Raw genomic sequence first — 57,671 nt, 5'->3', positions numbered from 1 at the left:
CCAACTTTCTCATGGTCAACAAATCCCTTGTCCTCTAATATCCTTACAATTGTAGAAACAGTATTGTAAGCAGGTTTGGGTTCTGGCAACTCCTCTATGATTGATGCTACGTTGCATTTTTCCAATTGCCACAATAGCTGCATGACCTCTTCTTCAGCTTTAGTGAGTTGTTTCATTTTCAACTAATTTTTTAGTTTAATTAAAAACAAATATAACTAAATTTTTAGTTTAAACTATTTTTTTAGTTAAAAACTAAAATCAATAGAGCCCAACATGTTAAATAAGATCGTTAATTTTGTTACATCTATAAACTTGATTATGGACATAGTTTTACTTGTTATTGGATTTATTCTCATGCTCGTTGGTATTCTAGGTAGTTTTCTACCTGTGTTACCTGGTCCACCAGTAAGTTGGATAGGTTTATTATTGCTATATCTAACAAAAGCGGTCCCTGATGATTGGTGGATTTTGGGAATTACAGCGGCGGCGGCGATTTTAGTATTTGTCCTTGATTATATTATCCCAGCGATGGGCACCAAAAAATTTGGTGGCAGCAAAGCTGGCATGTGGGGAACAATGATTGGGCTTGTAATCGGTTTATTCCTACCTATTCCCGGTGGATTTATTATTGGAGCTTTTTTAGGTGCCTTCATTGGAGAAATCTCTAACAATATGGACAAGAAGAAAGCTCTTAAAGCCGCTTTTGGTTCCTTTTTAGGATTTCTAACGGGAACTTTTTTAAAATTTATATTGGCCGTTATTTATTTAGGGATTTTTATTGTAAAGGTTTGGGAGTATAGAAGTCCACTATTTACGTTTTGAACGTATTAAATCAAAGAAATTTAACTTGAAGATCAAGACAAGTCTTGATCCTTTGTTCTTTATTCTCCAATAATCGCTATCATAACCACTCCACCTTCTCCTCAATTGGAATCCTGGTCGAAGAAGCCATCATCTCATCATAATATCCCATATAGAAAAAACCCAAACATTTTTCCCCATCGTTCAAATCAAAGAATTCATCCATATACTTTATGAGTCCAGGGGAACTCCAATAGCATCCCAAACCCATTTCCGTACAGCACAGCCACATATTCTGTACCGCCATTGCAGTAGCTGCCAACTCCTCCCATTCCGGCAAACTTTCATTGGGGTCGCGCTGCATACAAATGGCGATTACCGCTCCAGAACGAGCTGGGTTTTCTTGTAGCTTTCTTATTTTTATCTGCTTAGGCTTCGGGTCTATTTCTTGGTATTTGTCCGATAGAAATTTTCCTAAAGCTATCTTCTTCTCCCCCATCAATACCTTAAAACGCCATGGCTCGGTCTTTCTGTGCGTTGGTGCCCAATTTGCGGCCTCCAACAGTTGCTCAACAGTTTCCCTTTCAATCGGCTTATCATTATATTGTGCGGGAAAAACACTTCGTCTCTTCTTGATTATATCGAATATCATGACCCTACTTTAATACTTCTCCCAAAGTTACGTTTTGAAACGTTTTCGCGCTACAACTTTAAGAGTAATTCCATACAATTTCTCAATGCTGGGTTTCGATTGTCCTCTTTCCAGACCATGGACAAAACCGCACGTTGTTTTATATACCTCAATTCAATAAACTTTACCTTCATTTGAAACCCGTACTGCAAGGCCGTAGGAACTATGGCTATGCCCAGATTATTCTCCACCAATTTAAAAATAGTCTGTGCATGTACCGATTTGTGCGATACGTTGGGCGTAAAACCGCCATCCTCACAAATACTCATCACCGTGTCAAAATATAGTGGACTATAGTCTTGTGAAAACAGAATAAAATCCTCTTGTGACACCTCATGGATTCCTTTAAAATTGTTTGGTTGAATAGGATGGCTTGAAGGTAAGACCAAAGAAAACGTATCTTCAAAAACAGGCTTTAACCTCAAGCCTTTGGGTACCCTGGATAAGCGTACAAATCCCAAATCCAGTTTATCCCGTGAAATAGCACTGAGTTGCGCTCGATTCGAAAGTTCCTCAAGACTCGTATGTATAGAAGGAAACTGTTTTTTTAAATCCAATAACAAACTTGGAACCACCTGCTGCATGGCAGAACCTAAAAATCCAATTCGGATTTCTCCTTGGTGCCCTTCTCCAATTAATTTTAATTGTTTCTTGGTCTGTTCCAAATGGTTCAATATGAACTCTACTTCAGATTTTAAAAAAGCCCCTGCAGGTGTTAGTCTGACCTTTTTTTTATCCCGAATAAAAAGTTGTGTTTGCAATATCCCTTCCATTTGCTTGATCTGCGTGCTTAACCCAGGTTGTGATATAAAAAGCTTTTCTGCCGCTTTACGATAGTGCAACTCTTCGGCAACAGCCAAAAAATAGATAAAGTGTCGTAATTCTATTTGATAATTCATAGTTATTAAATACTACAAAAATAAGTATTGGTAATTATTAATGAAGCACAATACCTTTATGTATCTCAAATTACATTTATGCAACTACCCAAAACATTTCATTTTGGCGAACATCATTTAACCACGAGTATTGCTTTAAGCATCGCCGATGGAACTACTAAAGGAGTTATCTCCTCGGATTTTCTTAAAAAAATAGAAATCAGCAACTTGCGCGTTCAAAATATTGTTGACAAGGGTGACACGGTTTATGGAATAAATACGGGCTTTGGCCCTTTATGCAATACCAAAATCTCTAAAGAAGATACCAAAATCCTTCAATCCAATATTCTGCAAAGCCATAGTGTTGGTGTAGGCAAACCAATATCAAAACAGCTATCCAAACTAATGCTGATCTTAAAAATCCATGCCCTTGCCAAAGGATATTCAGGAATTGCTGTGACCACAATTCAACGCATGGTCTGGCATTTGGAAAACGATGCCATACCCGTAGTTCCGTCGCAAGGTTCCGTAGGCGCATCTGGAGACTTAGCGCCCCTTGCCCATTTATTTCTTCCCTTACTGGGACTGGGCAAAGTAGCATACAAGGGAGAAACCATTTCCACAGCGCAGCTATTCAAAAAAACAGGGGTTCGATCTTTGGAACTCGGGCCAAAAGAAGGTTTGGCACTTATTAATGGGACACAGTTCATTGCAGCACATGGTGTTTTGATCTTGCATAAACTACAACATTGCCTTAAACATGCAGATATCATCGGAGCTATGATGCTCGAGGGACTCCAAGGCTCTATGAAACCTTTCCACAAAGAACTGCACGCGCTTCGCCCTTTTAAGGGAAATCAACATGTAGCCGGAAGAATACGGACGCTACTACAAGGCTCGGAAATCCTGGAAGATCATATCGATTGCGAACGTGTGCAAGACCCCTACTCCCTTCGTTGCATGCCCCAGGTACATGGCGCATCCAGAAATACATGGCTACATCTAAAAGAATTGTTGGAAATAGAACTAAATTCCGTTACGGACAACCCTGTAATTATTAATGATGAACTTACCATTAGCGGTGGTAATTTCCACGGACAGCCCTTGGCCATGGCTTTGGATTATGCTTCCCTTGCAGCTTCGGAATTGGGGAATATCTCGGACAGAAGAATCTATTTAGCACTTGAAGGAAACAGTCCCGGAGTACCTAAATTATTAATGGAAGACACTGGAATAAACTCCGGTTATATGATTTTGCAGTATACCACGGCAGCTTTGGCCAGTGAAAACAAAAGTCTATGTTTTCCTGCGAGCGCAGATAGTATTCCCACCTCATTGGGGCAAGAGGACCATGTAAGCATGGGGTCCATTAGCGGCAGGAAAGCACTCCAAGTAATTGAAAATGTGGAAAAGATATTGGCCATCGAACTGTTAACCGCTGCACAAGCCTTTGAATTTAGAAAACCTTTAAAATCAGGGGTCGTATTGGATGAAATTCATAAATTCATAAGGACTAAAGTTTCTTTTGCCGATAGTGACCGTGTTTTTTCAGATGATATTGAAAAAAGCATCGATATTATTAAAAATGGGGAAATAATTACCCTCGTAGAACAAACTATGGCAGCTAAAAACCTTAATTGGAACACACCTCATCTTGAAGAATTTGAAACATATTAGTATATGAGCAAGCCGCTATTGATAGGTCCATTTACCCAACTGCTTCCAATGTCTGGGCTTCCGTTAAAAGGAGCCTTGTCCGATGAACGATTAATAATAGTCGAAGATGGGGGAATTATTGTTTCCGAGGGGAAAATTAAGGCCGTTGGTGTTTTTGAAGATTTAAAGCCAGATGCAACGGACATTCAATACATAGAAGGTAATCATGTTTGTCTCCCTGGGTTTGTGGACGCTCATACCCATATTTGTTTTGGTGGTTCACGTGCTCGGGACTACGCTTACCGGAATTCTGGAAAAACCTATCTGGAAATCGCAAAAGCGGGTGGAGGTATCTGGGACACGGTAACTCAGACTCGAAAAGCTTCACAAAAAAACCTCGTTGAAGGTATTGTTGCAAGAAGTAAGGCCCACCTGCAAAATGGTACTACGACAATTGAAGTGAAAAGTGGTTATGGTCTTTCGATCGATGAGGAACTTAAAATGTTGAGGGCAATACAAGAAGCCGATAAAAAAATAAAAATAGACCTTATTTCGACCTGTCTGGCCGCACACATGAAACCTAAAGATTGGCCTGAAGACAAGAATTATTTGGAAACTATTGCCTCACAACTATTTCCCATATTAAAATCTGGAGGCCTTACCAATAGGATTGATGCCTTTATAGAAGAAAATGCTTTTTCTGCCAAAGAAATTGGTCCTTATTTTCAAAAGGCCAAAGCCATGGGGTTCGACATTACGGTTCATGCAGATCAATTCACTACGGGTGGCAGTAAAGTTGCAGTAGCGTTCAACGCAATAAGCGCAGACCATTTGGAAGCAAGCACCGAAAAGGAAATACAATTGTTGGCCAAAAGCGATGTTATCCCTATTGCTTTGCCAGGAGCGTCTTTAGGTCTAGGCTGTGATTTTACTCCAGCTCGAAGGCTTTTGGATGCTGGCAGCGCTCTGGCAATAGCCAGTGACCACAACCCAGGTTCGGCGCCTATGGGGAATCTGCTTGCCCAAGCAAGTATTCTTGGAACTTTTGAAAAGCTATCAAATGCAGAAGTCTTGGCGGGAATAACCTCTAGGGCAGGCGCTGCTTTGAATGTATTGGACAGAGGCACTTTAGAAGCATATAAACTTGCTGATTTTGTTGTTTTTCCAACTAACAACTATCAAGAAATCACGTATCACCAAGGACAATTACGACCTAACATGGTGTGGAAAAAAGGTGAAAAAATTTATGAAAGCGATTGAAATGACAACAGATTTCCAAAAACAACTATTGCAAGGAATCCCTGAAGAACTTCCTTCAAAAAAAACATATTCCAAAGCAGGAAATCCAGCTCCCAAACGAAAGGATATTTTATCGAAACAAGAGAAAAAACTGGCCGTTCAAAATGCCCTACGCTACTTTCCAAAAACTTGGCACAGAGAATTGGCCGCAGAATTTGCCAACGAACTTATCATGTATGGCAGAATCTATATGCATCGCTTTAAACCCGAGTACCAACTATATGCTAGACCAATTTCCGAATACCCAGCCAAGACGCTACAGGCTGCAGCCATTATGCTGATGATTCAAAATAATCTTGACCCTGCCGTCGCACAGCATCCCGAAGAACTCATTACCTATGGTGGAAACGGTGCCGTTTTTCAAAATTGGGCACAGTATCTGTTGACCATGAAATATTTGGCGGAAATGACCGAGGAACAGACACTCCACATATATTCCGGACATCCGATGGGACTTTTCCCGTCCTCCAAGGACGCACCAAGGGTCGTGGTCACCAACGGCATGATGATTCCCAACTACTCCAAACCGGACGATTGGGAAAAATTCAACGCCCTTGGCGTTACACAATACGGACAGATGACTGCAGGATCGTACATGTACATAGGTCCACAAGGCATTGTACACGGTACGGCCATTACCGTAATGAACGCTTTTAGAAAAGTGCTTCAAAAAGATGAATCCCCAAATGGAAAGGTTTTCCTAACGGCAGGTTTGGGAGGTATGAGCGGTGCACAACCAAAAGCAGGAAATATAGCTGGTTGCATTACAGTCTGTGCCGAAGTAAATCCCGAAGCTGCGAAAAAGCGACATCAACAAGGTTGGGTAGATGAATTGTTGATAGATATTTCAAATCTGGTTAAAAGAACCAAAGAAGCCATTGCCAAAGAAGAAGTAGTCTCTTTAGCATACATCGGTAACATTGTTGAAGTTTGGGAACAGTTTTACGAAGAGGAGATTTTTGTACACTTGGGCTCCGATCAAACATCATTGCACAATCCTTGGGCAGGGGGTTACTATCCTGTAGGATTGACTTTTGAAAAGGCCAATATGATGATGGCCAAGAATCCATTGGAATTTAAAAAACAAGTACAGGAATCTTTGCGAAGGCAAATAAACGCCATCAATAAACATACCGCGAAAGGCACTTACTTTTTTGATTATGGAAATGCTTTTTTATTGGAAGTCTCCCGTGCTGGTGGAGATGTCATGGCCGATAACAATGTTGATTTCAAATACCCTTCCTATGTTCAGGATATTCTGGGACCTATGTGCTTTGATTATGGTTTTGGGCCTTTTAGATGGGTATGTACTTCTGGCAACCCAAAGGATTTACAACAAACTGATGCCATTGCTTTGGAGGCCATGAAAAAAATCAAAACCACTGCGCCTGAAGAAATCCAGCAGCAAATGCAGGACAATATTACATGGATTGAAGAAGCGGAAAATAATAAGTTGGTTGTTGGTTCCCAAGCGCGTATCCTGTACGCAGATACCGAAGGGCGAATGAAAATTGCAGAGACTTTTAACGAAGCTATAGCCAAGGGCGAGATTACCGCACCTATCGTGTTGGGCAGGGACCATCATGATGTAAGCGGAACCGATTCTCCATTTAGGGAGACCAGTAATATCTATGACGGCAGCAAATTCACTGCGGATATGGCTATTCATAACGTAATAGGGGATAGTTTTCGTGGTGCCACGTGGGTGTCTATTCACAACGGCGGCGGTGTAGGTTGGGGAGAGGTCATTAATGGAGGCTTCGGAATGGTTTTGGACGGTTCTGATGAAGCTTCGCATCGATTAAAAAAAATGTTGTTTTTTGATGTGAACAATGGCATTTCAAGAAGAAGCTGGGCCAGAAACAAAGAGGCATTGTTTGCCATAAAGCGCGAGATGAAACGTACTCCAAATCTTAAGGTTACCTTGCCCAATGTTGTAGAAATAGATATCTTAGAGCATCTTTTTGACAAATAAACAACCTTCCGGTCAATTCTAAAAACCGTTCTTAAAAGAAAAATCTTAAACTTGCGAGGCACGCCTCAGAACACTAAAATCTTGATCATCGAGCAATGAGACGGTACAGAAATCCAAATAAGGACATTTGGCAAGGGCGGGTCAGTAATAAGTTCCTGTACCTGCACGAAAAAGTACGGTGTGTTCCTTTAAACGAAATTTCAGAACCTTCAAAAAAATCCATTACATTACTCGGCTACGCATGTGATGAAGGCGTTAAACGAAACGAAGGTAGAATCGGAGCCGTAAAAAGCCCTGAGATAGTTAAAAGTAGCCTAGGGAAATTCCCTAATCATCTAGCCAGTACCGTAGTGTTGCAAGATGCTGGTGCCATAACCTGTGAGGACGGAAATATGGAGGAAACCCAAGCTAAGCTTTCAACTGCCATTTATACACTTCTGGAAAAAAAGCAGTTCCCTATTATTCTAGGAGGTGGACATGATATGGCTTATGGACATTACCATGGCATAAAAAACTTTTTGGACTCGGAGAAGAGCAAACAGACTATCGGTATTATAAATTTTGATGCCCATTTTGACCTCCGTCAAAACACCAATGGCAATAATTCCGGAACCCCATTTTATCAGATTGCAAGCGAGTCCAAAAAACAGGATGTTCCGTTCAATTATTTGTGCCTAGGGATTCGGAAAGACGCAAACGACCGTATACTTTTTCAAACGGCAAAAGAACTGAATGTAACCTATATTCTTTCAGATACTTTTCAGATGCAGTTTTTGGACGAAATCAATACGTGGATAGATGCTTTTATTAAAAATGTCGACAAGGTTTACGTGACTATAGATCTGGATGGATTTTCATCGGCTTACGCACCAGGGGTAAGTGCGCCGTCCCCTATGGGATTCACGCCCCAAATTGTGCTAGAATGTCTAAAAACCATCATTAGCTCAGGAAAATTGATAAGTCTTGATATCGCAGAGATGAATCCAAAATTTGACATTGATGACCAGACCGCAAAGTTAGCGGCATCCTTGGTGCATTATATAATGCATACGATTTATTAGAACTGCTTCCAACAAAAAAAGCCTTCCGTATGGAAAGCCTTTCATTGGTAAGCATCACTTGATGCTTTAACCTGATTTCAATCTAAATTTAGATTGAAATCCAACACAACGCTTCAAAGATAACAAACTTTTAGGTTAAGGTTAATTTTAAAGATACTTTTCGCAATTGCCGATGATTAAAAACCATAATCGGTCTTCATCTGATATAAACTCAAGATTTATATCCAATCATTAAATCTTTCGCCAAGCCGCTTTGTGAAAAAGTTTTAAATCGCTATTTAAAAGCAGGATGCCCCGTAATGTCAGCGCCAGTAATCAACAAGTGAATATCATGTGTCCCTTCATAGGTGATGACACTTTCCAAATTCATCATATGGCGCATGATGCTATATTCCCCAGTAATACCCATTCCACCTAAAACCTGTCTAGCTTCTCGAGCAATATTGATGGCCATATCCACATTGTTGCGTTTAGCCATGGAAATTTGGGCCGTAGTGGCCCTGCCCTCGTTTTTAAGCTGTCCTAATCGAAATGCCAACAACTGTGCTTTCGTAATTTCGGTAATCATCTCTGCCAATTTTTTTTGCTGCAACTGTGTAGCAGCTATAGGTTTTCCAAACTGGATGCGCTCTTTTGCGTAGCGCAATGCAGTATCATAGCAATCCATCGCTGCTCCAATAGCTCCCCAAGCAATACCATAGCGGGCAGAATCCAAACAACCTAATGGAGCTCCCAATCCAGTTTTATTGGGCAGTAAGTTTTCTTTGGGCACTTTTACGTTATCAAAAATAAGTTCTCCCGTTGCGGAGGCACGCAATGACCATTTGTTGTGGGTCTCAGGGGTGGAAAAACCTTCCATTCCCCGTTCTACGATAAGTCCATGTATTCTTCCTTCTTCATTTTTTGCCCAAACTACGGCGACATCTGCAAAGGGTGAATTAGAAATCCAAAGTTTGGCACCGTTCAATAAATAATGGTCTCCCATGTCTTTATATTTGGTTTCCATGCCACTTGGATTGGAGCCATGGTTGGGTTCTGTAAGTCCAAAACAACCCATCCATTCCCCAGTTGCCAATTTTGGCAGGTATTTTTTTCGCTGTTCTTCAGTACCGTATGCGAAAATTGGATACATCACCAAAGAGGATTGTACCGAAGCTGTTGAGCGAACCCCACTATCCCCTCTTTCTATTTCTTGCATAATCAAACCGTAACTGATTTGGTCTAAACCTGCACCACCATATTGTTCGGGAATGTATGGCCCAAAAGCTCCAATTTCTGCGAGTCCTTCTATAATCTGTTTTGGAAATTCCGCTTTTTGTGCGTATTCCTCAATAATCGGTGAAATGTCACGCTTTACCCATTGTCGGGCAGCATCCCTTACCAGTTTATGTTCTTCGGAAAGTAAATCGTCTAGATTATAATAATCAGGGGCCTCAAATAAATCAGGTTTCATTCAGAAAAATTTTATCAAATGTACTAATGAAATATAACAATTCCAGATGCTACTGTTACATTTTTAAATAGAACTCCCTCGTCAAATCGATATAATTCCCAGAATATCGGTGCCGTTCCACTTCAATAATCAGCTCATCGGTTTTTGGTTCAATTTTAGAAAACCCGAACTCTAGCAGACTTCGCTTTATTTCGACGTGAGGATTACCTCTTACTCGTGTAATTCTATGTGGAAAAAGCCCTGTATTTTCTGCCATCAAAATAAATACCTCCTCTTCTTTATAAGGTATGACTACGGAAAAAAATCCTTTCTCAGAAAGTAGTTTTGAAGTTGCCTCCAACAATTCTTTAAACGGCAAGGAACTATTTTGGCGTGCTCTATCGCGTGAAACCTTTCCACTGGCAACTTCTTCTATATAAAATGGAGGATTGGAAACGATCAAATCATACCGATCCTCAACCTCAACAACAAATTCATGAAGCCCAGCATGATAACAAAATAACCTATCCGCCCATTGTGAAGCTTCAAAATTCTCCACACACTGCTCATAGGCATTCCCGTCCACCTCGATAGCATCAATGGTTTCTGCAATGGAACGTTGTGCCAATTGCAAAGAGATTAGCCCCGTTCCTGCGCCAATGTCCAATATGCTGTCTGGATTGTGCTTTAATGATGTCCATGCACCTAACAAAACCCCATCCGTTCCAACCTTCATGGCACAGCGGTCCTGGTGAATAGTAAACTGTTTGAATTTAAATGGCCTCATAATCAAATATACCTGTATGAAATCTATTATCAACTCATTTAAACACCCTGTAAGTTATTTCGCTAGATCAGAATAAGGATTCATAAACTCAAAAAGGGCATCCGTTAAATTAAGGTCGTATTCCATATACAATACATTTACTTTCATCGCAACTTAAAGGAAAATCCTTTAATCAAAATTAAAACCAAATTTTAAACATGAATTCAATTAGAAGAAGCTTTTTTGCTTTTATTATTGTGATGTCCACGATTCAATGGGCACAGGCACAAGAACAGAACAAGTTCCGCGTTGGATTGGATCTAGGGTATGCGATGCCAGATGGCGGTGGTGGAGTGCTTATTGCACTCGAACCTAAATTCAATATTGCTGACAATATGAATATAGGGTTAAGGATTGAAGGTGCAGCAATGGCCAAGAACATAACCGCTAGCGATATTTCTGCAGAAGCGGAAATAGGAACGAGTACATCATATTCTGCCACGTTTGATTATTACTTTAATAATGGGAGTTCTTCTTTTGCGCCATTTTTGGGTGCTGGTGCAGGCTACCATTCATTGGCAAATTCTGAATTTGGCTCTGAAGAATCCTCTCTCGAGTTCGAAGTTGACGGTAAATTTGGTGGACTTGTAAGAGCTGGTTTTGAAGTTGGTAAGTTTCGGGTCGCCGCAACATACAACTTGGTCGGTAAAACAGAGTTTGGAGAAGGCTTGGAATCCAGCAATTCTTACTTTGGAATTTCTTTGGGCTTTTACGTAGGTGGAGGGAAGTGGGGACAGTAGTCCTTTTAAATCCATATATATAAGAAGGGAAGCAAAATTGCTTCCCTTCTTAATTTTCTTTTATTGGTAAATTACTTCGAGGATGAGCGTATGAAGTATTTAAAAGAACCTTAGTTTTTGAACTCGATACAAGCGTCGGAGCATTTTAATCTCGATTATCAATTAAAGTGTTATTTAACTACCCTAAATATAAATCAACCAACCCCTCTGGTGTTTTCACATGAACTTGTTTGTTCTTTCTATCCACTTTAGCGATAATTTCGTCATTTATAGGTATCAACAGCTCTTTTCCATCTTTTTCGGCTTCAAAAAGTTCTTGGGAAGCACTATCGTTAACTGCTTTTATAATCCCAATGTCACCATGTACCTCATCCACTAAAGTAAATCCAATGACCTCATGAAAGTAAAATTTGTCCCCAGTTAAGGGCGGCAACATATTTAATGGCAGGTACAATTCTGCGCCAATCATCTTATCTGCGGTAGGTTCATCCTTCACTTCTTCAAAATCTATACGGAGCAGTGCAGATTTATGCAATCGGCAACGGTCAATAAAAAATGGAATCAGATTGTTTCCAATTGAAACAAATACTGATTCCATATTTTCGTAAATTTCAGGTTCGTCAGTATCTAACTTAACCAACAATTCCCCCTTAAAACTATATTTCGAAACGACTTTGCCCAGGTAGAAGCAATCTTCCTTACGCATGGGGTCGTTTTTCTATTCTTCTTCTTTTGAAGTCTTTTCTTCCTTCATTTCAGGAGCTGCAGGTGCCTCTTCTGGCATTTCGGGAGCTTCTTCAACAGCTTCCATTTCTTCCGTTGCGTCACCAGCAACTTCAGTTTCTGGAAGTTCTTCTGCGGCTTCTTCTTCAGGTAAAGCAGCTGCAGCGCGCTTATCACTGAATTCTTTTTCAGCTTCCAGAGCTTTAGCTCTTGCTTCTGCTCTTTCCTTGTCCAAACCGCCAACTTTGTCAGCAATCGCCTTTTCCTTTTCTTCTACCCAAGCCTTAAACTTCTCTTCTACTTGCTCTTCTGTTAATGCTCCTTTACGAACACCACCCAATAAATGATGCTTTAGAAGCACACCTTTATAAGATAAGATTGCTCTTGCCGTGTCAGTAGGTTGTGCACCATTATTCAACCATTTTACAGACCCATCAATATCTAAATTGATAGTAGCTGGATTTGTATTGGGGTTGTAAGTACCCAACTTTTCCAAATATTTACCGTCTCTTTTTGATCTTGAATCTGCAGCAACCACCCAATAGAATGGTTTTCCTTTTTTACCGTGTCGTTGTAGTCTAATTTTTACTGGCATATCACATTAATTTGTAGGGTGCCCGACCCTGATTATTAATTCCATTCCCAAAAGTATGGGAATATTTATTTCGCTCTTAATTAAGCGGGTGCAAATATACATTTATTTTAGATTTTTACAACCACGCCTTAATTAAAGTTAAATCCTTTAACATTTGTCCAAAATATCGTTAAAGCAATGCTAAACCCCTGTAAATACTTGGAATTATGTTTTTTTTATATATATTAAATAGTGTTGTTATTGAAAGTCAATAACGCATTCGAATTTAAAAATGATAAGAGATAAATGAAGTACACAGTAGAAATTTCAAACAAATTAAACGAATTATTGGAAAGAACTTATGATGCCGAAAAAGGTTTCAAGCAAGTAGCAGAGAAAACCAATAATGAAACAATAAAAGAATTTTTCAAAAATAGAGCTAAACAGCGCTATGATTTTGGACACGAATTGAAAAAGGAAATAAAAGCTTTTGGACAAGATCCCGATAAAGGTGGAAGTACCGAAGGAACTTTACATAGAACTTGGATAAATTTTAAATCCTTGTTCACTTCAAATAATGACGAAGTTCTGTTGGAAGAGGTACAGCGCGGAGAAAAGGAAGCCATTGAAACTTATAATGATATTTTAAACGATACTGATTTTGTGTTGCCACCATCAACTGAAAATATGCTGATGAGACAGCGTAACACAATTAGGGAAACCTTAGAAACAGCAGATTTATACGAACATGCTGTATCATAAAGAAAACCAATAAGCTAAATATAAAAAAGCTGGACGTCTGTCCAGCTTTTTTAGTTAATAACTCATTATAATTCTTTTATTACAAATCTATCTTCTTCCTTAATTTTATTCATTGTTTTTTTGTTCTCAATAGCTTCTTCAATAAGCTCTGGATAAAAACTTGAACTAACAGAACAGTATCCTATGTATTTGATTTTCGATACCGAAACCACTGGATTGCCCAAACGTTGGGATGCACCAATAACCGATACCTATAATTGGCCCCGGTGCGTACAAATTGCTTGGCAATTGCATGATGGTTTGGGTAATTTGATAGAGCATCAAGATATGCTGGTTAGGCCAGACGGATTCAACGTACCCTACGAAGCGGAACAAATTCATGGTATATCAACAGCTTTAGCAGAACAGGAAGGAGTAGCGTTGAATCAAGTGCTGGAACTATTTAATGAAGCGCTCTCCAAAGCAAAATTCGTAGTTGGTCAAAATGTGGACTTTGATATCAATATCATGGGGTGTGAATTTCACCGTATGAATTCTGAAACGCGGTTGACTTCGCTCCCTGTTTTGGATACTTGTACCGAGAAGACTGCTGAGCTTTGCAAAATTCCAGGCGGTCGTGGAGGAAAATTTAAATTACCAACCCTTACAGAATTACATCAATTTCTTTTTAGGGAGCCTTTTGCAGAGGCACATAATGCAACTGCTGATGTTGAAGCAACCACTAGATGTTTTTTGGAGTTGGTCCGCAAAAAGCATTATTCTCCCAATGAACTGGATGTACAGCCTGATTATTTTGAACACTTCTCGGAGGCCAATCCCAAAGAGATTGAGCTTATTGGGCTAAAACACATCAACCTAAAAAATGCTTCCAAAGAAATTGCCGAAGCACTTTGGGCAGGAGAAACGGGTGATATTTCCGATGAAGAAATTAAAGAAAATGTTGAAAGCTTAGCTGATGCACCTTTTGTGCACCTTCACAATCACTCCCAGTTTTCGGTACTTCAATCCACTATCAATATCAAGGATTTGATCAGAGCTACCGCTGAAAACGGAATGCCCGCCGTGGCATTGACAGATCACGCCAACATGATGGGAGCCTTTCACTTTGTAAAAGAAGTCAAGGCACATAATAAAAATGTAAAAGAAAAAAATAATGAACTGGTTGCAAATGGTGAACCCATTTCAGAAAAAGAAATCAAACCTATTATTGGCTGCGAATTTTTTGTCTGCGAGGATCACACCAACAAAAGTGTTAAAGACTATGGCTATCAAATAGTTTTACTGGCAAAAAATAAAAAGGGCTATCTGAATCTTGCAAAAATGTCCTCCATAGCTTACACCGATGGATTTTACTATGTACCCAGAATAGATAAAAAAATCATTGAACAATATAAAGAAGATGTTATTGCGCTCACTGGTAATTTATACGGTGAAGTACCCAATAAAATACTGAATGTTGGAGAAAAACAGGCGGAAGAAGCTTTGCTATGGTGGAAAGAACATTTTGGCAATGATTTATATATGGAGATGATGCGACACGGGCAAGAAGATGAAGACCGTGTCAACCAAGTTTTGGTTCCAATGGCCAAGCGGCATCAAGTTAAACTAGTCGCTACCAATAACACTTATTACTGTGCCAAAAAAGATGCTGAAGCACATGATATCCTTTTATGTGTTAAGGATGGAGAAAAACAGGCTACACCAATTGGCAGGGGACGTGGATATCGTTATGGCCTGCCCAATCAAGAATATTATTTTAAGTCTTCAGAAGAAATAAAGACCTTGTTCAAAGACCTTCCTGAGGCAATTCTAAATATTCAAGAAGTCGTAGATAAAGTTGAACCATTCGATTTGGCCAGGGATGTCCTACTTCCAAAATTTGATATTCCAGAAGAATTCAAAATTAAAGAAGATGAAGCGGATAGTGGAAAGCGGGGCGAGAATTCCTATTTAAAGTACATAACCTATGAAGGGGCCAAAAAGCGGTACAGCGAAATAGATGAAGAGATTAGGGAGCGAATTGATTTTGAATTAAAGACCATAGAAAATTCAGGTTACCCAGGATATTTCTTGATTGTAGAGGATTTTATCCGTGAAGCTCGCAATATGGATGTTTCCGTAGGACCAGGTCGTGGTTCAGCGGCAGGTTCTGTAGTTGCTTACTGTTTGGGCATTACCAATATTGACCCTTTAAAATATGATTTACTTTTTGAGCGCTTCCTAAATCCAGATAGGGTTTCTATGCCCGATATCGATATCGATTTTGATGACGAAGGTCGGGGAAGAGTCATGGATTATGTAATTCAAAAATATGGTGCCAATCAGGTTGCCCAAATCATCACCTATGGTACCATGGCGGCAAAATCTTCAATTCGTGATACAGCCCGGGTTTTGGATTTACCCTTAAACGATGCGGACCGTATTGCCAAGCTTATCCCAAATATGTCCAAACTGAATAAAATTTTTGGGGTCGATGAATCAGACCTTAAGAAAATATTCCGCTCGGATGATTTGGAAAAAGTGCATGAGTTGCTCAACATTTCTGAAGGAGATGACCTAGAAGGACAAACTGTAAAGATGGCCAGAGTCCTAGAGGGCTCGCTTAGAAATACCGGCATACACGCATGTGGTGTTATTATTACTCCAGATGATATTACCAATTTTGTTCCTGTAGCTACTGCAAAGGATTCAGATTTATATGTAACACAGTTCGATAATTCTGTCGTTGAAAGTGCAGGACTCTTAAAAATGGACTTTTTGGGATTAAAAACCCTAACGCTTATAAAAGATACCGTCAAAATAGTCAAGGCCAGAACTGGAGTTGAATTGATTCCCGATGAGTTTCCATTGGATGACGAAAAGACCTATGAGCTTTTTCAAAGGGGGGATACCGTAGGTATATTCCAGTACGAGTCGCCAGGAATGCAAAAGCACATGAAAAATCTGAAACCCACGGTTTTTGATGACCTCATTGCTATGAACGCACTTTATAGACCGGGCCCAATGGAATACATTCCCAGTTTTATTGCACGTAAACATGGGGATGAAAAGATTACTTATGACCTCCCGGACATGGAGGAGTATCTGAAAGAAACTTATGGGATAACTGTCTATCAGGAGCAAGTGATGCTACTCTCCCAAAAGCTTGCCGGTTTCTCAAAGGGTGATGCAGATGTTTTACGGAAAGCGATGGGGAAAAAGATTTTTGCCTTGCTACAGAAATTGAAGCCCCAATTTTTGGATGGTGGCGAAAAAAATGGGCATCCAAGAGATATTCTTGAAAAAATATGGAAAGACTGGGAGGCATTTGCATCTTATGCATTTAATAAAAGTCACTCCACATGCTATGCATTTATAGCTTATCAAACCGCATATTTAAAAGCCCACTACCCAGCCGAGTATATGGCTGCAGTGTTGTCCAACAACATGAACGATATAAAACAGGTTACCTTCTTTATGGAAGAATGCAAACGCATGGGATTAGAAGTACTTGGTCCAGATGTAAATGAATCCTATTACAAGTTTGCCGTAAACAAGGACAATGCCGTCCGTTTTGGCATGGGTGCGATCAAGGGGGTTGGACGTTCCGCAGTGGAAACCATAGTGCAAAATAGAAAAGAAGATGGTCCCTATAAATCAGTTTTTGATCTTGCCAAACGTGTAGAATTACGTGCAGCCAATAAAAAATCCTTTGAAAATCTTGCTTTAGCAGGCGGATTCGATTCTTTTGGCGATACACATCGTGCACAATATTTTCATGATGAAGGAGATGGAATCACTTTTTTAGAAAAAGTAATTAAGTCCGCTGCAAAGTATCAGGAAAATAAAAACTCCTCGCAGATGGATATGTTCGGAGGAATGAGCGAAGCGCAAATTGCTGAACCTATCGTCCCTCCATGTGATGATTGGGGTACAATGGAAAAGCTTCGGCGTGAGAAAGAAGTAGTAGGTATCTACATTTCAGGGCATCCTTTAGATGATTTCAAAAAAGAAATAAACGCATTTTGCAATAGCAACGTATCCGCTTTTACCAATCTGGATACTTATGTAAATCGAGAACTTACCGTGGCAGGAGTTATAACGGATGTGCAACATCGTATTTCAAAAAATGGTAAGGGATGGGGGTTGTTCACACTTGAAGACTATACCGATACCCATGAGTTTAGGATTTTTGGAGAGGAATATCTCAAGTTCAGACATTTTCTAATGATCAACTCATTTGTTCACATGAAGGCATTTGTACGTGAGGGATGGGTCAATAGGGAAACGGGGAAGAAGGGAGAGCCTAGATTACAGTTTAATGATTTTAAACAACTACAGGACGTAATGGATGCCTACGCCAAAAAACTGACCATTAAACTTAATATCGATGCACTTCAAGAAAAGCGAATACAGACTTTAAAAGACACGCTTGTTTCCCATAAAGGAGACCACCAATTGAATTTTGTAGTATATGAAATGAAGGATGAGATAAAGCTCAATCTATCTAGCAGGAAACAGAAGGTAAAAATAAATAGTGAACTTCTTTCTGTACTGGAAGAGAATGAGATACACTACAAATTAAATTGAGCAACAATAATTATTTTTGATACGGCAATAATCAAAACGTATGTAGGTCCAGTAAGGAAAGTCATTGATATTTGACTAAATTTGCGAACAATAAAACAAATAAAATGGCACTAGAAATAACAGATGCAACTTTTGATGAAGTAGTACTTAAAAGCGACAAACCTGTCGTTGTAGACTTTTGGGCGGCTTGGTGTGGCCCTTGTAGAATGGTAGGACCTATCATTGATGAGGTGAGTGCTGAATACGAAGGAAAGGCCGTTGTTGGAAAAGTGGATGTAGATGCCAATCAACAATTTGCTGCCAAGTATGGTGTACGGAACATTCCTACTGTCCTTGTGTTCAAGGATGGAGAGATTGTAAATCGTCAAGTAGGTGTTTCTCCCAAGAAAGTGTATACAGATGCTATTGAAGCAGCATTATAGCATTTACGATAACTATTATTTTAAAAAAGGTTTGGCAGCAGCCAAGCCTTTTTTGTTTTATATTGGTCTTTAATGGATATTAGAACAGAACTTCATAAAGCCCAACTATTCCAAAATTTGGAGCTATTGGCAAATCAAATTGTTGAAGGATTTATCAGTGGCATTCATAAAAGTCCGTTTCATGGATTTTCTGCCGAATTTGCGGAACATAAAATCTATAATCCGGGAGAAAGTACCAAACATGTTGATTGGAAATTATATGCCAAGACGGATAGGCTGTATACCAAAAGATATGAAGACGAAACAAATTTAAGATGCCACATGATTTTGGATAATTCGGCATCTATGTACTATCCAAAAGTAAAACAACTTTCAATCGGCAAATTGAATAAAGTAGGATTTGGAGTTTTGGCGATAGCTGCACTTATGCAGATACTCAAAAAACAACGAGATGCTGTTGGCTTAAGTATATATTCGGATTCCTATAACTTTTATGCTTCCGAAAAAAGCAGTGAGCGTCATTTTCAGATGCTATACTCTAAGCTAAAGGAAGTATCAAGTACTAAAGAAGCTTCACAAAACACTAAAACGTATACATATTTGCATCAAATTGCTGAAAAGATACATCGCCGTAGTTTGATTTTCTTGTTTTCGGATATGTTCCAAACCGAAACAGAGGACAGAAAGCTATTTGAAGCACTTCGCCATCTAAAATACAACAAACATGCCGTTGTACTTTTTCACCTTTTAGACCGAGAGCATGAAATTGATTTTGATTTTGAAAACGTACCGAAACGCTTTGTAGATATGGAAACAGGTACTCATATCGATTTATATGCAGACAATATCAAAAAGGCTTATTATGAGAAGATGGCCACCTATCAAAACGATTTAAAGTTAAAATGTGCACAATACCAAATTAAATATGTTGGCGTAGATATAGCATCTGATTTTTCTCAAATTTTCAATACGTTCATGACTGAACAAAAAAAGTTTGGATAAATCACTATTATATTTTTAGAAAATCTTTTGTTGAATCGAAAATGCAAATGTATATTTGCAGGCGCTTTGAAAAAAGCAATTGTAACAAGATTTGAATTCCGCTGTTGCGGGAGTCCCGATAACTATCGGGATAAAATCATTGGTCTGGTAGTTCAGTTGGTTAGAATACCTGCCTGTCACGCAGGGGGTCGCGGGTTCGAGTCCCGTCCAGACCGCTTTAAAGCTTCAACGTTTGTTGGAGCTTTTTTATTTTGTGAAAATTTTATTCCAATTCATAAAAAAGGGATGAAAATTTATCTTGTGAATTTTCGATTAAATTAAATTCAAACACTTAAAAGCGAAATCCAAATTTGTACATAACCCACAAGATTTCTTAAAAAAGAAAAGCCCGATATATATATCGGGCTTTTCAAAAAATCAACATTTATAATATAAAATTATGCTTTCCAAACATATACTTTAGCAAGATGGCGATCTCCATGACTAGTTGCAGAAGACTCAAAAGGATTAGTTTTATTCAGCTTACTAAAATCATCTGTACCCTCCAACTTGCACCGAGCTAGGTTAAGTATTTCAAAAAGATCATTTATATATAAATCTTCCAATAAGTCGGCTTGCTCTTCGTATTTTTCACTAAAATCTTCTTTATAGAACTCTGCGTCCTCTACAAAATAGTCAAACAAAGGTGAGCAGAAATCACTTAAATCAAATCCTCCGCAGCCATCAAAAGTATCTGAACACCCTCCATCGTCAGGAGGAAACGACCCATCATAATACCATACATAATCAATTGATGCATATGACGGATTCTTTTCACCTCCATTATAATCTGGGTGCATCCACAGCTTTATATCTTCTTTTATCGATTTGACCATAGTATCAACTAAACTATCTTAATCCCTTGTTTAAAAGTGTCATATAAGGGCTGTAAATCGCTAGGTATTCCTATTGACTCCAGATTTTTCATGATTTCACTTCTCTTCTCACCTAAACTTTCAAGAATTTCCTGATTTTCTGTTTTTTCCATTTGTTTTTATTTATCAATTAATACTTAAACTACAAGTGGAGGTTGACAGAGAATGCAAAGTAGACTGGTAACTAATATTCTTAACGCTACAGGTATGCTATGTTATTGAGAATAGTGTATAGGAATATTTTTAAGAAAACGAGAAGGAAAGAAATTCCTGTAAATGAAAATGCTAAGAGGTCTAATTTTAAGTGAAGCTAAAGTTACTACTAACAAAATTGAAAAGAATTAAATTTTATTATCGTAAGATTGGGTGGGAGAATCATAGAAAATATAACTGGAATTAAAAACCATTCGATGTATTAGAATATAATTTACAGATTGATATAATGCCTCGAATACTATTTTTCATATTTTTAGTTATTATCAAAAACCATCCATATATTTAAAAGAGTGATTTTTGTGATTCTCTTTTTTCTTTCAGTACAATATTCCAAAAAACTGAAATTGAATAAAAGTCAATCTATGTTTATCTGGATTGGAGAGTGATGTCGGAAATAAAAAAGAGGCGACCAATTTAGCCCAAAACTATCTTACCAATTTGGGTTTGTATGGTTTGGTTTCGCTACAGTGAGATTTCCCAATAGGGATTTATGCCAATTACAAAAAAATTACATCATCAATGAAACAAATCATGAAAAACCGTTTTTTAATTTTATCCGTTCTGGCAGTGAACGTTATCATGGCCCAGGAAATTGCAATTCCAAAGAGCTATAGCAATATCCAAAAAGATGAAGAGGGATTCTTCCTTCGAGATGGCGACCAACGCCATTATGCAATTGAAAGCAATGCCCGTTACAGCCTAAAACAATTGTTCGGTAATCCGAAAGGAACCGAGGAAGGAGTAAAAATGGATTTTGGTGATTTTAAGGGAACAATAACTTACGGGCTAATCCCCTATGGAAAAGCCCCGCACCCGCTACCTGTTTTCAGGTTCGTTAAATCTTTGGAATCGGGTAAAGTCGATATCAATATTAAAGGTGATTTTCGCTATCCCTATGACTTTGTCGATTGGCAAAAGAACCAGATTCTTTCCATTGGGTATCGCCTAACAGATGAAACCGGTATGATTGTTTATGATGGTGAAGTGTCCCTTAAGGGCAAAGGACCCTTCACTGTAGCTCCCTCGATCTATGAGGGTCCCTTTATCAATATGTTGACAGATACGAGCGCCACCATTTGGTTCAATACTACACTACCGTTGGCTATAGAACTCAAAATCGATGAAAAGACCATTAAAAGTCCAATGGCAACACACCATGAAATAGAAGTGACCAACTTAAAGCCAGGTACCAAGTATGACTATTCTATCAAGTATGGTGACTTTACTCAACAGTACTATCTAAAAACTGCCCCAAAACCTGGAAGTAAAGCTCCTTTTGTTTTCGCGTATACGAGCGATAGCAGACATGCATCTGGCGGAGGCGAACGAAAAATCTATGGTGCCAATGCGTACATCATGAAAAAAATCGCGGCGGTGGCCCATGCCAATGATGCGGCATTTATGCAGTTCAGTGGTGATTTAATCAATGGGTATCTGGGAACAAATGCAGAGACCCAATTACAATATACCAATTGGAAAAAAGCGGTAGAACCCTTTTGGCATTACATGCCTTTTCAAGTGGGAATGGGAAATCATGAAGCCCTAGGATATATTTTTAGAGATAGTACGGGAAGAACCAAAGGGTTTGTGGATAAATTTCCATTTAGCACTGAATCGGCAGAAGTAGCTTTTGCAGAAGCCTTTGTAAACCCTGTTTCCACTTTACAAAGTGAGGATGGTAGTGTCTATGACCCATCTTCCAAGACCATTGATTTTCCTTCGTATTCAGAAAATGTTTTTCATTATCGCTACGATAATGTAGCAGTTGTGGTTTTGAACAGTGATTATTGGTATGCTCCTACCCTTCCCATAAATACGGCGACTTCGGGGGGGTTACATGGTTATATCATGGACAATCAATTGGAATGGTTGGAAAACACCATAACAAGTTTAGAAGCGGACGTGACCATAAATCATATTTTTGTCACCCAGCACACCCCGGCATTCCCCAATGGAGGGCATAGTCGTGATGATATGTGGTATAGCGGGAATAATGAAAAAAGACCGTTCGTTGCAGGCAAACCATTGGAAAAAGGAATTTTAGAGCGACGCGACCAATATTTGGATATTCTCATTAATAAAAGTAAAAAGGTGTTGGCTATATTGACCGGGGACGAGCACAACTACAATCGTTTGAAGTTGACCGATGAGGTTACCATATACCCCGAAGACTATCCACATCAAAAATTGAAGGTATCAAGACCTATCTACCAAATCAACAATGGAGCGGCGGGAGCACCTTATTACGCTCAAGAAGTTTTGCCTTGGAGCGAACATACCAAAGCTTTTAGTGTAGAAAACGCGGTTTGTCTTTTTTATGTTGATGGCACAACTGTAAAAATGAAAGTTATTAATCCCGACACCCTAAATCTTATTGATGAAATAATATTGAGATGATTTAAAATTGTGTATTGCATAATCGCGAATTACAAAAATGTAACACTGGTGTTCGCACTATGAATATCACTATTCATTTTTTGTGCTCAGCGAGCAGATATGTTAGATATTTAAGGAAATGGGTTTAAAAATAGCTAATAAATACGTGATTATTTTAGATATAACTATTCAAAACTAAATAGCGTAGATGCTATGCCCTTACTTTTAAAGACAAAAGGAATTATAACGAAAAAATTTAAATTCACCAGTATTAATCAAAGATTGAATTAGGTTTTTTATTTATGAAAGAAATTCCCAAAAGGTATTAAAAAGAAAAAAGTGTAAGCTATCCGAAAAAATAAATTCAATGAAATGACATTTACAGAAGATGTTATCTTATTCAAAGGAATATTTAGATATATTTTGCAGAAAGGCAACCTTGGCTGAAGCTAAACCATCAATTATAAAAAATCCAAACAAACTAATATGATTTTGAGAGCTTTATTATTTGTAATCTTTTTTATTACTTTCTGTACTTTAAGTGCGCAAGAAATTGATATCACATATGATTATTCCGCAACGGAGAAACTCTTACAAATATTTGAAAAAAAAGAATTTGTAGATAAGGACTTTGAAGAATTGATTGAGTTGAAAGGTACAAAAGCGTACTTAAGGAAGTTGGCCATGTTTTTTCCAAATGTTGATGCAGATGGTTATAAAGAAAGTTTAAAAGCTGCGCTGAACAGTAATTATATTGACGATGACCCTTACATGTTCAATAGATTGGTGCCTTTGCTCCCCGAATCAAAAAAGCTATTGAAACAGGTAATCAAAAATAAAAAAGAATTAGCACTAAGTACCATTGATAAACTTAAGGCATACTGTCCTAAGAATTTAAAAATAACCGCAACAGTTTATTTAACGCTTGGTGTTATTGGCGGTGGTTGGACCTTTGATGATGAACCCAATGCTTTTTATGTTGATTTATCATCGATGAAAGGGGATTATCTAGGTTTGGCCTATTTGAGTGCGCATGAGCTTTACCATTTGGCACAATACCGTTTTATGAAGCAAATTGATAAGAGTGATAGGATAAATTATCTCTTAGACCAAATGGTACGAGAAGGATCGGCTACTTACGTTTCCGATTTTTCAAAAATTCCTTCATCAGGTCCGTATATAGATTTTAGCAAAAAGGAATACAGCCGAAATTTTAAAAGACTTATTATAAATTTTGCGCTTTTTGAGAGTTTAGTGTTTCAGGCAAAGCATGATAAGCATGTTGAGATAGATAAACTCTATAACATTGGTTATAGTGGAATGTTTCAAAGCCCTATGTATTATGTAGGATACCATATCATAAAATTAATCGAGAAATATAAAGGAAAAGATGAATTGGTCTCCCTTTTAAAAAATCCCCCCAGAGAAATGTTTCTGGCCTATTTAAAAGTATATAATGAAAATGCATCGATTGATGAGGATTTTGTCCCATTATCAAAATCAACTATTGATATCATAAAATCGTTACGATAAAATATTCTCTGTCCTACTATTAAAAGCGTTCATAAAAATGATTCTATAAATCAATTTTCAGAGAAGTTCTTTAATAAAAGCGGTAATCCTATATAGATTTTTTGGGTCTATTTGGAAATTTATCCAGTTGGGAAGTCAAAAAATCTGTAAAAAGTTTTACTGCTTTCCAGATAATGCATAAGCACAACAAAAGACTACTATCTAATGTCGTTTTACTAGTTTTAATAACTTCGTACCAATAACAAATACTTATAAATGAAATACCTCGCCATACTTTTTTCTTTCTTTCTACTTTATTCCTGCAATGAAAACACCGAACTCAAAAGTGAAAAGCCAAACATCGTACTAATCGTTGTGGATGACCAAGGTTATGCAGATTTCTCCCCTTTTGCAATGCATGACAAAACTGTCAAAACACCAAATATTTCAAAGCTGGGAGCTTCTGGTACAATTTTCACACAAGCTTATGTTACCGCTCCAGTTTGCAGCCCGTCCCGTGCTGGTATGCTTACGGGCAAAAATCAATTTAGGTGGGATAAACCTGCCAGTTGGGGTCCTGGACTACCAAAAAATGTTAAGACTTTACCAGAATACCTTAAAGAGGCAGGATATGAAACTGCGAGAATTGGGAAGAACGATTTGGGAAGAAATTTTCACAAGTATGATGTTAGGGAATACCCACTCAATCACGGTTATGATGAATTTCTCGGTTTTAGCGCCCATGCCCATGACTATTTGCATAACTCATTAGAGATGAAAGAACGTACACCAGACCCTTATGGAACAAGCGCACTTTTGGGGCCTTTAATGCACAATGACACAATTAAGAGCTACAAAGAAGGATATCTTACCACAATATTAACTGATGAAAGTATAGATTATATCAAAAGAAAACATGATAAACCATTTTTCCTCACCCTTTCGTATAATGCGGTTCACCACTTAATTCACGAAGTTCCACAAAAATACCTTGATAAATACGGTGCCAAACCTATTGCCAACTATCATCCTGATAGTTTAATAGCTTATGGTGATAAAAAAACAGGCACTTATTCCGCCTACTATGATAAATATTCACGTGTTGGAGACATTAAAAGTGACGAAATGCGAGCTTACTATTTAGCCAATCTCAATTGTTTGGATGATAATATAGGACGTTTTCTTAATGAATTAAAAAATCAAAACTTATATAAAAATACAGTTATTGTCTTTGTTTCAGATAATGGAGGTTCGCCATTGACCGGAGCTAACAATACTCCGTTGACTGGGGGCAAATACTCACTTTGGGAGGGCGGAATAAGAGTTCCTTTGGCAATTGTTTGGCCAAATCATATTAATAAGGGCAAAACAATCGATCAGTATGTTTCTACAGTTGACATCTTGCCGACTTTGGCAAGATTGGCAGATGTTGAGGTTAAGGACACTACCCTTGATGGCACGGACTTGTTAAGTCCCGTAGAAAATAGATTATTGGTTTGGAAATGGCAAAAAACATGGGCGGTAAGATTAGGGGATTGGAAATTGACCAACGCCAAGGACAATCACTGGAAGAGTGAGCCAACAGATCAGTACATAGCACCGATAATAGATAATATGGAACCGAAGCTATTTAATGTTGCCAAGGACCCCGGTGAGCGTAAAGATTTAGCGCAAAGAAATCCAGAAAAGGTAAAACAATTACAGTTGGCTTATAAGAGATGGTGTGATGACAATATTGGTATGTATTGAACAGTAGGTACCGATAAATAAAATTCTAAAATAGCCCCCTCGCTTTTAGCAACCTACGACAGGTGCCGAAACTTGGCTTATGATAAGGATGACATTTACTACATACTCAGACAAATTATCAGAAATATGTATAGATTGGCCAAAAGTATAACTTCCCCAAAACCGATGTTTACTTTATCTTAATATACTTCTTACTACATTTATATTAAAGAATTTCAATAGAGATGATTTTATAGGAAAAATGAGAAACCTAATTTTCTTGCTATATTTTTTTGTCTCTTGTACAATTGCTGCTCAGGAGCTCCCCCCCATAAAAAAATTCAGCCCGCAGGATTACGGTGGGGATAACCAAAATTGGATGGTTTCCCAAAGCGATGACCATTATATTTATGTAGCAAACAATAATGGCCTTCTGGAATATGATGGAGAAATTTGGAAATCGTATCCCACACCAAATAATTCAATATTGAGGGCGGTAAAAGTTATTGGCAGAAAAATCTATACTGGATGTTATGCAGAATTTGGTTATTGGGAAAAAGATAAATACGGGGATCTGTATTATACTTCATTAATATCCAAATTTAAAAATATTGATTTTCAAGACGATCAAATTTGGAACATTATAGCGTATGGAGATTGGATTTTGTTTCAATCCAGCCATAAACTTTTCTTTTATAATCCAAAGGATAATCTCTTTAAAATAATCCATTCACAAGAAATCATATATAAAGTTTTTAGCATACAAAATAAAATTTATTACCATGTTGCCAACATGGGGCTCTATAAGATTGAGAATGGGATATCCACACTGGTTGTTGACGATAAAATAATTAAAGAAGGGAGGGTAATAGGACTTTACGGGAGCGAGGCTAATTTATTGTTGCTTACAAGAAATCGCGGTTTTTTTGAGTATGACGGGGAGAATCTACGACGCTGGAAAACAGATATAGATTCTGATCTTTCCCAGATGAACATTTTTACCGCCATAAAATTAAATAACGGAGAGTTTGTATTGGGTACCATTTTAAATGGCTTACTTCATCTTGATCAAAATGGAAAAAAGAAATTTGAAATTGGTCAAAGAAACGGTCTCTCTAATAATACAGTTCTTTCACTTTTTGAAGACAAAAGGAATAATCTATGGGTTGGGTTGGATAATGGAATAAATTGTCTCAATCTTAAATCAAAAATCTCAAACTATGTAGATTACTATGGTGCTTTGGGAACTGTATATTGTACCGAACTTTATAAAGGAAATTTTTATGCAGGTACAAATCAGGGGCTCTTTTACAGGCCTATTGATAGGCCAAATCAAGAATTTCAATTTATTAAGGGTACCGCAGGTCAGGTTTGGAGCTTATTTAATTTTAATGATAGAAGTCTTTTGTGCGGGCATCATCTGGGTACTTTTTTGATTGAAGGAGATAAATCTGAACAAATATCCTCTGTTCTGGGGGCGTGGGATTTTAGAAAAATTCCTTCAAAAAATAATCTTCTATTACAGGGCAATTACAATGGCCTGCATATACTGGAATTTAGAGATGGTGAATGGATATCAAAGAATAAAATCAAAGGATTTAAATATTCATCAAGATTTATTGAAATTGACAAAAAGGATAATATATGGGTCAGCAATGAATATAAAGGAGTATTTAAAATTCGATTGGACAGTAGCTATGAAAGTGTTGCCAATATACAGAAATTAACATCATTAAAAATAGGCAAGACATCAAGTCTGGTATCCTATGAAGATGATTTGCTCTACAACTCCGAAAACGGTATTTATAAATATAATACCGAGCAAGAAAAATTTATAAAGGATGAGCATCTTCATCAATTGTTTTCATCCTTAGGAAAAGTCTCTGGGCGATTGACTGTCGATAAAAGCGGAAAGCTTTGGTTGTTTTCAGAAGAAAATATCAGCTATCTACATCATAACGATTTAACCAATGAAATCGGGTTAAAGAATATTCCAATGCCCTCTGGGCTACGTAATGGAATTTTAGGCTTTGAGAACATTGAGCTGCTAAGCGAAGAAAACTATATACTGGGAAAAACGGACGGATTCTTAAAAATTGACCTTTCAAAAGAACCTCCAAAAATTGAACATCGCCTTTTTTTAAATTCGGTAACTATCACGGATTTAAATGGAAAATCGAAAAAAATTCAAGTAGATAGTATCGCCGAGTTTGAAAATAAAAGAGGCGTATTATCATTTAACTATTCAGTACCTCAATATCAAAAATTTAAATCTGTTAAGTATTCATATAAATTGGATGGGCTGTTGAACAAATGGAGCCCATGGAGAAACAGCCCCTCTGTACAATTTGAAAATTTACCTTTTGGTGATTATCAACTTTCAATAAAGGCCAAAGTTGGGAATGAGGTGGTCAAGAATAAAGAAGTATTCACATTTAAGGTCAACAAGCCATGGTATATATCAAATATTGCCCTGTTTTCTTATACAATCTTTTTAATATTTTTTGGATTTTTTGTTCATAAGGCTTACAAGTTTTATTATCAAAAAATATTGCGACACGAGCAAATTCAAAATGAAAAAACAATTATTGAGATTCAGAATGAGAGATTAAACCAGGGAATGGAAAACAAGAATAGAGAGTTGGCCATAAGTACAATGAGCATTATAAAAAAGAACGAGCTTTTAGGAAAAATCAAGAAGCAGTTGAAAAAAGGTTACAAAAATGAAAATATAGACCGCGCAATAAACCTTATAGAAAATAACTTGAACAACAATAAAGATTGGAAATTTTTTAAGCAGGCCTTTGATAATGCGGATAAAGAATTTTTGACCAATATAAAAGCTGCCCATCCTGAATTGACACCAAATGATTTAAAGTTCTGTGCATATTTAAGGTTAAACTTGTCATCCAAAGAAATTGCGCCACTACTCAATATCTCAATAAAGAGTGTAGAAACGAAACGATACCGCCTGCGCAAAAGATTAAAACTTGACCATGATGAGCACCTTGTCAATTATATCCTCAAGTTTTAACAGGCAACATATAAATATTACACAGACAAAACCACTACATGTGTGTAGTTTGACCCTACGGATAATTTATTAACCCAAAATTAATGTTAGCCCAGACTGCCAAGTGTTGCATAGGCTCACAAAAGTTGGTGTGTTGAAAAAATCCGATTTTTTGTATTGTTCGTTTTTTGTCGGGGTCGTTTTTATTAGCCATCTCGTATAGCTTCTTAACTTTGAGAAGTGTCAAAAATCCATTTGATACCGACCAAGACTTTAAACGTTTAACCAATAAGTATAGCTTTTATGAGACATCTATTAACAAGCCAAAAGGTTCGACTAATGACTTTTTGCGCAATGCTCTTCATGATTTTACTATCGGCCCAATCCCAGAAAACAATAGTGGGAACAGTTTTGGATGCCGATGGCCAGATACCGTTGCCAGGAGCATCTATTATAGAGAAAGGAACCATGAATGGAACATCTACTGATTTTGATGGGAAATTCACCTTGACCCTTACTGGCAACTCGAATACGATTCTTGTTTCTTATATAGGATACCAAAAAAAGGAAGTGCCCGTGTCCGACGGTGATATGACCATATCGCTCGTAATAGATGCAAGCTCTCTAGACGAGGTTGTGGTAGTTGGGTATGGAACAGTAAAGAAAAGTGATGTTGTAGGTGCTGTGGGAAGTGTGGAAATAGAAGAAGCTACTGCAATACCCACGACCAATGTCGCCGAAATGATAAGAGGTAGGGCAGCTGGGGTTCAGGTTAATTTGGCAGATGCACGCCCTGGTGGAAACTCTGATATAGTGATTAGGGGTAAAGTCTCATTGGAAGGAAATGACCCGCTGATAATAGTTGACGGAGTTCCTTATGACAATATAAATGATGTGGTCGCGGATGATATTGTTTCAATGGAAATTTTGAAAGACGCGAGCTCACAGGCCATTTATGGTGCTCGTGCGGCCAATGGCGTAATACTGATTACCACTAGAAGGGGAAAGGAAGGTAAATTCGAAGTAAGCCTTCATACATTCGCCACTATACAAAGATTGACCAGAAATTTCGATATTTTCACGGGACCTGAATATACCCAGTTAAGAAGAGAGGCATTCCGTACCGACAATGAAAACGAGTATTTGGATGACACCACTATCTTCGAGCCTTTTGAACTTGAGGCTATCGAAAATCAAAACTATGTAGATTGGGAAGACTTGGTCATAAGGGATGCAATGATCAATAACCATACGTTGAGTGTTTCCGGAGGAGGAGAAAACACCAAAATATATACAAGCTTAAATTATTATAATCAAGATGGAATTATTCCTACCTCTGGATTTAAAAGAGGTACGTTCAGACTAAATGTAGACCAAAAAGTAACAGATAAATTTTCTTTACAGGTAAATGTCAATATTCAAAAAAGTGAGCAGAACCTTGAAACAGGAAATCTGGACGTAATAACAATTTCCCCTCTTGCCAAGCCCTTTGATGAAGAAGGCAACCTTATAAGGGAGCCTTTAGGTGATGGGAAATTAACGGTCAATCCTCTATGGAACATACGTGAAGCCGACAATGATATATTAATCAACCTAAGGGATTTAAATCTTGTCGCCAATTACCAATTTACGCCAAATCTTTCTGCAAGAGTTAACGCTTTCTCAAGAGTGAGGGATGGTAGCCAAGGTATTTATAGGTCAACAACGCATCCAAATGGCGATGGAGATATAAGAGGTATCGCTACTTTAGGTACTACAAACTATGAAGAGTTTCAGATTGAAAATATTATTGATTATAGTCCAAACTTGGGCAACAAGCACAGATTGGAATTAACGGGTCTCCATTCCGTAAATCAACGGAAAGATTTAGAAACGGAAATTACAAAATCAGGTTTCGCCAACGATAACCTTGGTTATAACGGTAAGGCAGATTTAATAAGATCAACAACCAGGGATGTCAGTAGAAGACGTTTAGTTTCATTTATGGGAAGGGCCAGATATGGATTTTTGGATAGGTACCTGCTCACTTTGACCATGCGTGCTGATGGCTCTTCCGTTTTTGCCGAAAATGAAAAGTACGGATATTTTCCAGCAGTTGGATTGGCATGGAAAATCCATGAAGAAGGTTTTCTTAGGGATTCTAAACTAATAAATCAATTAAAATTACGGTCTACTTATGGATCTACTGGAAATGATGGTGTCAATCCAAGTGAGTCTTTGGGAATTGCAGATGATCTCCCCTATGTTTTTGGAGGCAATACAATCGGTGGTTTTGCCCCTCTTAATAGATTGCCCAACCCAAATCTTAAATGGGAAACTGTAACAACATTTAATGTTGGTCTTGATTTTAGTTTATTTAACCGTGTGATCGATGGTACATTCGAGTATTACAATAAAACTACGTCTGATTTTCTTCTGGACAGGATTCTTGCCGGGACATCAGGTTTTGGCGTAACTAGATTTAATATTGGGGAAGTACAAAACAGAGGGTTTGAAGCTACAATCAATACCAATATCATTAATAAACAAGATGTACAATGGTCTATTGGTGTTATTTGGTCAACCAACGAGAATGAGGTTGTCTCGCTTGCCGGAGAACGTGATCAAGATGGCAATTTAATAGATTTTGAATCACAGAATCTATTCATCGGTGAATCTATCGACAATATCAATCAATTTGTATTCGATGGCATTTGGCAAGAAGAAGATGATATTGAAAACTCTGCACAGCCCGAAGCTAGACCTGGTGAGCCTAGAGTTCAGGATTTAAACGATGATGGTGAAATTACGGATGAAGATAGGGTATTGATCGACCAAAACCCAGACTGGTTTGCAACGTTCAACACCAATTTTAGATATAAGGGATTCGACCTTTTTGCAGATGTATTCGTTGTTGAAGGTGCTACAAATATCAATCCCTACTTTGCCGATGGAAATCTAGGAGCGGCACTACAAGGTGGGAACAACGGTATTGCGGTAGATTATTACTTACCGGAAGACCGATCAAACCAGTTTATCAGACCAAGTACTACAACACCTAGCTTTCTGCGTGCACTGGCCGTTGATGATGCTTCTTATATTCGTTTAAGAACGATAACTCTTGGATATAATCTCTCTCCCAAATTTGTTAGTACCATCGGTATGCAACGATTGCGTTTTTACGTAACAGGAACTAATCTTATCACAATAACAGATTACAAATCATACAGCCCAGAGAATAATCCCGGTCAATTTCCAGATGCAAAGGGAATCACATTAGGAGTTCAATTAGGATTTTAAAAAGAAAAAATTATGAAAAATTTGAAAATACAGTATTTATTCTTGGTTGCTCTATTTCTTTTTGTAGCAACGGCATGCGAGAAGTATCTTGAAGACGAATTGCTTTCGGAGACTTCGGCAGATTTTATTTACAGTACGCCAGAAGGTTTGGAATCTGCAGTAGTGGGCCTCTACAACCTTCACAGAGCAATATGGACAGATGCAGAGTGGAACTCTGCCATACCAATGATTCCTGTCGCAAAATCAGACCTAACTGTAGGCCGCTCGGGTGAAATTGCTTTTTATGCTAGATTGGGTTGGGGGGCTGATTTGAACAGCTTTGGAAGCAGGCGCTTATCAAAACATTGGAGATACGGTTACAGAATGGTCGATCGTGCCAATGCTATAATAAATGCAGTTCCAGACGTTGAAATGGAAGATGAACTGAGAAATCAAATTCTTGCGGAGGCCAGAACAATAAGGGCCCATGCCTATTTTATATTATACAGACAGTTCAACAATATTTTTGTGACTACTGAAGAAACAAATCCAGATAATGCTTTCAACAAACCTCAGCAACCCAATACTGAGGAAGAAATATTTGAACTGATAAACGCAGACCTGGACTTTGCGATTGAAAACCTTCCTTGGACCACGGAACAATTTGGAAGATGGACCAAAGCGGCTGCAAAGCACGTTAGGGCAAAGACCGCAATGTGGCAGGAAGATTGGACCAGAGCAACCCAAGAAGCAGATGAAATCATCGAGCAAGGAAGCTACAGCCTTCTTTCAGACACTGGACAGGTTTTTGATGGAGATATGAACCATAGTGAAACCCTATTTGCAATGCAATTTGAGGATGCTGCCGTAGGTGGTGGCGGGTCTACAAGAATCAACTTCAGCATTGTACCGCAATATCACTTGATAGATGGGGCTACATTTTCCATAGACAATGGAGCTAGAGGTGGCGGATTTCTACTAATGAACAATTATTTCAGAAATCTTTTGGAAGAAGATGCCAATGATGACAGAGCTGATGGAAACTATTATATTACGGACTATATCTACAATGACCCGGATGAACTCCCGGAAGGTGTACAATTAGGTGATGTTATTGACGTGTATGACCAAAATAGTGATAATAACAATATTCGCAATCTGTATTATAGAACTATGAATCCTTCCGTCATCAAGTACAGGCAAGATGATGCTCCACCTGCCGAACCTGATAATATTTCAAATATTATGATATATAGATTGGCCGAAACTTATTTGATTGGAGCAGAGGCATATCTTAATCTTGGAGATCAAGATAAAGCCTTAGAATATATTAATGCCGTTCGTAACCGCGCCAATGCAGCAAGTTTGGAATCAATGGACCTAATAGATGTTGTTGAGGAGCGAGCACGTGAACTTGGTTTTGAGGGTCAACGGTTTTATTTCTTGAAACGTATCGGTCTACTAACACAATACATTCAGGACCATGCCAGTAATGAAGGGTTTTTCGACATGGCAAGAAACAGAATGGAACCGCACATGGTCAATTGGCCGATACCACAAGAAGAGCTACAGTTATTAGGTGAGAATTATCCACAGAATGTTGGCTATTAGAATATTTGGTTCAATTAAAAGTTGATATTTTCTTTTCAAAGTATTGTGTGGATGGCCAATCCAACGAATATATTTTAACGTGTACAGAATAGATTCCAATTGAATAAAAAAATGGCATCGATTTTTGAAAAATTTTTATGACGAAAATAGAATTAGCCGCAGTAGTATGTTTTTTCATGACTTCGTGTCAGAACATTTTCAATGTCGATGCCATTAGCACTGCGGATAATCCAGTAATTGCCCATAGGGGTGATTGGAAAAAAAACGGATATCCAAAAAACTCGATAGCTGCTCTCAAACAAGCAATCAAAAATGGTTACACTGGTTCTGAATTTGATGTTCGCATGACAAAGGATGAGGTACTTATTGTAACTCATGATGCCGAATATGCCGACCTTGTTATCGAAGAATCAAACTACGAAGAACTTTCTTTGCACAAGTTACCCAATGGAGAAATCCTACCTAAACTGAGTGATTTTTTAAGAGCCGGAATGGCAGATAACGATTCTACAGCCTTTTTTCTGGAACTAAAACCATCCAAGAATAAAAAACGAAATATTAAAATGGCAAGAAAAACACTCCAATTGGTAGAGGAGGTCAATGCCAAATCCCACATTGGTTATTATATAAGTTTTAGTTATGAAATTTTAAAAGAGATTAAAAAAGTCAGTCCCAATGCTAAAGTTCAATATTTAAATGGATATAAAAAGCCGACTGAATTAAAGCACGACAAAATAGATGGTCTCGATTATCAAATAAATACATTTAGGCGTCATCCCAAATGGATTGAAAAAGCAAAAAAATTGGATCTAAAACTTAACTCCTGGACCGTAAATAAAAGTGAGGATATAAAATTCTTATTAGCCAATAAATTTGATTATATAACAACAGATGAACCAGAACTGGCTTTAAGACTTTCAAAAATAAATACTACAAACAGCGATTGGAATTTAGTCTGGAGCGACGAATTTGATTATTCAGGTAAAGTTGATAGCACCAAATGGAGTTATGAGATAGGGCTTAAAAGAAACCAAGAAAAACAATTTTATACAGATAGCCTTAAGAATGTTCGCGTAGAAAATGGTAAGCTCATATTGGAGGCCCACAAAGAAAAAATCAATAACCCACAATTTGAGAGCAAAGATGCCAAGAATTGGAGAAAACAATGGGAGTATGCTGATTATACTTCGGGGAGTATAACTACAAAGAATTTAGCTGAATGGACTTACGGGAGGATAGAAATTAAGGCCAAGCTTCCCAAAGGTGTCGGTCTATGGCCTGCTTTCTGGATGCTTGGAGAAAATTATAGTGAGGTAGGTTGGCCCGAGTGCGGTGAAATTGATATTATGGAACATGTGGGATTTGATCCAGATTCAATCTTTGGGACAATCCATACCAAATCCTATAACCATATGCGCGGTACAGAAAAAGGGAAAAGTACATTTGTTGAAGACCCTTACGATAGCTACCATATATATTCCCTATTATGGACTCCGGAAAAAATGGATTTTCTACTAGATGGAAAAGTCTACAATCAAATAAAGAATGAGAATAAAACCACTGCTGAGTGGCCTTTTGACCAAAACTTTCATTTGAAGCTAAATATTGCTGTGGGTGGAATGTTAGGTGGTAGAGAAGGAATCGATGATAGTAGTTTGCCTTCGGCCATGATTGTGGATTATGTTAGGGTGTTTCAAAAGCAAAGTGACCGATGATCGATTTTTTAAAGCTAAGTATATCATTTTTGGCCATTATGGCATCGACTGCCTGTAAATGTCAAGAATTAACCCTAATGACCTACAATATTAGATTGGATGTGGCCTCCGATAAAAAGAATGCCTGGCCCAACAGAAAGGAAATGCTAGCCAATCAAATTCTATTATTTTCTCCGGACGTCCTTGGAGTCCAAGAAGCAAGACCCAATCAAGTTAAAGATCTCTCCACACATCTTACCGAATATAAAAACATAGGTCTCGGACGTGATGGAGAAAATAATGGGGAACATACGGCAATCTATTACAACCATAATAGATTACATCTTAAAAGCCATGGTACATTTTGGCTTTCAGACACCCCGTTTGAAGTCTCTATAGGCTGGGATGCTGCCTATCCAAGAATTTGCACCTACGGTCTATTTGAAGACAAAGATTCAAAAAAGAACTTTTGGGTATTTAATACACATTTAGACCATAAGGGTAAAAATGCACAATTATATGGTATGCAGAAAATATTGGACAACATCCATGACCTAAATGAACAAAATTATCCAGTGATCTTAATGGGAGATTTTAATGTAGTTCCAGAAAGTAGGCTTATTCAAGATTTAAAAGGAACTATGAACGATTCAAAAGAACTTGCAAGAATCAAATTCGGTTCCATTGGTACTTTTAATGGTTTCAATATTCTTGAAAAAGCTACTCGCCGTATAGATTATATCATGTTCTCCATGCATTCTAATCTAAAGATTGAAACCTATGGTACTTTTTCCACCTTGATAGATCAACGCTATCTGTCAGACCATTTCCCTGTTTTTGTAAAATTCCAAATAAATTAAGTTCCTTTTTTATGAAAGTTTCCCATCAGATGCTGAATATAGCCAAGTTTATCTGCTTTTGTTTCTTAACAACGGTCATACATTTCGCAAATGCCCAAAGTAATTTTGATTCCATGAGTGGTTCTCATCCCTCTTTTTCAGAAATCCTATCTTTTAGAGTGGACTCTGTATTAAATTTGATGACAATCAATGAAAAAATTGGGCAATTAGTGCAATATAGTGGTGGTTGGGATGCCACTGGACCTTCATCTTCAGAAAATCATCAATACAAACTTTCTAAACTAAAGAAAGGCGAAGTTGGTTCAATGCTAAACGTGACTTCTGTTGCGGCAATTAGGGAAACGCAACAAATTGTAATGGAGAATTCGCGACTAAAAATTCCCTTGATTTTTGCCTATGATGTTATTCACGGCTATAAAACAATTTTCCCGATTCCACTTGGAGAAAGTGCAAGCTGGGATTTGGAAATCATTCAAAAGTCTGCATCCATTGCGGCGAAGGAATCTGCGGCATCTGGTCTACAATGGACTTTCGCGCCCATGTTGGACGTGTCCAGAGATGCGCGATGGGGCAGAATTATGGAGGGAGCGGGAGAAGACCCTTACTTGACTTCTAAAATTGGGGTTGCACGCATTAAAGGCTTTCAAGGAGGTAATCTTAATGATAAATTTACGGTTGCAGCCTGTGCCAAACATTTTGCCGGTTATGGGTTTGGGGAAGCAGGGAGGGATTACAATACGGTCAATATTGGTGATTATGAACTCCATAACACAGTACTTCCACCCTTTAAAGCGGCCGCAAAAAGTGGAGTTGCCACTTTTATGAATGCATTTAACGATGTTGATGGAATACCCGCCACCGGCCATAGAGAATTGCAACACGATATTCTTAAAGGAAAGTGGAACTGGGACGGATTTATAGTATCCGATTGGGGCTCTATCGGTGAAATGATTGCCCATGGATTTGCCGAAGATAAAAAGCAAGCAGCAGAAATTGCAATGAATTCAGGTAGCGATATGGACATGGAATCCTATGCTTATGAAGGACATTTAGCAGAATTGCTCACCGAAAATAAAATTACCGAATCCCAGTTGAACGATGCCGTAAAACGAATACTGAAATTAAAATTTGAATTGGGGCTTTTTGATGACCCCTATAAGTATTGTGACGAAACGCGTGAGAGGGAAAATGTCTACACCAAAGAACACCTGAAAATTGCTCGAGATGTAGCAAGAAAATCCATTGTTCTGCTCAAGAATGAAAATAAAACACTGCCTCTATCAAAATCTATTGAAAAGATTGCGGTAATTGGACCTCTTGGAGATGATAAAGACGTACCACTGGGTAATTGGAGGGGCAAAGGGGTTTACAATTCCGCGGTTTCTTTACTTGAAGGAATAAAAAATAAAGTTGATAAAAACGTTCAAGTTTCTTTTGCTAAAGGTATTGAACTGATGAGCGAGACCGTAGAGCCTGGTAAAAATCAATTTTTATACCCTATAAAGTTCAACACAAAAGACAAAACAGCCATTACAGAAGCTGTTGAACTTGCAAAGAAATCTGATGTTGTACTCCTATCAGTAGGTGAAAACGCTTACCAAACGGGAGAAGGCAGAAGTCAGGTAAATATAGGTTTTGCGGGGCTTCAAAACGAATTAATCGATGCTGTGACCAAAGCAAATGAGAATGTAGTCGTTGTTTTGATGAACGGTAGACCCATGGATTTAAGCGAAATAAATAAAAAGGTCTCAACTATATTGGAATGTTGGCATCTTGGTTCACAAGCTGGCAATGCCATTTCCGATGTAATTTTTGGGGATTACAATCCGTCCGGAAAATTACCGGTCTCATTCCCGTATGATGTAGGACAAGAACCATTATATTACAATCAAAAAAATACAGGCAGACCTTATAGTATGGACCACGTTACTTTTTCAAGTTATAGAGATGCTCCAAAAGAGGCATTGTTCCCATTTGGATTTGGCTTAAGTTACACTAATTTTAAGTATAGCGATTTAAAATTGAGCCGTTCCGAGATTTCCAAAGATGGAAGTTTAATTGCAAAGATTCGTGTTACGAACACTGGAGATAAGGTTGGGGAAGAAGTTGTGCAACTCTATATCAGGGATTTAGTAGGCAGTCTGGTCCGACCGATTCGTGAACTTAAAGGTTTTGAAAAAATAAAATTAAAGCCACAAGAATCAAGAACTGTAAGCTTTGAGATTACCCCAGAGACACTTCAGTTCTATACCCAAAACAAAAAATGGGAGGTTGAGCCAGGGACTTTTCAAATATGGATTGGCGGAGATTCTAAGGCTTCAACCACTGCAAAATTTAGTGTTCAATAGCTTTCTGATTCTTGCATTTCACACTTTAGTTGGACTCCAAAATTTTTGATAACGAATTTTCCATATCCTTGATGATTTCTGGATGTTTGTAATAAACGTTCGTAGACTGATAGGGATCTTTCTCTAAATTATATAATTGTGCCGTTGGGGCATTTGATTTAATCTTACCATTGATAATATCACTGTTTTTTTGACCTGTAAACGGAAAAGCGGCTGGACCACCAAATGTATGAGCACCAAGTTGTTTGGAAGAAAAACCTCCACCACCTCTCGCAGAAATATACATCCACTTTCCCTTTCTAAAGGATAAATTTCTTTTTCGAGCTGGAGATATCACTAAACTCTTTCTAATTGCTTCTGTCGGATTTTTCAGTAATGCCGGGAGAATATCAATACTGTCAGGTCCTTCTTGATTTTTTGGCTTGTAGCCAATTATTGATGCAATTGTGGCAAACAAGTCTACATTGGATGACAATTGGTCCGAGGTTGTTCCACTGGGAATCTTGTTGGGCCAACGTGCTATAAAGGGAACGCGGTGCCCTCCTTCCCATGCATCAAATTTAAAGCCCAATAAATCCCCATTTGCTTTGTGACCGGCTTCTCTTGCGGTCTGACCGCCACGGTTGAGCATGCCTCCATTGTCACTCGTAAAAATTATTAAGGTGTCTTCACTTAGTCCTTCTTCTTCCAAAACATTTAATACTTCTGAAAGCATCCAGTCCAATTCGTGAATAAAATCACCATAGGCTCCTGCTTGGCTAGTACCAATAAATTGTGGAGAAGGAGTAAAAGGATGGTGAATGTTTGTTGTGGCAAAATAAAGGAAGAATGGTCGCTCTTTGTTTTTTCTTATCCATTCCATTGCTTTTTGCGTTAGTATAGTTCCAACTTTTCTATCCTCATAATTCTCATGAGCTTTTTTAGCCCCGCCAATTTCATCAGTATCAAATTTTTCGTCAAAATCACGGGTCATCGCTTTTTTGCCATAAATAAAGGGGTCGTCTGGCACCATGCCAACGACTTCATGATTCTCCACGTACACAAATGGAGGATGACTGTTCAACACCGGTACCCCAAAATAGTAGTCGAAACCTAACTCCAAAGGTCCTGGCTTCAACGGTTTGTTCCAATCAACAGGAGAGTTATTTCCAAAACCCAAATGCCATTTTCCAATGACAGCTGTAGTGTAGTCTTTTGTTTTCATCAAACTGCCCAATGTCATTCTTAATGTATCGATTTGAAGTTCCTTTTTGAGAAATATCGGTGACCATAAATCTTTACGTGCGGGATAGCGTCCTGTTAAAAGCGCATAACGTGACGGAGAGCATACAGCGGAAGCTGAATGAAAATCTGTAAAACGTCTTCCCTCAGAGGCCAACTTATCAATGGTAGGTGTTTGTACCTTTGTTGCACCCTGTACACCTATATCCCCATAACCTAAATCATCCGCATTGATGATTATGATGTTTGGTCTCTCATCCTGTGCTTTCAAAACACAATGATTTAAAATAAAAGTACAGACCAAAAGAAATTTAATTGACCTTTTGACCATGAGTTGGCCAGAATTATTTTGAATCGAAAAAACAGTTAAAATCATAAAAGAGATACTATTTAATTAACTTCCAAATCATCTTTTGATGGTAACCTAGGGAACGTTTTGTGAGGTTCCCTTTGATACCAAAAAACCACCGAACTAATGTCAGATTTCTGCTGAAGATATCTTCTGCCACTTTTCCACCCTAAATCTTGAATGGTGATTTTTAGGTCTTTATTAAATCTAATAGGGTCTTTGATATGCCAGCGATACATTCCAAAACGCTGTTGCGAATTGTAGAGACCATCAGGTTTAATAATTTGGTGAAGACCCGCATAAGCAGTAGAATAGCTTTCGTATTCTTTCGTTTTTTTGTTTTCAAAGTTATAGGAGCCCAAAAAGTAATCTTCTGTGCCCGTTCCAGCTATAGTCGGGAACTTTTTATCGCCGTCCATGTAAAATTTTATTTCGCCTTCGCCCCACCAGCCTCGATTATTGACTTGCCACGCAATGTACGTTCCAACATAGTGCCCTTTTCCTTTTACACCATCAATCAATGTATGTATGGCGCCTTCGGTAGGATTACTGCGTCTAAATTGAGCGTGAAAGTACGCGGCATCATCAGGTACTTTGGTTAAGGTATAATCAATTTGATAGTAAAGTTTCATTTCCCTTGCACCAATATTCTCCAAGGTTATCTTGCATTTTTTTCTAAAGGGCATTGGCCAAAATGAATTAAATGCGCTTCCTGGATTTACAGTTATGGGCAATGAGTTTAAAGGGGCGTACTCACGCCAACCCATCCCAAAAAAATCACCGACCGGTACTTCTACTGATGGTTCTGTTTCATCATCCCAATAAATTCGTAAAATTGAGAATCTCCAGTTTCCAGTTGGTGTCATCCAAATATGTTGAATTGCACCCTGATCTTCAATCTCGGCCATAGTAAAGGTTTCGCCGGATTTGATTATGACTTTGGGACTGACCTTCCAACCTTGGCCTAAATCCCTTGCAGCAGAACTCCCCTCACCTTCTCCCAGTTTTGCCATGGCACCTTTGCCCTTTTCGCCAGTAAGGTTTTCTGGACTAATAGACCGTGTTTTGGCATCTGAAAGTCTAAAGATATTTCCTAAGTCGTTATTTAGACCATTATGAGTATCCTTGTTTTGGGCATTGACAGAAATAGTTAATCCCCCAAATAAGAATACAAGTAATAATATAGCAAGATATCTCATGTTTTATTGGATTTAATAGATTTAGAAAATATCATATCTAATTTTTAAAAGTACAACTTAAACGTTTAAATAAAATCATATTTTATACGAAAAATAATTTAGAGTCATGATTAATGGAAGTCATTTAATAAGAGAATATTTAATTAGGAATTAATGTCATTGATGATGAATATGCACCTCTAAAAATTATCAACGAATAGCATAACTGGCTACTTTCCTCTAAACTCAAAATAGTCTATCCACATTTTTTGGGGGAACTTATGGTTGTTTGCTGTTTTAAATTGAATTGACTGAATACCTTTGTTCAATTTAATTTTACCAATTTTTATGATTTCGGTTGCATATGTGCTATCTGAGGATTGGAAATTGATAGTTCTCATTCTCTTACCGTTTATTTGAATGTTAAACTTCCCTCCTTCAGGTTGTTTAATGATGTTTGCATAAACTTCAAACAGACCCGTTCTTTGTGAAGTGAATTCAGTTTCCAATATATTCTTCTTATTTCTCTGTGCTGTCCAAAATAATATTTTATGTCCGCTTACAGATTTATAAAGCGATTCGTGGGCAAATGCATCGATTGTAGCCCAACCTCCAGAATTTGATGTAATATTCAAATTTTCGGCTTCTAAAACATCAGGTTTTCTAAACACTTTATAAGGTATCTCAAACCCGTAAACTTCATCTGTTGGTGTAGCTTTTATAGGGTCTTTTCCTTCAGCATCTAAATACCAATAGACTACCATGGCATATTGGGTTGGCCAATCATTTGCAAAATATTTTTCCATATATCCATCAAATGTTTTTTGAAAAGGAATATTATCGATAACCTGCCATCGATTTACTGCCTGATGACCCATATTATCGCTATCGATAGTTTGGCTATGAAAAGCTTGATTGAACAAAGAGGGGTTGCACCAAGCATAGCCAAAATAATCCTCTGTGCCTGTCCCGAACGTGGAAGGAAATGTTTCCCCATCAACAAAAAATTTTTCATCACCTTCGCCCCACCAATAATGTCCCTCTTTTGCTTTAGTATTGCTACCGCCCTTGGGATTCCAAACTGAAAGCGATGCGCCAAGAAATCTGCCGCTTCCATTGGTTTTGAGCATTAGCCAGTCTGGCCAGCGTTCTTCATCAACAGGTTCTAAATCTCTATGCCATTTAGCATGAAATCTGCCCAGATTGTCTATGTCGCCTTTGAGTTCTTCTTTACCTATTTCCATAGTAACGGTTATAGGAATATCTGATAAGTTATGAAGTTTAATTTTAGCACCATTTTTAAAAGGCATGTACCAGTAACTGTACATCCAATTTTTGGTCATGCCCATTGGTAGTGTTTTATACTCATTACAACCTGGTGCTGAACCAAAAAAATCTCCCAATGGCGACCATACCGATGGCTCGTTCTCATCATCCCAAGAAATTTCAAGTATCGTTTTTCTTAGAATTTCATCTTCCCTTTCCTTTGGAACATTCTTCACCCTGACTTTTAGACTGCCAATAGCGCCGCTATCTTCAAACTCGTAAACAGTTGTTTTAACTCCACTATTTATGCTTACCTCTTTTATAATTTTATCTAAGTTCCCATCGTTTGGGTTTTGACCTAATTTTTTTCCAAAGAAATCATCGACTGACGCTAGAGCCTTTAAACCAGTTTCAGTTAAGTTCGCGTTAAATGGTTCTATTTTAGTTTTAGGTTTAAAAGTGATGTAATTAAAATGAAAATATTGTCCCCAGCCTGGTTCTGCAACTATTTTACAGCTTTTCTGATAGGTAATTGGGACATAATTATTAAATCCTTTTGCATTGGTCTCATAGACTAAATTGGGAAAAGCAAAAGCCGGTACGGTCGGTTTAAAATAATCTATAAAAGATTCACTTAAAATCGGTTTCTCATTGCCATCTATATAGATGTATACTTTCCCCTTTTTAGGGCTAGCGGACCAAATCCTTACGATTGCACCTGGGCCATCCATTTCGGCAAGCACCTCGTTATTGCCCTCTTTTCTAATATACTGAGGACTTAATCCGTCATTATTTGCCGACCAATCTATAAACTCACCTGTTATGGAATCCACTCTACTTTTTCGGTCGTAACTTGACCACATCTCGCTTTTCTCTCCTTCCTCTGGCAATACGGAAAGAGATTTTAAATCAGTTAAGCGGTTGACGAGTTCAACATAGCTGATGTATTTTATACTTTGACTATGTTTTTCCCCATTTTCACAGGATATAAAAAAATAGCACGCAAAAATTATTGATATATAACAGTATTGATTCAGTCTGATTGACTTTTGCATAGTTCAACATTTTTTATTTCTGAAGTTTGTCGATTTTTCAAATTCCATAAAGAGTTTATAGTGCTTAGCATATAAGTTCTTTAGTTTAAAATTAGGTTTGGCTTGAGTCATATCCGTGGTTTTGGAGCTTGGTCACTTAGGCAATTAGAATTAGGACAAGTTGTAAGCGATAATATTTTTTACTATAATTATTCCTTTTATTTTAATCATTGAAAATTTGTAAGTCCATTTTTTAGATGAGTTGCCAAATAGGGCTCTCAAAAATCAATCTGAATACATAAAATTGTATTGTGAGAATTCATCAAATATATTACTTAAACGTTTAAGTTAGTTATAAGATTTAAAATTTGAGATTTTTTTTTAAAAATCAAATAGGCTTTTTAATGGAGACGGAGTCCTTGAGAACGAGTTTGGTTTGGAGATGCACTTTTGAGAAGTTTTCACTTGGATTATCAATTTTTTCGATTAAGACATTAACCGCTCGAGTACCAATTTCCAAAAGAGGTTGTTGAATATAGGTAAGTGGGCAAGAATAAAAATCAAAGGCATCAGAAGCGTCAAAAACAATAACTGAGACATCTTCTGGCACACTCAGTTTTAGCGCATCAATACTTTTCATTCCGTGAATCGCCAAAGTATTGGTTGCAAAGAGAATGGCGGTTACGGGTTGCTCACAAAGTAAGAGTTCTTCAATTTTTAAACTTATTTCTTCGGATATACTTTCAAATTTCACTGTTTTAATATTTTTTTCCAAACGGCTTGAACCTGCATTTTCCATTGCTTCAGAATAACCTCTTATACGTTCTTTCATATGATTTAATTTACTATCATATCCTACCATACCTATCTTTTTATGTCCAGAATCGATAAGTTTTTTTGTGGCATTAAATGTTGAATCAAAATTATTTATGATAACAAAATTAGATTCGATATTAGGAAAGTACCTATCGATTAAAACAAATGGTATTTTTTCTTTTTTAAGTAATTTTAGTTGTTTTTCCGAGTGCTCTGCTGGCGCAATTATAAAGCCATCAACTTGACGATCAACTAAAAATGTTAGGAGGTCTGCGGATTTTTTGGCATTTTCATCAGAGCTACCAAAAATTACCGTGTAGTTGTATCTTTTGGCCTCATCTTCAATAATTCTGGCAATATTGGCAAAAAAAGGGTTAGATATATCGGCCACAATCAACCCAATTGAATACGTTTTTCCACTTTGCAGGCTTTGTGCAATTTGGTTGGGCCTATAATTTAGTTCTCTGGCAATTTTTCTGATTTTTTCAGAAACCTGTGGACTTATTCCACTATCTGTGCCCCTAGTCAGTACATAGGAGACCGTTGCAATGGAGACCTCTGCTTTTTTTGCAATATCTTTTAAAGATGGTTTCTTAACCATAAACAATTTTTGTACTTAAACACTTCATTAAGAAAATGTTCTCCTTTAGTGGTATTTTATTACTGTACTGTTAGGATATGGTTTTTATTTATAAAAGAGTATTTCCCATGTTACATAAACATTTCATCATTTGGAATTACAATATAGCGAAGAATTATCTATTTAATTTTTACTGCTCAACAGAAATATTCCTACCTTTTACTATCAATCATTGACCTCCATTTTAATGATTATAATTAACAGATTCAAATTATTGCTTCAGAAAGAGTCTTTTTGATCAATTGATTCCATTACATATTATGGTAGTTTTTAGTTTAAAAATTATTCACCGCACCGAGTAAGGCATAGATTATAAAAATTGTGAATTGTCTTTAAATATTGAGATGTTTTGAATTAAAATGAAAACTCCAACTATAACATCTCTTTTAAATGTATAGAATCATTTAGTAACGATGAAGGATACAATTTACTGCTCTCTTAAAATACATTATGGCACCCTGTAATAAGTTTATTAAAAAATCTATAAAAGAGCATTAACGAATTACTCAGAGAAAAATAATTTGTTTAAAAACAATCTCATAGCCCGTCATTTTTTAAACCGCTAATAATAGGTCTTTTGTGTTTATTAAAACAATCATTTACATTTAGTTATCTCAAAATCAGGTAGATTATGGACAGTAAAAAAAATTGGTGCTTTATGTTATTCCTATTTTTTGGAATTTTTCAATTTTGCTTTGCTCAGCAAAGCCCCATTTTAGACAAAAAGGATAGTCTAAAAATTCTCCAGAAGAAATTGAACAAAAAAGAAGTAAATGAAAAAAAAATCCTCAATTATCTACAAATAGCTAAAACCATACAAAGCATTGGTGAGAAGGAAGAAATGAAAACTTTTCTCGAGAAGATTAAATCAAAGATAGATTTAGAAAAAAATAACAGAGTAAGTTTTATGTATCATCTATTGGAATCACGTAATTTATTGTACCACCACAACTATTCAGAATCGATAATAGAATGTGGTAATGCCTTGAAAATAAAAAATTTTGGGACAGAAGAAGAAGTAATCTATGTATTATCCTCACTAGGAACATGCTACTATTTTAAATCAGAGTATGAAGATGCCCTTAAAAATCATTTCAAGGCATTGGAAATATGTGAGAGTATGGAGTTAAATAATTGTAGAGCCGGTATTCTAAATAATATAAGTGTCGTCTATAGTGCTACTCTTGATTGGCAGAAAGCTAAAGACTATACAGAACGTGCCTTGAAAAATGCAGAACTAAATGCCAATGACTTTGAAAAATCGAGAGCGATTGGTAATATGGCTATTGTATACGCGGAAAAAGGTGAGTTTAAAAAGTCTGAAGAATGGTTTTTAAAGGATTTAGAGTTTGATATTTTAAAAGGTGATAGTTTATCTATAGCCAGAAATTACAATAACCTTGGAAAGCTTAATGATGTTCAAAATCAAAACTTAAAAGCATTAGATTATTACCGCAAAGGATTACAAATTGCCGAACTTCAAAATGATGCTGCATCGGTTGCATTAGGTTATCAAAACTTAGGTTGGATTCAACATAAACTTGGAAGAAACACTATAGGTCTTATCAATATCCAAAAAGGGATGCAAATGACAAAAGACCTAGGAAACAGGGATAAGCTAAGAGATGCCTATCTTAATATTTCCGAATTCTATTATGCTTTGGACCAGCCAAAAAAAGCATTAAATTATTTTGCTAGCTATCATGACTTAAATGATAGCCTCATTGGAGAAAATCATTTAAAAGCTATCAGCGAATTAGAAATTAAATACGAAACAGAAAAAAAAGAAAATGAGATTCTAAAACTATCCGAAGAGCAGCTTAAAAGCGAAGTTACAATTACAAATCAAGATCGTAAATTAAGACAATTAAGTTTTAGTCTGGTTGCTTTATCCATCATTACATTGCTTACATTCTTTCTATTTAAGCAACGACTTCAAAACAAGAGACAAAACGAGTTGCTTTTGACCATTTCAGAAACACAAACAGCCGAAAGAAAGCGTATTTCCCAAGATTTACACGACAGTATTGGCGGCTCTTTGGCCTTGACCAAAAATAACCTCCAGAATGTTATTGGAAAATTAAAGGAAGTCCCTTCAGAAATGGATGAAGCGCTCTTGGCGTTAAATCAAACTAGCGATCAGGTACGGCAAATTTCACATAATCTAATGCCTGGGGAATTGGTACGATTTGGACTCGTACCAGCTATAAATACGCTGTTGGAGCAATTGAACAAAGAAGAAATCCATGCGCAGCTATATACCACACAAATGGAAGACCGTATTGAGCCGCTAAAAGAGATTCAACTATATCGTATTGTACAGGAAGCCATACAAAATGTGCTCAAACATGCCAAAGCAAAAAATCTTTACATACATTTAAACAAGCACAAACAACATTTGAGCATGCTCATAGAAGACGATGGTATTGGCGTATTGTCCAGTTCAAAAGAAGGCCAAGGCTTAAAAAATATTGAACAACGTATAAAGATGTTAAATGGTAATTTTACCTTGGACTCTTCTAAAAATAAGGGAACTACTTTAAACATTCAAATACCTATTTAGATGATTACGGTACTCATTGCTGACGATCATAAGCTGTTTCGCCAAGGTATGGTTGCCATGCTTGGTGAGGCTAAGGGCATAAAAGTAATAGGAGAGGCAGGCGATGGGTTCGAAGCACTTGAACTACTGGCTGAACTACAACCAAACGTGTTGCTGTTGGATATAGAAATGCCTAAAATAGATGGTTTTGAAGTATTGAAAAAAATAAAAAAAGCAAAGCTCAAGACCAGGACCCTAGCCTTGACCATGCACAGCTCTGCAGAGTTTATAAAAAACATAGTAAAGGCTGGTGCCACTGGCTATCTAAAAAAGGATTCAGATAAAGAAGTGCTTCTATCCGCCATACAAGAAGTGCACAGGAAAGGGAACTATTATCCTCCAGAAACTACACATTTGGTATTGCAAAGCTTACAGGAATGCAATAAAGGAGAGTTGATATCGCCTCGCGAAAAAGAGGTGATTACCTTGATTGCCGAAGGGCTTACCACTAAAAAAATTGCAGAAAAATTATTTTTGAGCAAACATACAATAGAATCGCATAGGCAAAATATTCTCTTAAAACTTGATATTAAAAATAGCGCCGAATTGGTCAAATATGCCATTAAGCGGGGTTGGCTGTAACATGTAATTACTAACTTGATAATACCCTATTTTCACTATTTTTAAAAATCTCAAAGTATCAGCTGAGTATCTTTCTATTATAATATTTTCTCCCAACGCCCAATCTCATTTTCCTTCTTCTAGTAGTTTTCAGCTATTTGTGTTTTTAGCATTTTGAAGCTAAAAATTCCGGGCATAATTATCTGAATTTAGCAACGAATTACTGAAAACATTTAAAAATTCTATGCAGTATTCTGTATTAGTTTTTAAAATGTTCCTCCCCCCAAAAAAACTTCTTAACAAATACTGTAAAATGAAACGTTGTTCCAAGCTCATACTAATTTTTATCCTTTTGATTTCTTCGTGCTCCGAAAGTGACGATGTCAACACTTCTCCAAATGAAGAAAACTTAATAGAAACGATAAACAATCTCTTTCCGTTCACGCCAAATCAAAATTTTGAAGCTCTTTATATATGTGCAAGACGAAATTCAAATCTAGAATGGTATTTTAATTTTCATGTTGATGGAACCTTTGATGTACTTTTTACCACTGATACCAACCAAGATTTTTCTTTTAGAGGTAATTACACCTATATCAATGACCAACTTACCCTAAGAATGGATGGTGGCCCAGCTATGCCTTTTCCTAATGGATTAAATGAATCGAGTACTGTAATTATGCCACAATTTGGTTTAGTGGCCGCCTTTGCTACCAGCGAAATGGTGGCTATATGTATTGGCCATGGTTTTAATAGTCGGCAGCCTCCAAGAGTGAATGCTAATTACGATTGTCCTAATATCAATATCCAAGCGGCCACAGATGAGGACAACGCAATTGAGTTGGTCCACTCTGCAGTTCCCACTGAATTTCCCGTTCTCGGTTCCATTTTCCGCCAGAAAGAAACTTTTGTTTCTGGTTCGGCAAACCCGATTATTCGGAGAGGGTATGGCATCTATCGTCAAACAGGAAATGAATTTTATGCCACCTTTAGAATAGCCGAGGATTTTGTGGATTTCGCACAAAGCAGATTGCCGTTCAATGTTGGTAATGTAGGGGTGCCTTTTGATGATTTCAACGTAATCAATGGAAGTATCGGGGCCAATGGACAAGAACTGATTGTAGAACAACTTCAGCCAGACGAAGGTCCATGTGTATTAAGATAAAACCATTTTAAACGAGCAATCCAATCCTTACATAAAGACAATAAACATTTTAAAACAAAATATATGTACGTAATACACAAAGTTTTTAAAATGTTCCCCCAAGTAACGTTGAAAACTCCTTTTAAAAAAAGGATCAAACCGCAACAAAAAGCTAAAAATCAAAAGCAACTATTTAGAGACGCCGTTGCAGAAGCATCCAAAGACCTTTCAATATCAATGGGCTATCGGTCCACAAAATCCAAATTGTTATGATAGCTATAAAAAAGTACCTGTTTTTGTCCTTTGTTTGTTTAGTAACTATAGTAAGAGCACAGACTTCGGTAACCGTAAATGGAGCTCGTTTATCCAAAAGCGACTTAGAAAAGGTTTCCGATCGGTACAACATAAATATAAAAAATGGTACTTATTGGTATGATGATCGTAGTGGAGCTTGGGGCTTCCAAAATGGCCCAACTCAAGGTTTCATTCCTGCAGGACTCCAAGTAGGCAGCAGTTTAAAAAGTAATGCCAGTAATGGCAATACAGGAGTATTTGTAAATGGAAGGCAATTGCACTATCAAGATGTTCGCAATCTTCAACAAATAATCAAGGTCGTTCCCGGCAGATTTTGGTTGGACAATTTTGGCAATGGTGGTAAAGAAGGCAAAGCTGCTTCGTTCAATCTTATTTATTTGGCCAAAAGACAAGGCAATAATTCTTTCTACCGAAATAACTATACTGGAATAGGTGCAGGTAGTAGCGGCGGCACATCATATGTGATGGGAAAGGATTGGAGCGTAATAATCGATTAAATAACCCTTAAAACTAAACAAAATGAAAAATTTATTGAGATTCACGTGTGTTGCACTTTTAGCATTGACTTTTACGAGTTGTTGCATAGGAAAAGGTCCTTTGTTTTGCAAACCTATTTATAGTGTTGCCGGCGGCGCAAATTTTTCAAACTTGAGTGAGGACGGTGATTATGGAGATGACAACAACGAATCTAAATTGGGAATTCAACTAGGAGCGAATGCACTATTTAAAGTCAATGATAATCTGAGATTAGAAACTGGGCTTGGCTATGCCAATAAAGGTTCCAAGAGCTCTTTTGAAAGCGAAGGCGGGGAATTTGGAGAAGAAGTATTTTCACAAGAGAACAAATTAAATTTATCTTATTTGGAAGCACCTATTTTGGCAAGATATCAATTTAGAAATACGGGTTTTAGTGCTTATGGCGGTCTACAGCCCGCTTTGTTGCTTACTGCAAAACAAAAGAATGAATCCAATGAATCTTCCTCTCAGGATACCAATGTTAAAGATCAATTTAAAGGTTTTGATACCTCTGCTATTTTTGGGCTAGGATACGAGTTTAAAAATGGATTGATGCTCAATGCCGGTTATGACTTAGGCTTAATAAACATTGCAGAAAGTAATGATTTTGGTAACTCAACCCTTAAGAATCGTGCTTTTAAGGTATCTCTAGCATATATATTTGGAAATTAGATTTTGGTGATTTCCAAATACGTATCTAAAACTTTTGATGATCTTACTAAGCTTTATTTTAGAATTGATTCATACATCCATAGAACAATTAATTCTACCCATACACAGTATTGGTAGTATCATTTAGTAATCCCGGACACCCTTCAGAAGAGAAAAATCAACTAATGTCAAAATTGAAGGCAACTTGGACTTTGATCAAAATACCAAGTAAGAAATATCATTTTAATCTAAGTTATATTTAAATGGAAAAGTCAACCAATAAAAAAAAGATTATACGGGGAATTTTTTTGATGCTAAGCATTCCTTTTTTATTCTTTTGCTCATGCCGATCAACAAATAAAATTCCAACAGAGGAAGAGAAAGAATTATCAAAAGTCCAAAAAAAACCAATTCAGAAACCAATCCTAGAATTTAAAAAAGTTGAACACCCCAATAATGTAGTCAGGATAAACAATCAAAATAGGCTTAAAATAAAACAATTTATAAAAGAAAATAAAGTTGAATTTATGGAGTTGACTGTCTTTTTACCTTTCTTTTCAAACGCCTCATTGGAAGTGGTCGAAGTCAAAAATGGAAATGGATATATAGATGGTGACATAGAAATCGGTAAAATTGAAGACCTTATAGCCGTTGATAGTTTAATACAAAATGGCACTTCCTTTGCATTTGGCCTTAACCAATTTGACGACAGACTTTGGAAAGGTGGATTAATTCCTTTTGAAATTAAAACTTCGGATTTTAGGGGCACCAGGGCAATAAGTGAAATTAATAAAGCAATTGATTCTATAAATACCCGTACCAATTTGACCATGATACCACGAACCAGTCAGGATGAGTACATTAAAATAGAAACAAATGGACTTACCAATAACAGTGGTTCTTCACCTGTAGGAAAGTGCGGGACTTGCCACCTTTTAAAAAATAGTCATATTGTGAGGTTATCTTCGGCTATTTCAGAAAGCGTTATTAAACATGAATTTTTACATACTGCTGGAGTATATCATGAGCAGTCTCGCCCAGACCGTGATGATTTTGTAACCATAAATTTCGACTGTATTCAAGATGGGCGCAATCATAATTTCAAGAAAAGAAATGGAACCGCATTTGGGGATTATGATGCTACTTCCATTATGCATTATGCATCTACAACGTTTTCCAGGCCTAGTTGTAATAGTATATCACCAAATGATGGGGTCACTAGCCTAGGAAATAACAATTTCACTGCACGGGACATTAATGGCCTCGAAATTATGTACAATTCAAAACATGGAAAGGACGGCACAACTTACATGATGCTCATGGATAAGGAAAGAGATGTAAGGAACGGGTACACCATTGTTGACGGCAATGTCAGAATTATAGAATCTCCCTCAATGCCAAATGATGATATTCATGGATTAAGGGTCAGAAACTTTCCATCAGGTGCCACTATAAAGGTATTCGACAACAAATCAGATGATAATCAAGATGATTTTTCAGAAATTATTTTTAAAAGAGATGCTTCGGATATTGTGATTTATAATTTTGAGCAAAACTCCGACTCCAATCCGGATTTTAGAATTGTTTATACTACTGTAGCTGGCAGTGGCAACATCAATGGGAAAGTTTCAAGAATCGAAGTCGATTTATCACCCCCTATCGCAACGAGTGCCAATAAAATTTTACACCCTAAAATTGAGTTAAGGGAAGGGAATGGAGGAACACAGGGTTTTGCAGGAAGTATAACGAACTTTCAGAATGGAAGTACGTTTAATTTCACCCAGATTGGTACAATAGATAACGATAAAGCCAGGTCAATGGTTTTATTTGACATACCAGCGGGAACAGTAATTAAGGTTTTTGATAATTCCAATGCAAGCAGATTGGATGATTGGGCTGAAATTATTGTAAAAAGGGACATTAGTCAAAAAGTAATAGACTCTTTTGAGAGACATCAAGAAGATGACGATATACGGGTAATTTATTTTAAAGAAGGAAATTTAGACGGTAAAATATCGAGATTGGAGATTTCGGACATTCCTACCGGTCCAATGTTAAATCTTTACAGTGGCGGATTTGATAGTGGAGAAATAAAAGCCACCATTACACTTACTGAAAACCTTGATATTGATTGTAAAAACAACAATAGGGGTATATCCAACGATGACATTTCTTATATGAAGCTATATAACGTGGAATCCGGAACGCGAATTTTTGTATTTGACCATAACGATGATAGATTATCGAATACAACCAAAAGAGATGATTGGACCTTAATAAGAGTGGATCGAAATGTTAAGTTTAAGAATATTGCCACATTTGAACAAACTATCAACACAGATACAGATGGGGTTACAAGACTCTATAATGGTGGAGGAAACTTGGATGGTAAAATATCTTTTATTCAGATAAGAAAATAAGCCAAAAAATACAATGCCAATCTACAATTATAGGTAAAGAAATTTAAATACCATTCCTTTCTATATATTTTGATAAATACAGACTTTTTTAAAGTTTCCACTATTTAAGTTTTGGAAATGATTACATTTTCCATGACCAAAACGTCCATTTCTGTTTCTTTAAAACAGTGCAGTGCATCATGTGGGTTGCAAACGATGGGTTCGTCCTTTATATTGAAGCTTGTATTGATTAAAAGCCCGTAACCCGTTTTTTCTTTAAATGCCTTTAGAAGTCTCCAAAATTTTGGATTGGTAGCTTTTGATACGGTCTGTACTCTAGCGGAATAATCTACATGCGTAACCGCAGGAATATCAGAACGTACTTGTGAAAGTCTCTCCATTAAAGTTGTTGATTCGTTTACTTCATTTTTACACCTTTCGGATTTAACCTGTCGTACCAACAGCATGTAGGGCGAAGGTATTTCCAAATCAAAATAATCATGTACATCTTCCTCTAAGACACAAGGAGCAAAAGGTCTGAAGCTCTCCCTAAATTTTATTTTCTCATTGATACGTTTTTGCATTTTGGGATTTCTAGGGTCTGCCAGTATACTACGGTTGCCCAATGCCCTGGGACCAAATTCCATCCTGCCCTGAAACCATCCTACTATCTTTCCTTCAACCAAGGCATTGACCGTTTTGGCAATCAGTTCATTTTCATTGTCATGTAATTCATAAGTAGATTTTTCAATTTTTTGAGCAATATTGCTGATATGACTTATAGTAAAAGAAGGCCCTAGAAAAGCACCGTGCATACCGTCTGGCAGTTGCACTTTTTTTTCCCTGTTCTCAACGATATGCCAAACCGAAAGTGCTGCTCCCAATGCTCCACCAGCATCACCCGCCGCTGGTTGTATCCAAAGGTTCTCAATATTTGGGTCATCCAGTAATTTCCCGTTTGATACCGAGTTCAACCCTACTCCACCAGCAATAACCAAATTTCGACAAGCTGTAAGTGCTATTGCCGATTTAGCCATTTTCAGAACAATTTCTTCCAGAACCTGTTGGATGGCAAAAGCAAGGTTGGCATGTGATTGATGCAAATCATCTTTAGGATTTCTTCTTGGAATGGAAAATAGATTCGCCCATCTAACATCATTTGTCATGGTCAAATGCGTGGCAAACCTAAAGTATGGCATGTTAAGCAATAAGGAACCGTCTATTCTTACATCTACTAAATTTGACTTTATCTTGGTAATATATTGTTGTGTTTCCAAACTGTTCGGATTACCGTAGGAAGCCAGTCCCATGACCTTGTATTCTCCCCTATTCACCTTAAAACCCAGATAGTAGGTAAACGCTGAGTATAACAAGCCCAAAGAGTGTGGAAATTGTTGTTCCCTCAAGATTTTTATACTATTATTCTCTCCAAAACCTACAGAACCAGTGGCCCATTCGCCCACTCCATCCAAGGTAAGTATTGTAGCTTTTGAAAATGGACTCGGAAAGAAAGCACTTGCGGCATGCGACAAATGATGTTCTGTAAAGTATAGCTTCACATTGGAAAAACCCAACTCCTTAAAATGTTTTTTTATCGTTCTCTTGACGAAAAGCTTGTCCTTTAACCAAACTGGCATAGCTTTTAAAAAGCTTGGCAGTCCACTTGGGACAAAGGTATGGTAGGTCTCCAACAATCGCTCAAATCGTAACAAGGGTTTTTCATAAAAGGCAACCGCAAGCAAATCCTCTTTGCGGATACCTGCCTCTTCCAAAACATAGGCTATGGCATTTACTGGAAAAGAGGCATCTCCCTTTATCCGGGTAAATCTTTCTTCTTGAGCGGCAGCTACGATTTCTCCATTGATAAGAACCGCGGCGGCACTGTCATGAAAGTATGCGGAAATACCTAGGATAGCAGTAGCCATTAGAAGGTGTTTTTCAAGTCTTCGGGATGATACAAATGTTTCCTTTTGACAAATACCGATTTTGAAGTTTTCTTAAATTGTTTCAGGTGAAGGTTGTCCCTTCCCGACCATCTTCGCAGAAGCCCCATAGGAATCACAATAAATACAAATGTTATCGTTAGTAAAACTTTGGTCGAAACAAATCCCAATAATTTGGCAAGACCAAACCACAAATAGGCAAATGGGTAAAAAATGAAAGGAATTATCAGGTCCAAAAATAAAAGACTCAAAGAAATCCAAATGAATATCGTCTCATTACGATAAAATAAAAACAGTACTAAGAACAGTATTGAAATTAAGATACCTGTTTCTACACATTGTTTTTTAGATATCGAAACCATTGCTAAAATAAGGAGTAAATGAATGGTGCAAGTGCGGAGCTTGCAGTTAAGACAACTATGACACTGATAAAAAGAAGTACGACCAGTAAAGGAATCAACCAATACTTTTTTCGTGTCCTAAGAAATAACCAAAATTCTTTAATCGTTTCCATAGTATTCTAGCCTATCTTTTTGTAGAGTGCTATCGCTTCTTCGTTCAATGTATCTTTTTCAAGAACCTTTTTTAAAATTTTTGCAGCTTCGCCTCTTTTCCCTAAAGTCAAATAGCTCCTAGCCACATCAACAGCCATTTCACTTTTTATTTCACCACTTTTATTTCTAAAATCTATAATCAAATTAATAGCTTCGGATAATTGACTTACTTGTTTGTTGTTAGGTTCTTTTTCTCCCAAATATTCCAAATAGGGCAATGTTGCTTCAAAAGTATTCCCTTCGATTAAAGTTACCACAATTTTGTGAGCCATTTCTATAGACTCATTCAATGAAAATGCTTTCTCAAAATAGTACTTTGACTTATCTACCAGACCTAGTTGCAATGCCAGAATTGCAGCTTGTGTATGAAATTGTTCCTTTAAGGGGTATTCCAGAGCAAGACTTTCCGAAACTTTCAATTGCCCTTCTTTATTCCCCGAACTTTGGTAATACTGATTTAATTCTGACATGGCCCCATCCCAGTTTAATGTTCCAATTGCGAGTTTTCCTCCCAGCTTTTCGGGAACGCTCATCCCATCACTGTTTATGGCGGGGAGCTTCTCAAAAAAGGGCCAGCCTTCTTTGAGCTGGATTATTTCGAAATATCCAGCCAAAGAGTCTACTGTTGTTATGGGCATTTGCGATTTTAATCCATTTAACTCAAAAATGTGGCTAGGCTTTGTTTTGAACAATTCTTCATCAACCAGAGAAGTATAAAATGTATGGCCTAAAAGTGCATAACCATCCACGTTTGGATGCACGTGTTCCAGCAACAAGTCGTTCCCGATTATACCATTTTTTGATTCATTTTCAAATCGCTCCGCTGTCTCTACCAAATAAAGATTTTGATGAGTGTCCACCAATTCTTTTATAATTGCATTTATCGTATCTGGAGCCCTAAAACGAAGCATGTCATATTCTTTTGCTTTAACGAATCGTTTTTTGGCTTCTAAATAATTAGCGTCTTTATATGCTTTTACCCCAAGGTCATATTGATGTTTTGCAGATTCTTCAGTGTTGGAACTGTCACTCACAAAAGGAGCCAGATCTTTCTCGTTGCTGAAAATGGTAGAAATAAAAACAGGAATTCCCTGCTCTTTCAGTATATCCGCCATACGTTGAAAATTGGAACTAAATTGATGGACTCCCTCTTGAAATCGTTCCGAACCGAATTTGATCTGCCTATCCGCAACCATCTTTGCCATTAATGTCTCCCTTTGCTCTGCTTTTTTATCAAAAAGGTTTCCGATACTGTTCAAACCAGTTTCAGCCAATTGCACCAATCGATACTTTTTCAAATTCAGTGCCATATTTACCATCCAAGGTCGTCTGGAAATCGAGTTTGCCGAACCAATACCTAAAGCTCCATAGTATTCGTTATGTCCTGCATAAATCAAAACAGCATCTGGACTATAATTCACCAGTTGCTTTGTGAAATCCAACAGCGTGTATGAGTTTATAGCGGTCAAAGAAAGGTTGATGACCTCAACTTCCTCTTCCATAAATGTTGTGTTGAGAGCGTATTGTAACCAACGGTGAAA

At 37.4% G+C, this 57,671-nt stretch carries 42 protein-coding genes and 1 tRNA gene (2 of these 43 only partly in view); 27 read left to right on the top strand and 16 right to left on the bottom strand.

Going from position 1 to position 57,671, the window contains the following annotated elements:
* Window positions 1-176: the start of a BlaI/MecI/CopY family transcriptional regulator gene (locus tag HME9304_RS09715; protein ID WP_112378408.1), read on the bottom strand. It extends 187 nt beyond the left edge of the window; 176 of the gene's 363 nt are visible here — the first part of the coding sequence; the start codon lies at window positions 174-176; its stop codon lies beyond the left edge, outside the window.
* Between the two features lie 142 nt (window positions 177-318).
* Here HME9304_RS09715 and HME9304_RS09710 point away from each other — a divergent pair, with 142 nt between their 5' ends.
* Window positions 319-822 carry a DUF456 domain-containing protein gene (locus tag HME9304_RS09710; RefSeq protein ID WP_112379784.1) on the top strand — a complete coding sequence of 168 codons (504 nt, stop codon included), beginning with the start codon at window positions 319-321 and terminating at the stop codon, window positions 820-822.
* Between the two features lie 79 nt (window positions 823-901).
* Here HME9304_RS09710 and HME9304_RS09705 read toward each other — a convergent pair whose 3' ends face one another.
* Together HME9304_RS09705 and HME9304_RS09700 are read right to left on the bottom strand one after the other, a co-directional pair.
* A complete protein-coding gene (locus HME9304_RS09705) occupies window positions 902-1,453 on the bottom strand; it encodes a nitroreductase family protein (RefSeq protein WP_112378407.1) in 552 nt (183 codons plus the stop codon).
* Window positions 1,454-1,503: 50 nt separating this feature from the next.
* Complete coding sequence (locus tag HME9304_RS09700) at window positions 1,504-2,391, bottom strand: LysR substrate-binding domain-containing protein (protein ID WP_112378406.1); 888 nt, start codon at window positions 2,389-2,391, stop codon at window positions 1,504-1,506.
* Window positions 2,392-2,469: 78 nt separating this feature from the next.
* Here HME9304_RS09700 and hutH point away from each other — a divergent pair, with 78 nt between their 5' ends.
* The 4 genes from hutH to hutG all read left to right on the top strand — a co-directional run bounded on the left by hutH (window position 2,470) and on the right by hutG (window position 8,361).
* Window positions 2,470-4,047 (top strand): histidine ammonia-lyase, encoded by a 1,578-nt coding sequence (gene hutH, locus HME9304_RS09695; RefSeq protein WP_112378405.1) that lies wholly within the window; start codon window positions 2,470-2,472, stop codon window positions 4,045-4,047.
* A 3-nt stretch (window positions 4,048-4,050) separates the two neighbouring features.
* On the top strand, window positions 4,051-5,286 hold the full coding sequence (hutI, locus tag HME9304_RS09690; RefSeq protein ID WP_112378404.1) for an imidazolonepropionase: 1,236 nt from the start codon (window positions 4,051-4,053) through the stop codon (window positions 5,284-5,286).
* On the top strand, window positions 5,273-7,300 hold the full coding sequence (locus tag HME9304_RS09685; RefSeq protein WP_239023243.1) for a urocanate hydratase: 2,028 nt from the start codon (window positions 5,273-5,275) through the stop codon (window positions 7,298-7,300). Before hutI ends, HME9304_RS09685 begins: the two co-directional genes overlap by 14 nt.
* 95 nt (window positions 7,301-7,395) lie before the next feature.
* The gene (hutG, locus tag HME9304_RS09680; RefSeq protein WP_112378402.1) at window positions 7,396-8,361 is read left to right on the top strand and encodes a formimidoylglutamase; all 966 of its coding nucleotides are present in this window, start codon (window positions 7,396-7,398) and stop codon (window positions 8,359-8,361) included.
* A gap of 274 nt (window positions 8,362-8,635) precedes the next feature.
* On the opposite strand, the gene HME9304_RS09675 is transcribed toward hutG, so the two are convergent.
* On the bottom strand, window positions 8,636-9,814 hold the full coding sequence (locus HME9304_RS09675) for an acyl-CoA dehydrogenase family protein (RefSeq protein ID WP_112378401.1): 1,179 nt from the start codon (window positions 9,812-9,814) through the stop codon (window positions 8,636-8,638).
* A gap of 55 nt (window positions 9,815-9,869) precedes the next feature.
* Window positions 9,870-10,529, bottom strand: a complete 660-nt coding sequence (locus tag HME9304_RS09670; RefSeq protein WP_239023241.1) for a tRNA1(Val) (adenine(37)-N6)-methyltransferase — start codon at window positions 10,527-10,529, stop codon at window positions 9,870-9,872.
* A 248-nt stretch (window positions 10,530-10,777) separates the two neighbouring features.
* Between HME9304_RS09670 and HME9304_RS09665 the strand changes: the two genes are divergently transcribed.
* Window positions 10,778-11,359, top strand: coding sequence for an OmpW family outer membrane protein (locus HME9304_RS09665; protein ID WP_112378399.1), 582 nt, complete (start codon window positions 10,778-10,780; stop codon window positions 11,357-11,359).
* 178 nt (window positions 11,360-11,537) lie between these two features.
* Here the strand turns inward: HME9304_RS09665 and rimM are convergent, their stop codons facing one another.
* Together rimM and HME9304_RS09655 are read right to left on the bottom strand one after the other, a co-directional pair.
* Window positions 11,538-12,065 carry a ribosome maturation factor RimM gene (rimM, locus tag HME9304_RS09660; RefSeq protein WP_112378398.1) on the bottom strand — a complete coding sequence of 176 codons (528 nt, stop codon included), beginning with the start codon at window positions 12,063-12,065 and terminating at the stop codon, window positions 11,538-11,540.
* 12 nt (window positions 12,066-12,077) lie between these two features.
* A complete protein-coding gene (locus tag HME9304_RS09655) occupies window positions 12,078-12,677 on the bottom strand; it encodes a 30S ribosomal protein S16 (protein WP_112378397.1) in 600 nt (199 codons plus the stop codon).
* Window positions 12,678-12,962: 285 nt separating this feature from the next.
* On the opposite strand from HME9304_RS09655, the gene HME9304_RS09650 reads away from it, so the two are divergent.
* From HME9304_RS09650 to HME9304_RS09630, 5 genes are all read left to right on the top strand, one after another.
* The gene (locus HME9304_RS09650) at window positions 12,963-13,418 is read left to right on the top strand and encodes a ferritin-like domain-containing protein (RefSeq protein ID WP_112378396.1); all 456 of its coding nucleotides are present in this window, start codon (window positions 12,963-12,965) and stop codon (window positions 13,416-13,418) included.
* Window positions 13,419-13,601: 183 nt separating this feature from the next.
* Window positions 13,602-17,987 (top strand): DNA polymerase III subunit alpha, encoded by a 4,386-nt coding sequence (dnaE, locus tag HME9304_RS09645; protein WP_112378395.1) that lies wholly within the window; start codon window positions 13,602-13,604, stop codon window positions 17,985-17,987.
* 104 nt (window positions 17,988-18,091) lie between these two features.
* Complete coding sequence (gene trxA, locus HME9304_RS09640; protein ID WP_112378394.1) at window positions 18,092-18,409, top strand: thioredoxin; 318 nt, start codon at window positions 18,092-18,094, stop codon at window positions 18,407-18,409.
* A 72-nt stretch (window positions 18,410-18,481) separates the two neighbouring features.
* Window positions 18,482-19,411, top strand: coding sequence for a DUF58 domain-containing protein (locus HME9304_RS09635; protein WP_112378393.1), 930 nt, complete (start codon window positions 18,482-18,484; stop codon window positions 19,409-19,411).
* Between the two features lie 141 nt (window positions 19,412-19,552).
* Window positions 19,553-19,626: transfer RNA gene (locus tag HME9304_RS09630), tRNA-Asp, on the top strand.
* A gap of 222 nt (window positions 19,627-19,848) precedes the next feature.
* Here the strand turns inward: HME9304_RS09630 and HME9304_RS09625 are convergent.
* The gene (locus HME9304_RS09625) at window positions 19,849-20,286 is read right to left on the bottom strand and encodes a hypothetical protein (RefSeq protein WP_112378392.1); all 438 of its coding nucleotides are present in this window, start codon (window positions 20,284-20,286) and stop codon (window positions 19,849-19,851) included.
* 8 nt (window positions 20,287-20,294) lie between these two features.
* Complete coding sequence (locus tag HME9304_RS16980) at window positions 20,295-20,438, bottom strand: hypothetical protein (RefSeq protein WP_164674828.1); 144 nt, start codon at window positions 20,436-20,438, stop codon at window positions 20,295-20,297.
* Between the two features lie 622 nt (window positions 20,439-21,060).
* On the opposite strand from HME9304_RS16980, the gene HME9304_RS09620 reads away from it, so the two are divergent.
* The 9 genes from HME9304_RS09620 to bglX all read left to right on the top strand — a co-directional run bounded on the left by HME9304_RS09620 (window position 21,061) and on the right by bglX (window position 38,941).
* Window positions 21,061-22,938, top strand: a complete 1,878-nt coding sequence (locus HME9304_RS09620) for a metallophosphoesterase family protein (protein ID WP_112378391.1) — start codon at window positions 21,061-21,063, stop codon at window positions 22,936-22,938.
* A 465-nt stretch (window positions 22,939-23,403) separates the two neighbouring features.
* The gene (locus tag HME9304_RS09615; protein ID WP_112378390.1) at window positions 23,404-24,450 is read left to right on the top strand and encodes a DUF5700 domain-containing putative Zn-dependent protease; all 1,047 of its coding nucleotides are present in this window, start codon (window positions 23,404-23,406) and stop codon (window positions 24,448-24,450) included.
* 255 nt (window positions 24,451-24,705) lie between these two features.
* Window positions 24,706-26,178, top strand: a complete 1,473-nt coding sequence (locus HME9304_RS09610) for a sulfatase family protein (RefSeq protein ID WP_112378389.1) — start codon at window positions 24,706-24,708, stop codon at window positions 26,176-26,178.
* 241 nt (window positions 26,179-26,419) lie between these two features.
* Window positions 26,420-29,191: a triple tyrosine motif-containing protein gene (locus tag HME9304_RS09605; RefSeq protein WP_112378388.1), complete on the top strand. Its 2,772-nt coding sequence runs from the start codon at window positions 26,420-26,422 to the stop codon at window positions 29,189-29,191.
* 342 nt (window positions 29,192-29,533) lie between these two features.
* A complete protein-coding gene (locus HME9304_RS09600) occupies window positions 29,534-32,449 on the top strand; it encodes a SusC/RagA family TonB-linked outer membrane protein (RefSeq protein ID WP_239023238.1) in 2,916 nt (971 codons plus the stop codon).
* A 12-nt stretch (window positions 32,450-32,461) separates the two neighbouring features.
* Window positions 32,462-34,039 (top strand): RagB/SusD family nutrient uptake outer membrane protein, encoded by a 1,578-nt coding sequence (locus tag HME9304_RS09595; protein WP_112378386.1) that lies wholly within the window; start codon window positions 32,462-32,464, stop codon window positions 34,037-34,039.
* Between the two features lie 137 nt (window positions 34,040-34,176).
* The gene (locus tag HME9304_RS09590) at window positions 34,177-35,754 is read left to right on the top strand and encodes a family 16 glycosylhydrolase (protein ID WP_112378385.1); all 1,578 of its coding nucleotides are present in this window, start codon (window positions 34,177-34,179) and stop codon (window positions 35,752-35,754) included.
* Entirely contained in the window at window positions 35,751-36,593 is an 843-nt protein-coding gene (locus HME9304_RS09585; protein WP_112378384.1) for an endonuclease/exonuclease/phosphatase family protein, read from the top strand. The genes HME9304_RS09590 and HME9304_RS09585 overlap by 4 nt, the downstream gene beginning before the upstream one ends.
* Before the next feature lie 11 nt (window positions 36,594-36,604).
* The gene (gene bglX, locus HME9304_RS09580) at window positions 36,605-38,941 is read left to right on the top strand and encodes a beta-glucosidase BglX (protein WP_239023236.1); all 2,337 of its coding nucleotides are present in this window, start codon (window positions 36,605-36,607) and stop codon (window positions 38,939-38,941) included.
* A 25-nt stretch (window positions 38,942-38,966) separates the two neighbouring features.
* Here the strand turns inward: bglX and HME9304_RS09575 are convergent, their stop codons facing one another.
* From HME9304_RS09575 to HME9304_RS09560, 4 genes are all read right to left on the bottom strand, one after another.
* The gene (locus tag HME9304_RS09575; RefSeq protein WP_206170460.1) at window positions 38,967-40,433 is read right to left on the bottom strand and encodes a sulfatase family protein; all 1,467 of its coding nucleotides are present in this window, start codon (window positions 40,431-40,433) and stop codon (window positions 38,967-38,969) included.
* 119 nt (window positions 40,434-40,552) lie between these two features.
* The gene (locus tag HME9304_RS09570) at window positions 40,553-41,710 is read right to left on the bottom strand and encodes a glycoside hydrolase family 172 protein (protein ID WP_112378383.1); all 1,158 of its coding nucleotides are present in this window, start codon (window positions 41,708-41,710) and stop codon (window positions 40,553-40,555) included.
* A 209-nt stretch (window positions 41,711-41,919) separates the two neighbouring features.
* The gene (locus HME9304_RS09565) at window positions 41,920-44,010 is read right to left on the bottom strand and encodes a DUF2961 domain-containing protein (protein ID WP_112378382.1); all 2,091 of its coding nucleotides are present in this window, start codon (window positions 44,008-44,010) and stop codon (window positions 41,920-41,922) included.
* A gap of 367 nt (window positions 44,011-44,377) precedes the next feature.
* The gene (locus HME9304_RS09560) at window positions 44,378-45,406 is read right to left on the bottom strand and encodes a LacI family DNA-binding transcriptional regulator (RefSeq protein WP_112378381.1); all 1,029 of its coding nucleotides are present in this window, start codon (window positions 45,404-45,406) and stop codon (window positions 44,378-44,380) included.
* Between the two features lie 793 nt (window positions 45,407-46,199).
* On the opposite strand from HME9304_RS09560, the gene HME9304_RS09555 reads away from it, so the two are divergent.
* The 7 genes from HME9304_RS09555 (at window position 46,200) to HME9304_RS09525 (ending at window position 53,654) form a co-directional block, all read left to right on the top strand.
* On the top strand, window positions 46,200-48,008 hold the full coding sequence (locus HME9304_RS09555) for a tetratricopeptide repeat-containing sensor histidine kinase (RefSeq protein ID WP_164674827.1): 1,809 nt from the start codon (window positions 46,200-46,202) through the stop codon (window positions 48,006-48,008).
* Window positions 48,009-48,629, top strand: coding sequence for a response regulator transcription factor (locus HME9304_RS09550; protein WP_112378379.1), 621 nt, complete (start codon window positions 48,009-48,011; stop codon window positions 48,627-48,629). It abuts the gene before it with no gap.
* 292 nt (window positions 48,630-48,921) lie between these two features.
* Entirely contained in the window at window positions 48,922-49,773 is an 852-nt protein-coding gene (locus tag HME9304_RS09545; RefSeq protein ID WP_123877430.1) for a hypothetical protein, read from the top strand.
* A gap of 63 nt (window positions 49,774-49,836) precedes the next feature.
* On the top strand, window positions 49,837-50,025 hold the full coding sequence (locus HME9304_RS09540) for a hypothetical protein (RefSeq protein ID WP_112378377.1): 189 nt from the start codon (window positions 49,837-49,839) through the stop codon (window positions 50,023-50,025).
* On the top strand, window positions 50,022-50,564 hold the full coding sequence (locus HME9304_RS09535) for a hypothetical protein (RefSeq protein WP_112378376.1): 543 nt from the start codon (window positions 50,022-50,024) through the stop codon (window positions 50,562-50,564). The genes HME9304_RS09540 and HME9304_RS09535 overlap by 4 nt, the downstream gene beginning before the upstream one ends.
* Before the next feature lie 22 nt (window positions 50,565-50,586).
* Window positions 50,587-51,255, top strand: a complete 669-nt coding sequence (locus HME9304_RS09530) for a porin family protein (RefSeq protein WP_112378375.1) — start codon at window positions 50,587-50,589, stop codon at window positions 51,253-51,255.
* Window positions 51,256-51,497: 242 nt separating this feature from the next.
* Window positions 51,498-53,654 (top strand): M12 family metallopeptidase, encoded by a 2,157-nt coding sequence (locus HME9304_RS09525; protein ID WP_112378374.1) that lies wholly within the window; start codon window positions 51,498-51,500, stop codon window positions 53,652-53,654.
* A 104-nt stretch (window positions 53,655-53,758) separates the two neighbouring features.
* Here HME9304_RS09525 and HME9304_RS09520 read toward each other — a convergent pair whose 3' ends face one another.
* The 3 genes from HME9304_RS09520 to HME9304_RS09510 form a co-directional block, all read right to left on the bottom strand.
* Window positions 53,759-55,558, bottom strand: a complete 1,800-nt coding sequence (locus tag HME9304_RS09520) for a carbamoyltransferase family protein (protein WP_112378373.1) — start codon at window positions 55,556-55,558, stop codon at window positions 53,759-53,761.
* A 382-nt stretch (window positions 55,559-55,940) separates the two neighbouring features.
* On the bottom strand, window positions 55,941-56,090 hold the full coding sequence (locus tag HME9304_RS17180) for a DUF5989 family protein (protein WP_239023234.1): 150 nt from the start codon (window positions 56,088-56,090) through the stop codon (window positions 55,941-55,943).
* Between the two features lie 6 nt (window positions 56,091-56,096).
* On the bottom strand, window positions 56,097-57,671 hold the 3' portion of the coding sequence (locus HME9304_RS09510) for an SGNH/GDSL hydrolase family protein (protein ID WP_112378371.1). 327 nt of this gene lie beyond the right edge of the window; 1,575 of the gene's 1,902 nt are visible here — the last part of the coding sequence; its start codon lies beyond the right edge, outside the window; it ends in the stop codon at window positions 56,097-56,099.

This window comes from Flagellimonas maritima (assembly GCF_003269425.1).
Classification (GTDB): domain Bacteria; phylum Bacteroidota; class Bacteroidia; order Flavobacteriales; family Flavobacteriaceae; genus Flagellimonas; species Flagellimonas maritima.
Note: the sequence above shows the minus strand (reverse complement) of the source record. Positions and strands in the feature narration are given on the sequence as shown.

Bases quoted from the DNA above. Each gene is read 5' to 3' on its own strand.
- HME9304_RS09560 (WP_112378381.1), bottom strand. From the start codon at position 45,406: ATGGTTAAGAAACCATCTTTAAAAGATATTGCAAAAAAAGCAGAGGTC.
- HME9304_RS09590 (WP_112378385.1), top strand. From the start codon at position 34,177: ATGACGAAAATAGAATTAGCCGCAGTAGTATGTTTTTTCATGACTTCG.
- dnaE (WP_112378395.1), top strand. From the start codon at position 13,602: ATGTATTTGATTTTCGATACCGAAACCACTGGATTGCCCAAACGTTGG.
- trxA (WP_112378394.1), top strand. From the start codon at position 18,092: ATGGCACTAGAAATAACAGATGCAACTTTTGATGAAGTAGTACTTAAA.
- HME9304_RS09700 (WP_112378406.1), bottom strand. From the start codon at position 2,391: ATGAATTATCAAATAGAATTACGACACTTTATCTATTTTTTGGCTGTT.
- HME9304_RS09595 (WP_112378386.1), top strand. From the start codon at position 32,462: ATGAAAAATTTGAAAATACAGTATTTATTCTTGGTTGCTCTATTTCTT.
- HME9304_RS09540 (WP_112378377.1), top strand. From the start codon at position 49,837: ATGTACGTAATACACAAAGTTTTTAAAATGTTCCCCCAAGTAACGTTG.
- HME9304_RS09605 (WP_112378388.1), top strand. From the start codon at position 26,420: ATGAGAAACCTAATTTTCTTGCTATATTTTTTTGTCTCTTGTACAATT.
- hutG (WP_112378402.1), top strand. From the start codon at position 7,396: ATGAGACGGTACAGAAATCCAAATAAGGACATTTGGCAAGGGCGGGTC.
- HME9304_RS09530 (WP_112378375.1), top strand. From the start codon at position 50,587: ATGAAAAATTTATTGAGATTCACGTGTGTTGCACTTTTAGCATTGACT.
- HME9304_RS09570 (WP_112378383.1), bottom strand. From the start codon at position 41,710: ATGAGATATCTTGCTATATTATTACTTGTATTCTTATTTGGGGGATTA.
- hutI (WP_112378404.1), top strand. From the start codon at position 4,051: ATGAGCAAGCCGCTATTGATAGGTCCATTTACCCAACTGCTTCCAATG.
- HME9304_RS09545 (WP_123877430.1), top strand. From the start codon at position 48,922: ATGAAACGTTGTTCCAAGCTCATACTAATTTTTATCCTTTTGATTTCT.
- HME9304_RS16980 (WP_164674828.1), bottom strand. From the start codon at position 20,438: ATGGAAAAAACAGAAAATCAGGAAATTCTTGAAAGTTTAGGTGAGAAG.
- HME9304_RS09665 (WP_112378399.1), top strand. From the start codon at position 10,778: ATGAATTCAATTAGAAGAAGCTTTTTTGCTTTTATTATTGTGATGTCC.
- HME9304_RS17180 (WP_239023234.1), bottom strand. From the start codon at position 56,090: ATGGAAACGATTAAAGAATTTTGGTTATTTCTTAGGACACGAAAAAAG.
- HME9304_RS09675 (WP_112378401.1), bottom strand. From the start codon at position 9,814: ATGAAACCTGATTTATTTGAGGCCCCTGATTATTATAATCTAGACGAT.
- HME9304_RS09565 (WP_112378382.1), bottom strand. From the start codon at position 44,010: ATGCAAAAGTCAATCAGACTGAATCAATACTGTTATATATCAATAATT.
- HME9304_RS09610 (WP_112378389.1), top strand. From the start codon at position 24,706: ATGAAATACCTCGCCATACTTTTTTCTTTCTTTCTACTTTATTCCTGC.
- bglX (WP_239023236.1), top strand. From the start codon at position 36,605: ATGAAAGTTTCCCATCAGATGCTGAATATAGCCAAGTTTATCTGCTTT.
- HME9304_RS09650 (WP_112378396.1), top strand. From the start codon at position 12,963: ATGAAGTACACAGTAGAAATTTCAAACAAATTAAACGAATTATTGGAA.
- HME9304_RS09625 (WP_112378392.1), bottom strand. From the start codon at position 20,286: ATGGTCAAATCGATAAAAGAAGATATAAAGCTGTGGATGCACCCAGAT.
- HME9304_RS09550 (WP_112378379.1), top strand. From the start codon at position 48,009: ATGATTACGGTACTCATTGCTGACGATCATAAGCTGTTTCGCCAAGGT.
- HME9304_RS09710 (WP_112379784.1), top strand. From the start codon at position 319: ATGGACATAGTTTTACTTGTTATTGGATTTATTCTCATGCTCGTTGGT.
- HME9304_RS09615 (WP_112378390.1), top strand. From the start codon at position 23,404: ATGATTTTGAGAGCTTTATTATTTGTAATCTTTTTTATTACTTTCTGT.
- HME9304_RS09670 (WP_239023241.1), bottom strand. From the start codon at position 10,529: ATGAAGGTTGGAACGGATGGGGTTTTGTTAGGTGCATGGACATCATTA.
- HME9304_RS09585 (WP_112378384.1), top strand. From the start codon at position 35,751: ATGATCGATTTTTTAAAGCTAAGTATATCATTTTTGGCCATTATGGCA.
- HME9304_RS09600 (WP_239023238.1), top strand. From the start codon at position 29,534: ATGATTTTACTATCGGCCCAATCCCAGAAAACAATAGTGGGAACAGTT.
- rimM (WP_112378398.1), bottom strand. From the start codon at position 12,065: ATGCGTAAGGAAGATTGCTTCTACCTGGGCAAAGTCGTTTCGAAATAT.
- HME9304_RS09535 (WP_112378376.1), top strand. From the start codon at position 50,022: ATGATAGCTATAAAAAAGTACCTGTTTTTGTCCTTTGTTTGTTTAGTA.
- HME9304_RS09685 (WP_239023243.1), top strand. From the start codon at position 5,273: ATGAAAGCGATTGAAATGACAACAGATTTCCAAAAACAACTATTGCAA.
- HME9304_RS09655 (WP_112378397.1), bottom strand. From the start codon at position 12,677: ATGCCAGTAAAAATTAGACTACAACGACACGGTAAAAAAGGAAAACCA.
- HME9304_RS09520 (WP_112378373.1), bottom strand. From the start codon at position 55,558: ATGGCTACTGCTATCCTAGGTATTTCCGCATACTTTCATGACAGTGCC.
- HME9304_RS09620 (WP_112378391.1), top strand. From the start codon at position 21,061: ATGAAACAAATCATGAAAAACCGTTTTTTAATTTTATCCGTTCTGGCA.
- HME9304_RS09705 (WP_112378407.1), bottom strand. From the start codon at position 1,453: ATGATATTCGATATAATCAAGAAGAGACGAAGTGTTTTTCCCGCACAA.
- HME9304_RS09525 (WP_112378374.1), top strand. From the start codon at position 51,498: ATGGAAAAGTCAACCAATAAAAAAAAGATTATACGGGGAATTTTTTTG.
- hutH (WP_112378405.1), top strand. From the start codon at position 2,470: ATGCAACTACCCAAAACATTTCATTTTGGCGAACATCATTTAACCACG.
- HME9304_RS09635 (WP_112378393.1), top strand. From the start codon at position 18,482: ATGGATATTAGAACAGAACTTCATAAAGCCCAACTATTCCAAAATTTG.